This is a genomic window from Lentilactobacillus hilgardii DSM 20176 = ATCC 8290 (assembly GCF_000159315.1).
Classification (GTDB): Bacteria; Bacillota; Bacilli; order Lactobacillales; family Lactobacillaceae; genus Lentilactobacillus; species Lentilactobacillus hilgardii.
This window is the reverse complement of sequence record NZ_GG669994.1, coordinates 271599-329269: the sequence shown is the minus strand read 5'-3', so window position 1 is coordinate 329269 and position 57671 is coordinate 271599. Positions and strand designations below refer to the sequence as shown.

General features: G+C 40.6%; 49 protein-coding genes and 2 pseudogenes (1 of these 51 only partly in view). 16 read left to right on the top strand and 35 right to left on the bottom strand.

From position 1 onward, the window contains the following. The 4 genes from HMPREF0519_RS08765 to helD all read right to left on the bottom strand — a co-directional run. On the bottom strand, positions 1-1968 hold the 5' portion of the coding sequence (locus HMPREF0519_RS08765; RefSeq protein ID WP_003635548.1) for a M1 family metallopeptidase. It extends 567 nt beyond the left edge of the window; the window shows 1968 of its 2535 coding nt (coding positions 1-1968); its start codon is at positions 1966-1968; the stop codon falls past the left edge of the window. 339 nt (positions 1969-2307) lie between these two features. Further along, positions 2308-3861: a glutamine-hydrolyzing GMP synthase gene (guaA, locus tag HMPREF0519_RS08760; protein ID WP_035462592.1), complete on the bottom strand. Its 1554-nt coding sequence runs from the start codon at positions 3859-3861 to the stop codon at positions 2308-2310. 84 nt (positions 3862-3945) lie between these two features. Further along, positions 3946-4869: a type I pantothenate kinase gene (coaA, locus tag HMPREF0519_RS08755; protein WP_003559345.1), complete on the bottom strand. Its 924-nt coding sequence runs from the start codon at positions 4867-4869 to the stop codon at positions 3946-3948. A gap of 137 nt (positions 4870-5006) precedes the next feature. Then, the gene (gene helD, locus HMPREF0519_RS08750) at positions 5007-7301 is read right to left on the bottom strand and encodes an RNA polymerase recycling motor HelD (RefSeq protein ID WP_003635545.1); all 2295 of its coding nucleotides are present in this window, start codon (positions 7299-7301) and stop codon (positions 5007-5009) included. 274 nt (positions 7302-7575) lie between these two features. On the opposite strand from helD, the gene HMPREF0519_RS08745 reads away from it, so the two are divergent. Continuing rightward, positions 7576-8229: a histidine phosphatase family protein gene (locus tag HMPREF0519_RS08745; RefSeq protein ID WP_003635543.1), complete on the top strand. Its 654-nt coding sequence runs from the start codon at positions 7576-7578 to the stop codon at positions 8227-8229. A 103-nt stretch (positions 8230-8332) separates the two neighbouring features. Here HMPREF0519_RS08745 and HMPREF0519_RS08740 read toward each other — a convergent pair whose 3' ends face one another. The 7 genes from HMPREF0519_RS08740 to HMPREF0519_RS13080 all read right to left on the bottom strand — a co-directional run bounded on the left by HMPREF0519_RS08740 (position 8333) and on the right by HMPREF0519_RS13080 (position 16918). Further along, positions 8333-9295 carry an ABC transporter ATP-binding protein gene (locus tag HMPREF0519_RS08740; protein ID WP_003559340.1) on the bottom strand — a complete coding sequence of 321 codons (963 nt, stop codon included), beginning with the start codon at positions 9293-9295 and terminating at the stop codon, positions 8333-8335. Beyond that, the gene (locus tag HMPREF0519_RS08735) at positions 9292-10389 is read right to left on the bottom strand and encodes an ABC transporter ATP-binding protein (RefSeq protein WP_035462589.1); all 1098 of its coding nucleotides are present in this window, start codon (positions 10387-10389) and stop codon (positions 9292-9294) included. Before HMPREF0519_RS08735 ends, HMPREF0519_RS08740 begins: the two co-directional genes overlap by 4 nt. 10 nt (positions 10390-10399) lie before the next feature. Next, positions 10400-11434, bottom strand: coding sequence for an ABC transporter permease (locus tag HMPREF0519_RS08730; RefSeq protein WP_003559336.1), 1035 nt, complete (start codon positions 11432-11434; stop codon positions 10400-10402). A 14-nt stretch (positions 11435-11448) separates the two neighbouring features. Further along, the gene (opp3b, locus tag HMPREF0519_RS08725) at positions 11449-12369 is read right to left on the bottom strand and encodes an oligopeptide ABC transporter permease (RefSeq protein ID WP_003559334.1); all 921 of its coding nucleotides are present in this window, start codon (positions 12367-12369) and stop codon (positions 11449-11451) included. A 130-nt stretch (positions 12370-12499) separates the two neighbouring features. After that, a complete protein-coding gene (locus HMPREF0519_RS08720; protein ID WP_003559332.1) occupies positions 12500-14125 on the bottom strand; it encodes a peptide ABC transporter substrate-binding protein in 1626 nt (541 codons plus the stop codon). A gap of 427 nt (positions 14126-14552) precedes the next feature. Further along, positions 14553-16172, bottom strand: a complete 1620-nt coding sequence (locus HMPREF0519_RS08715; RefSeq protein WP_003635541.1) for a peptide ABC transporter substrate-binding protein — start codon at positions 16170-16172, stop codon at positions 14553-14555. 281 nt (positions 16173-16453) lie between these two features. Next, positions 16454-16918: an ABC transporter substrate-binding protein gene (locus HMPREF0519_RS13080; RefSeq protein ID WP_003635539.1), complete on the bottom strand. Its 465-nt coding sequence runs from the start codon at positions 16916-16918 to the stop codon at positions 16454-16456. Positions 16919-17525: 607 nt separating this feature from the next. Between HMPREF0519_RS13080 and hflX the strand changes: the two genes are divergently transcribed. The 3 genes from hflX (at position 17526) to HMPREF0519_RS08695 (ending at position 21149) form a co-directional block, all read left to right on the top strand. Beyond that, positions 17526-18809, top strand: coding sequence for a GTPase HflX (gene hflX, locus HMPREF0519_RS08705; RefSeq protein WP_003635537.1), 1284 nt, complete (start codon positions 17526-17528; stop codon positions 18807-18809). A 52-nt stretch (positions 18810-18861) separates the two neighbouring features. Further along, positions 18862-20265, top strand: a complete 1404-nt coding sequence (locus tag HMPREF0519_RS08700) for an APC family permease (RefSeq protein WP_003559325.1) — start codon at positions 18862-18864, stop codon at positions 20263-20265. A gap of 200 nt (positions 20266-20465) precedes the next feature. After that, positions 20466-21149, top strand: a complete 684-nt coding sequence (locus HMPREF0519_RS08695) for an MgtC/SapB family protein (protein WP_003559323.1) — start codon at positions 20466-20468, stop codon at positions 21147-21149. Positions 21150-21252: 103 nt separating this feature from the next. Here the strand turns inward: HMPREF0519_RS08695 and HMPREF0519_RS08690 are convergent, their stop codons facing one another. From HMPREF0519_RS08690 to HMPREF0519_RS08640, 11 genes are all read right to left on the bottom strand, one after another. Beyond that, positions 21253-21960 (bottom strand): amino acid ABC transporter permease, encoded by a 708-nt coding sequence (locus HMPREF0519_RS08690; protein WP_003559321.1) that lies wholly within the window; start codon positions 21958-21960, stop codon positions 21253-21255. A gap of 15 nt (positions 21961-21975) precedes the next feature. Beyond that, complete coding sequence (locus HMPREF0519_RS08685) at positions 21976-22614, bottom strand: amino acid ABC transporter permease (RefSeq protein WP_003559319.1); 639 nt, start codon at positions 22612-22614, stop codon at positions 21976-21978. Further along, positions 22611-23444: a transporter substrate-binding domain-containing protein gene (locus HMPREF0519_RS08680; RefSeq protein ID WP_003559317.1), complete on the bottom strand. Its 834-nt coding sequence runs from the start codon at positions 23442-23444 to the stop codon at positions 22611-22613. The genes HMPREF0519_RS08685 and HMPREF0519_RS08680 overlap by 4 nt, the downstream gene beginning before the upstream one ends. A gap of 23 nt (positions 23445-23467) precedes the next feature. Next, on the bottom strand, positions 23468-24208 hold the full coding sequence (locus HMPREF0519_RS08675) for an amino acid ABC transporter ATP-binding protein (protein ID WP_003559315.1): 741 nt from the start codon (positions 24206-24208) through the stop codon (positions 23468-23470). A gap of 484 nt (positions 24209-24692) precedes the next feature. Next, positions 24693-25529, bottom strand: a complete 837-nt coding sequence (locus tag HMPREF0519_RS08670; RefSeq protein WP_003559311.1) for a DUF6681 family protein — start codon at positions 25527-25529, stop codon at positions 24693-24695. Then, complete coding sequence (locus HMPREF0519_RS08665; RefSeq protein WP_003635531.1) at positions 25529-26191, bottom strand: hypothetical protein; 663 nt, start codon at positions 26189-26191, stop codon at positions 25529-25531. Before HMPREF0519_RS08665 ends, HMPREF0519_RS08670 begins: the two co-directional genes overlap by 1 nt. A gap of 75 nt (positions 26192-26266) precedes the next feature. Further along, positions 26267-26710: a Fur family transcriptional regulator gene (locus HMPREF0519_RS08660; RefSeq protein WP_003635530.1), complete on the bottom strand. Its 444-nt coding sequence runs from the start codon at positions 26708-26710 to the stop codon at positions 26267-26269. Between the two features lie 103 nt (positions 26711-26813). Beyond that, on the bottom strand, positions 26814-27377 hold the full coding sequence (locus HMPREF0519_RS08655) for a guanylate kinase (protein WP_003559306.1): 564 nt from the start codon (positions 27375-27377) through the stop codon (positions 26814-26816). A gap of 6 nt (positions 27378-27383) precedes the next feature. Next, on the bottom strand, positions 27384-27812 hold the full coding sequence (locus HMPREF0519_RS08650; RefSeq protein WP_003635528.1) for a bis(5'-nucleosyl)-tetraphosphatase: 429 nt from the start codon (positions 27810-27812) through the stop codon (positions 27384-27386). 43 nt (positions 27813-27855) lie between these two features. Continuing rightward, a complete protein-coding gene (locus tag HMPREF0519_RS08645) occupies positions 27856-29004 on the bottom strand; it encodes a cation:proton antiporter (RefSeq protein WP_003635525.1) in 1149 nt (382 codons plus the stop codon). A 61-nt stretch (positions 29005-29065) separates the two neighbouring features. Continuing rightward, complete coding sequence (locus HMPREF0519_RS08640; protein WP_003635524.1) at positions 29066-29815, bottom strand: SDR family NAD(P)-dependent oxidoreductase; 750 nt, start codon at positions 29813-29815, stop codon at positions 29066-29068. A gap of 363 nt (positions 29816-30178) precedes the next feature. Between HMPREF0519_RS08640 and HMPREF0519_RS08635 the strand changes: the two genes are divergently transcribed. The 3 genes from HMPREF0519_RS08635 to HMPREF0519_RS08625 all read left to right on the top strand — a co-directional run bounded on the left by HMPREF0519_RS08635 (position 30179) and on the right by HMPREF0519_RS08625 (position 34435). Further along, positions 30179-30379, top strand: coding sequence for a cold-shock protein (locus HMPREF0519_RS08635; protein WP_003559297.1), 201 nt, complete (start codon positions 30179-30181; stop codon positions 30377-30379). Between the two features lie 658 nt (positions 30380-31037). After that, the gene (locus HMPREF0519_RS08630) at positions 31038-33470 is read left to right on the top strand and encodes a Xaa-Pro dipeptidyl-peptidase (RefSeq protein ID WP_225428981.1); all 2433 of its coding nucleotides are present in this window, start codon (positions 31038-31040) and stop codon (positions 33468-33470) included. Positions 33471-33523: 53 nt separating this feature from the next. Next, positions 33524-34435 carry a proline-specific peptidase family protein gene (locus tag HMPREF0519_RS08625; protein WP_003559293.1) on the top strand — a complete coding sequence of 304 codons (912 nt, stop codon included), beginning with the start codon at positions 33524-33526 and terminating at the stop codon, positions 34433-34435. 97 nt (positions 34436-34532) lie between these two features. On the opposite strand, the gene HMPREF0519_RS08620 is transcribed toward HMPREF0519_RS08625, so the two are convergent. From HMPREF0519_RS08620 to HMPREF0519_RS08610, 3 genes are read right to left on the bottom strand one after another with little or no spacing between them, the layout of a single operon-like run. Further along, complete coding sequence (locus tag HMPREF0519_RS08620; protein WP_225441284.1) at positions 34533-34937, bottom strand: hypothetical protein; 405 nt, start codon at positions 34935-34937, stop codon at positions 34533-34535. A gap of 18 nt (positions 34938-34955) precedes the next feature. Then, positions 34956-35264, bottom strand: a complete 309-nt coding sequence (locus HMPREF0519_RS08615) for a DMT family transporter (RefSeq protein WP_404803282.1) — start codon at positions 35262-35264, stop codon at positions 34956-34958. Positions 35265-35301: 37 nt separating this feature from the next. Then, complete coding sequence (locus tag HMPREF0519_RS08610; protein ID WP_003635517.1) at positions 35302-35718, bottom strand: hypothetical protein; 417 nt, start codon at positions 35716-35718, stop codon at positions 35302-35304. Between the two features lie 155 nt (positions 35719-35873). On the opposite strand from HMPREF0519_RS08610, the gene HMPREF0519_RS08605 reads away from it, so the two are divergent. Further along, entirely contained in the window at positions 35874-36212 is a 339-nt protein-coding gene (locus HMPREF0519_RS08605; RefSeq protein ID WP_003635515.1) for a hypothetical protein, read from the top strand. Between the two features lie 75 nt (positions 36213-36287). Here HMPREF0519_RS08605 and HMPREF0519_RS08600 read toward each other — a convergent pair whose 3' ends face one another. Together HMPREF0519_RS08600 and HMPREF0519_RS08595 are read right to left on the bottom strand one after the other, a co-directional pair. Then, complete coding sequence (locus HMPREF0519_RS08600; protein WP_003635512.1) at positions 36288-37496, bottom strand: MFS transporter; 1209 nt, start codon at positions 37494-37496, stop codon at positions 36288-36290. Positions 37497-37560: 64 nt separating this feature from the next. Continuing rightward, complete coding sequence (locus HMPREF0519_RS08595; protein WP_003635511.1) at positions 37561-38547, bottom strand: LacI family DNA-binding transcriptional regulator; 987 nt, start codon at positions 38545-38547, stop codon at positions 37561-37563. A gap of 180 nt (positions 38548-38727) precedes the next feature. On the opposite strand from HMPREF0519_RS08595, the pseudogene HMPREF0519_RS14780 reads away from it, so the two are divergent. The 3 genes and pseudogenes from HMPREF0519_RS14780 (at position 38728) to HMPREF0519_RS08580 (ending at position 43285) form a co-directional block, all read left to right on the top strand. Beyond that, a pseudogene (locus HMPREF0519_RS14780) lies at positions 38728-40385 on the top strand (glycoside hydrolase family 13 protein). 4 nt (positions 40386-40389) lie between these two features. Beyond that, positions 40390-41868: a sucrose phosphorylase gene (gtfA, locus tag HMPREF0519_RS08585; RefSeq protein WP_040472772.1), complete on the top strand. Its 1479-nt coding sequence runs from the start codon at positions 40390-40392 to the stop codon at positions 41866-41868. 28 nt (positions 41869-41896) lie between these two features. After that, entirely contained in the window at positions 41897-43285 is a 1389-nt protein-coding gene (locus tag HMPREF0519_RS08580) for a glycoside-pentoside-hexuronide (GPH):cation symporter (RefSeq protein WP_003635504.1), read from the top strand. 102 nt (positions 43286-43387) lie between these two features. Here the strand turns inward: HMPREF0519_RS08580 and HMPREF0519_RS08575 are convergent, their stop codons facing one another. Continuing rightward, the gene (locus HMPREF0519_RS08575; RefSeq protein WP_499841956.1) at positions 43388-44953 is read right to left on the bottom strand and encodes an ABC-F family ATP-binding cassette domain-containing protein; all 1566 of its coding nucleotides are present in this window, start codon (positions 44951-44953) and stop codon (positions 43388-43390) included. Positions 44954-45346: 393 nt separating this feature from the next. On the opposite strand from HMPREF0519_RS08575, the gene HMPREF0519_RS08570 reads away from it, so the two are divergent. Together HMPREF0519_RS08570 and HMPREF0519_RS08565 are read left to right on the top strand one after the other, a co-directional pair. Next, positions 45347-45697: a VOC family protein gene (locus tag HMPREF0519_RS08570; RefSeq protein ID WP_003635500.1), complete on the top strand. Its 351-nt coding sequence runs from the start codon at positions 45347-45349 to the stop codon at positions 45695-45697. A gap of 1 nt (position 45698) precedes the next feature. Beyond that, a complete protein-coding gene (locus HMPREF0519_RS08565) occupies positions 45699-46379 on the top strand; it encodes a CPBP family intramembrane glutamic endopeptidase (RefSeq protein WP_003635498.1) in 681 nt (226 codons plus the stop codon). A 67-nt stretch (positions 46380-46446) separates the two neighbouring features. Here HMPREF0519_RS08565 and HMPREF0519_RS08560 read toward each other — a convergent pair whose 3' ends face one another. Next, the gene (locus HMPREF0519_RS08560; RefSeq protein WP_003559267.1) at positions 46447-46809 is read right to left on the bottom strand and encodes a YxeA family protein; all 363 of its coding nucleotides are present in this window, start codon (positions 46807-46809) and stop codon (positions 46447-46449) included. A gap of 78 nt (positions 46810-46887) precedes the next feature. Beyond that, complete coding sequence (locus HMPREF0519_RS08555; protein WP_003635497.1) at positions 46888-48072, bottom strand: DUF2075 domain-containing protein; 1185 nt, start codon at positions 48070-48072, stop codon at positions 46888-46890. 158 nt (positions 48073-48230) lie between these two features. On the opposite strand from HMPREF0519_RS08555, the gene HMPREF0519_RS08550 reads away from it, so the two are divergent. Then, positions 48231-49805, top strand: coding sequence for an amidohydrolase (locus HMPREF0519_RS08550; protein ID WP_003635495.1), 1575 nt, complete (start codon positions 48231-48233; stop codon positions 49803-49805). Between the two features lie 238 nt (positions 49806-50043). On the opposite strand, the gene HMPREF0519_RS08545 is transcribed toward HMPREF0519_RS08550, so the two are convergent. The 4 genes and pseudogenes from HMPREF0519_RS08545 to HMPREF0519_RS13700 form a co-directional block, all read right to left on the bottom strand. Further along, positions 50044-51114 (bottom strand): acyltransferase family protein, encoded by a 1071-nt coding sequence (locus HMPREF0519_RS08545; RefSeq protein WP_003635492.1) that lies wholly within the window; start codon positions 51112-51114, stop codon positions 50044-50046. Next, positions 51080-51901 (bottom strand): COG4705 family protein, encoded by an 822-nt coding sequence (locus tag HMPREF0519_RS08540; RefSeq protein WP_225428986.1) that lies wholly within the window; start codon positions 51899-51901, stop codon positions 51080-51082. Before HMPREF0519_RS08540 ends, HMPREF0519_RS08545 begins: the two co-directional genes overlap by 35 nt. Before the next feature lie 168 nt (positions 51902-52069). Then, on the bottom strand, positions 52070-52792 hold the full coding sequence (locus HMPREF0519_RS08535; RefSeq protein ID WP_003635489.1) for an alpha/beta hydrolase: 723 nt from the start codon (positions 52790-52792) through the stop codon (positions 52070-52072). Between the two features lie 297 nt (positions 52793-53089). Continuing rightward, positions 53090-53761 (bottom strand): annotated as a pseudogene (locus HMPREF0519_RS13700) (RNA-guided endonuclease TnpB family protein); the annotation flags it as partial. 173 nt (positions 53762-53934) lie between these two features. Here HMPREF0519_RS13700 and HMPREF0519_RS08525 point away from each other — a divergent pair. Continuing rightward, positions 53935-54990 carry an SGNH/GDSL hydrolase family protein gene (locus HMPREF0519_RS08525; RefSeq protein ID WP_003635484.1) on the top strand — a complete coding sequence of 352 codons (1056 nt, stop codon included), beginning with the start codon at positions 53935-53937 and terminating at the stop codon, positions 54988-54990. 104 nt (positions 54991-55094) lie between these two features. On the opposite strand, the gene HMPREF0519_RS08520 is transcribed toward HMPREF0519_RS08525, so the two are convergent. Beyond that, positions 55095-56081 (bottom strand): ADP-ribosyltransferase, encoded by a 987-nt coding sequence (locus tag HMPREF0519_RS08520; RefSeq protein ID WP_003635482.1) that lies wholly within the window; start codon positions 56079-56081, stop codon positions 55095-55097. A 304-nt stretch (positions 56082-56385) separates the two neighbouring features. Between HMPREF0519_RS08520 and HMPREF0519_RS08515 the strand changes: the two genes are divergently transcribed. Next, the coding region (locus tag HMPREF0519_RS08515) for a YfhO family protein (RefSeq protein WP_003635480.1) at positions 56386-57671 on the top strand (1286 nt) is incomplete at its 3' end.

Sequence of the window (57671 nt, the reverse complement as noted above, 5' to 3'; positions counted from 1 at the left end):
CAACTCATGAGCCGAAGCAATCGCCTTTTCGTTTTCGGCATACAAAGCGGCATTTAAGACAATTGGTCGTGTTAATTGATCATCATTTGATTCACCGGCTTTGCCTGTCCATCCCAAACGTGCAACCTGCGTACTGCTTAATTGATCAAAGAGTGCCTGCAACTGCTTCTTCTCTTTGGATTCTGCCAAGACAAATTTTTTCAAATCATTGGCAATTCGATACAAACCAGCATTCACAATGGTGGCGTGACTGTCCGCAAATTTTGATAATAATGGCACAAGAGCAGCGTATGATAGTTGATGACCTTCAGCCAGATAACGGAGATCCTGTAAAAGTTGTAATTGGGAAATGGCATCCAAGGAAGTGGCATCAGCCAAAATGTCGTCTAACAATGTCTTGTCGTACTTTACAATAAAGTGTGAGTTGTTGCCGACGTTCAAACGGAACGGTTTGCCGTTAGCCTTACGCAGGTCATTGTAGTTACCAAGGTTGACCTGCTGTTGATCCATAATTTCAGGAGCAGCATCGTAATTACCGTTAAGCGGAATCTGCCACTGACGACCGGCTTCTTTGCCTTCCCCTATGAAAAATTGTTGTTGTGACAGCGTTAAGTTCCCGTCAATCACTGATGCCGAAACAACCGGATAACCCGGTTGATCCAACCAGGAGTTCATGATTGCGCCAACATCGAGGTTTGATGCTTCGCCCAACGCAGCCCACAAATCAGCGCCGGTAGCGTTACCGTAATGGTGAGCCTCAAAGTATTTCTTTAAGCCGGCACGCAAAGCATCGTCACCAAGCAGGGCACGCACCATAACCAGCATTCTGGCTCCTTTGGCATAAACAATTGCGGCGTCAAATAATGCGTCAATTTCTGCCGGATTATTAACCGGAACGTGTACGGATTGAACGCCATCCGTGGCGTCACGTTGTAATGCAGCCGGAACATCGGAAGTCTGGAAAGTCTCCCAAATGTGCCAATCCGGTTCAATGGCATCAATGGCAACGTATTCCATCATGTTGGCAAAACTTTCATTCAACCATAAGTCATCCCACCACTTCATCGTGACAAGATCACCAAACCATTGATGAGCTAATTCATGGGCAATAACCGTCGCAACGAGTTGTTTCATATCAAGTGCGGTATTATCCGGATCGAGAAGCAAATAGGCTTCACGGTAGGTGACAAGCCCCCAGTTTTCCATCGCACCGGCTGAAAAGTCGGGCAATGCCAATTGCCAGGAATGTGGAAGCGGATACGGTGTTTGATAGAAATCTTCATAAAATTCAATTGATCGTTTGGCAATATCAAGTGCAAAGTCAAGTTCATTGGCCTTGTGGGCCTTGGTTGCGAAAACGCCAACTTTAACACCACTTTTGGTCGTCGTCATCTTGCTTTGTAACTCACCGAAAGCAAAGGCGATGAGATAAGTTGACATCCGAACGGTGGTGTCAAAATAATGAACCCCATTTTCAACTTTTTTCTCCGGCATGTTGCTTAAAATGGTTTCTCCGGCATGTTCATCGAACTTAATAGCCAAATCAAAGGTTGCTTTGGCTTCCGGCTCATCAACACACGGAAATGCCTGACGGGCGAAGTTGGTTTCAAATTGCGTACCAATAATTTGTTTCTTTACACCATCAACTTCGTAATAGGATGGATAAATCCCCATCATGCTATCAGTGAGAGGTGCTGTATAAGTCACTGTCAGTGTTGTCTCTCCGGCTTGGGGCAAGTCAATGCGAATGGCATCATTGTCCCTATCAATCGTAAATGATACATCCTGGTTATCTGCCTGAACGGTATCAACCGCTAAATCTTTTTGGTGAATTGAAATTGTTGATTCTTTAGCATTCCCCGAGATAGTTGTCTTACCGGTAATCTTTTTGTTTTCCCGATTAATATCCAGGTAAATGTTGTAATGTGTTGGTTGGAATGTCTCATAAAAGCGTTTTAATTCAGTCATGTTGTCCTCCCTGGTTTGTTAGATTACATCTATTATACGACTTTGGGGAAGACGTTGTCTGCTTGTGGAATCATTTATCCAAATAGCGGTGAAATGCTTTCACTGGATGATATAAGCTTCTATTGCAAAAAAGATCTCGGGGAATTCTCAACTGAATTTCTTTCCCCAAAATCTCCCCCATTTTTCTAAAAACAAAAAATGGTACCACAAACGGTACCACATTTTTACTAAGTTATTTAATTTTGAGTGGGATTTCTAAGTGAACCGAAGCGCTAATAATTAAGCCCTAACACTTATATGAACCCATAGAGCATCACCAAAAAGTGTGTTCCTTATTCCCTATTCCCACTCAATTGTCGAAGGCGGCTTGCTCGTAACATCATACACGATACGATTAACCCCATCGACTTCGTTTACAATTCTAGTCGAAATTTTTTGTAAGATTTCCCATGGCAAACGGGCAAAGTCAGCGGTCATACCGTCAACTGAATTCACAGCCCGGATGGCAACGGTGTAGTCGTATGTTCGACCATCACCCATGACACCAACACTCTTGAAGCCGGGTAAAACGGTAAAGTATTGCCATACCTTACGTTGCAGACCAGCTTTAGCAATTTCATCCCGTAAAATGAAGTCGCTATCACGGACAATCCGCAATTTATCAGGTGTCACTTCACCCAGCACACGAATGCCAAGGCCTGGTCCTGGGAACGGCTGACGCCAAACCAATGACTCCGGCATTCCCAGCTTTTCACCGATTTCTCGGGCCTCATCTTTAAATAATTTGTTCAAAGGTTCAATCAGCTTAAACTTCATGTCCTTTGGCAAACCACCAACGTTATGGTGGGATTTAATTGTTTGCGCAGTGTCAGTTCCACTTTCAACAACGTCTGTATATAACGTTCCCTGAGCCAGGAAGTCGATACCATCCAGCTTACGGGCCTCATCATTAAAGACTTGGATAAACTCATTTCCGATAATTTTCCGTTTCTTTTCGGGATCCGTGACCCCTTCCAATTTAGATAAGAAACGTTCCTGAGCATCAACTTTAATAATGTTAAGACCAAATTTACCAACAAGGCTATCCATTACTTGTTGAGCTTCGTTCTTTCGTAACAGGCCGTGGTCAACGAAGATACTCGTTAATTGAGAGCCAATTGCTTTGTGCAAAAGGACACCCACAACGGAAGAATCAACGCCACCTGAAAGGCCAAGAAGAACCTTCTTATCGCCAACAGTTTCACGAATATGCTGAATCTGAAGGTCAATAAAGTCGTTCATTGTCCAGTTGGCCTTCGCATGGCAAACGTTAAAGGCAAAGTTCTTCAGAATTTCGTTACCAAACTGGGTATTGCGTACCTCGGCGTGGAATTGGATTCCGTAAAAGTTTCGGTTAACATCCTGCATTGCTGAAATTGGGCAATCTTCACTGGTTGCAACATTTTCAAATCCAGAAGGAACATCGGTTACCAAATCACCGTGACTCATCCATACGGTTTGCTTACGAGGTGTGTTTTCAAACAATACTGCGTCGTTTGAAGTCACTTCAATATCAGCATGACCATATTCTGAATTATCGGCTTTTTCAACCTTTCCGTCGAGGGTAAAGGCCATCAGCTGCATTCCATAGCAAATTCCCAAAATTGGAATTCCCAACTTGAATACATCAGGGTCAACCCGTAAAGCGCCCTCTTCATAAACACTATTTGGACCACCAGAGAAAATAATTCCCTTGGGGTTCATTTGCTTGATCTCATTTGCGGACAATTTATGTGACTTAAGTTCGGAATATACGCCTAAATCACGAATTCTACGAGTAATCAATTGGTTGTATTGACTACCGAAATCCAGCACTAAAATCTTATCGAAGCTTGATAAGTCCACGTTTGCCAAATCATACACCCTTTCAAAGTTGCTACATAAATAATAAACGATTTTACTATGATTGGTCAACATTGTTTGGAAAAAAATAAAAATTCAGTATTTTCTTAAATACAAACGATCAATAATATGATTATCTGTCTTGTGCATAATCATATCAGCTCTTGACCTGGTCGGGAGAATATTTGCTTTCAGGTTGGGTAAATCAATCGTTTTCCAAACGTCTTTTGCCATCTCAAAGGCCTCATCACGATCACCGATTGCATATTTGTAGTAATAGTTATGTGGATCCTGAAATGCCGTATCCATCAACCTGCCAAAACGTTCCAAGTACCATTTTTCAATTAATGATTCCTCGGCATCCATATAAATTGAGAAGTCGGTAAAATCACTAACATAAATCTGTTCATTGCTTGGCAGTTGTAGTGTATTAATCCCTTCTACAATCAAGACATCAGGACGGTCAATGATATCAAACCGGTTGGGAATAATATCATAACTTTGATGTGAGTATACCGGAGATTGAATCACGGGGACGCCGGACTTGACAGCATTTAAAAACCGAATCAGTTTCGCCATGTCATAACTTTCCGGAAATCCTTTCCGATCCAAAATCCCCCGTTTTTTTAATTCGGCATTGGAATAAAGAAAACCATCAGTCGTAATCAATTTAATGTTTTCACCGGTAAAATAGTTTGTCAACAGTTCCTCCAAAACCCGTGCAGTCGTTGATTTGCCAACCGCTACACTTCCGGAAATACCGATAATAAACGGCACCGATCGCACCCGCTTGTGCAAAAACCGTGCCTTGATGGTCTGCCATTGATCAAAATTATCTTTCTGCAATCGAATCATATGAACCAACGGTTTAAAAATGTCCGACACATCCTGAATCGAAATCTGATCGTTAAACGCCTTGATATGCCGCAAACCACTTTGTGTTAACGGCAAGTCAATTTCGTTATAGAAATGTTTCCACTGCTCTTTGGTAAACGAATAATAATTGATTAAATCATCCATAAGTTGTTATCTCCGCCCGTCAAGAATACCAATAAATTATAACATCTAACCGTTAGAAAAGCGCCTCTTATTCTAAAGACCGGCTTCTCAAAACAAAAGCTGTGACAAGTTATTTACTGACCACAGCTTTTGTTACTTTAAATGAATTGATATTCCTTTTCAGGAACGGTTTTAAAAATTGGTGATAATTCTTTGGTAGCCACAATCGTCAAACGATGCATTGCACGCGTACAAATTGTGTAAACCAATTGACGGTCACGTTCATCAGGGTAGCAGGCTTTTGACGCATCCCACATGATGACACTATCAAATTCAAGCCCCTTGGCTAAATAAGACGGCACAATAATAATCCCCTTGACCAACCGTTGATTCTCTGTTCGAATTAAAGTCGACTTCACACCGACTTCGGCCAATTTAGTGGCCAACTGCTTACATTCTTTAAGTGTTTTTCCGATAATCGCAGTTGTCTCATGTTCGGAGAGGTTTTCTTCGGCTTGATTTTTGACTTGTTCTACAGCAGCATCCATCCCGGGGGCAACATAAATCTGTGGTAATTCGCCCTGTCGATTAAATGGAATAATCTCTTCGCCATTTGTCAAAATATGTTTGGTAAAGTTTGTAATTTGTTCCGTTGAACGATAAGACTTGGTCAATTGGACGACCCGTGTTTTCTCGGCTGGGAACATGCTGGATAACTCACCTAACAGTTTTCGACTATTTTCGTGGGTAAAAATTGCCTGATTCAAATCACCAAGCAACGTAAATTTGGCGCGTGGAAAACTGAATTTAAGAAATGCCAACTGAAAAGCGGAATAATCCTGAACTTCGTCAATAAACAGATAGCGAATATCCTTATCGCCACGTTTCCCGGTCATCAAATCATACAAATAAATGTACGCGGTCGCATCGGCCAATGACAGACGGCCTTCCTTAAGACGTCCAACCGTTGCATTGATATCCTGCTTCCAAGTTTCAGGATCAATCCCATGCTGCGCAAGATCCAGTATCTGCGGAACGTTTCTCAGCATATGGACGAATTGGTTGTTAATACTCAAAAAGTGACTGCGAACGATTTGCCGTTGAACGCGTCTAAATGCTTTAATCACGATTCGACGCGCCAAAAAGTTAAATTCTTTATCAGAATTTAAAATTTCTTCTTCACCCTCCTTATGCATTTGCATAATTTCTTCACGGGAAAGGTTTTGAACGGCTTCTTCAACCCACTTCTTTTTCATTTCAACATGAACTCGTCGATTTAAGATTTTTAAGAGCTGGTCCTTGGTTGCCGACAAACGATTTCTTAGATTATAGTTTTCATTAAAGCCGTAGTAGATTTCCTGAATTTTTTCCTTTGGAATCAACACTTTGCCGTCAAACATCAAATTACGAAAACGCATATCTTCCGTATTTAAATGATTGGCGTAGGCACTCACGGCTTTAAAGTAATCCAAGCCGCCTTTAAAATCATTAAGCTGTTGTTTTTTTTCCTCAAGTTGATCATCGAATCGCTGTGAAAGCGTTTCAACCTTAACACTTGGCAATCGATGGGAACTATACTGATAAAAAGTCATCTGAACCATATTTTGCTCACCAAGTTCGGGCAACACTTGATTAATATAATCATTAAACAACTGATTAGGTGAGAACAAAATAATCTGGCCGGAATTCAAATTACCTCTGTATTGGTACAACAAATAGGCAACCCGTTGTAAAACAGCCGCCGTTTTACCAGACCCTGCTGCTCCTTGAACAAACAGCAATTCGGAATTGGTATCGCGAATAATCTGGTTTTGTTCCTTTTGAATTGTTGTCACAATGCTCTTCATCTTGGTATCAGAATGACTGCCAAGTGCATCTAAAAGCATTTGGTCGCCAACAACTTCTTCAGTATCAAAAACGGTTTTTATCTTAGAATTTTCAATTTGAAATTGACGTTTTAATTTAACATCAACAGTCTGCTCGCCATCCGGCGTCTGATAAGTGACATTTCCAATACCACCATTATAATAAATGCTGGAAATAGGAGCCCGCCAATCATAAATCAGGTAGTGATCCGGCTTATCTGTATATGAGGCCATTCCAATATAAATTGTTTCATCGTGGTCTTCGGTTCCTTCACGAAAATCGATTCGCGCAAAATAAGGATTTTTCTCAAGTTTATTCAAAGTTCCTAATTCACGGGCAGCGTATTCTTGCCGGTTCTCCCGTTCAGACAACATTTGCTGTTGCTGTCGGATCGACATGGCAGTTTCCATCATGCCACTATAAGTAGACGTCTTGAGGTGGACATCATTATTGAAGTTAGCGTAAATGTCCTTAACATCTTTCTTAGTGGACTTGATTTTCTTTTCGAGATCGCTTTCTGATATCTTGATCTTTTTGATGACGCTGTTGAGGTGGCGTTGTTCTTGTGTTTTAATATTATCTGCCATTTTGAACCCCCTACAATTATTAGCTTAATAGTTTATCATGTTTCACTGTTCCAGTCCAGTACGTGCATGTGGTCAAGACCAATAATCCGAATGATTTTTGTGCAGCTGTTTTAAAAAAATCAAAATAAAAGATTTACAAATACTACCAAAAGGGAACTTTTAACATTTCACCTCAACAAAATTAATCCATTCTAAAAATTGGTCTATCTTCCAAATCCCCAATGAACTATGCTACAATTATTGTAATTCAAGTAAATGTATATGGAGGTTTCTTATGTCAATTTCACTATATTTTGTACGCCATGGTCAAACGTATTTAAATAAGTACCATCGTATCCAAGGCTTTATTGATTCATCCCTTACCGAGAAGGGGGTCAACGATGCGCTTGATGCTGGAAAGCGTCTTAGTCCCATTCATTTTGACGCTGCTTACAGTAGTGACCTGCCACGAGCAATTGAAACTGGCCGCTTAATCCTGTCACAAAATTCATCAGACATTAAAACCACTACACCACTTGCAGGCTTTCGTGAACTAAACTTCGGTTATTGGGAAGGTGAAGATGATGTCAAAACATGGCATATCATTGGCGGTCCCCATGGTCTGAATTCATTTCATGACATGATTGCCGAATATGGTATCGATAAGGCCGAGGACACAATTGCGGCTGCTGACCCTTACAAAGATGCCGAAACCAGTCAAGCGTTCTGGAACCGGCTTCAACCCGCAATTGACCAGGCCGTTAAAAATGCAAAAGATGGCGATAACATTCTAGTTGCAACCCACGGAACCTTAATTCGTAACGTTGTGAGTCACTTCAGCGATATTCCGGTTAACGTTTCAACTAAAAACGGCAGCGTCACGAAAGTAATTTGGGATGGAACCAACTATACCGTTGATTATTTTAATAATGTTAGCAAAAATGTTTAGGCAATCATCGATTCTTTAATCCTGGAATCATATTGATTAGTTAGTAAGTAAAAAGGAAGTTTGGACGACGGTGTCCAAACTTCCTTTTATGTCGATTAACGACTTAATCCTTCAACAGAGAATGCTTTCGGGCACGCTCTTTATACATCGGAATTTCATCTTCACTAGCTCGTACCCAATGATTTGGTACAATTTCAACCAATTGACGTGGCTTTCCGTCAAACTCTTTACTTGGATCATAAGGAATTTGTTGGCGGGCACGCTCATACTCAGGATCGGGAACCGGGACGGCCGACAACAAACTAGCCGTATAATCATGTAATGGATGTGCATAAATTTCATCTGAAGATGCAATTTCCAACATCCGACCGTAATGCATAACGCCGATTCGATCACTGATATACTTAACCATTGAAAGGTCATGGGCAATAAACAAATAAGTTAAATCCCGTTCACGTTGAAGTTTCTTTAACAGGTTAACGACCTGTGCCTGAATTGAAACGTCCAAAGCCGAGATAGGTTCATCGGCAATGATAAATTCCGGCTGAACCGCCAATGCCCGGGCAATCCCGATACGCTGACGCTGACCGCCTGAAAACTCATGGGGATAACGGCTGGAGTGGTCTCTGTTTAACCCAACTGTTTCCAATAAATCCTCAACCTGTTTGGTCCGATCGGCATCATTCTTAGCTAAATGATTGATGTCAATCCCCTCTGCAACGATATCTTTAACTTTCATTCGTGGATTAAGTGATGCATACGGATCCTGAAAAATCATCTGCATGTCACGTCGGAACGTCTTCTTTTGTGCCTTAGACTGCAATTTGGAAACATCCTCACCCTTGAAAAGGATTTTCCCAGAAGTCGGTTCATACAAATGAATAATCGCACGACCGGTTGTTGTTTTACCAGAGCCGGATTCACCAACCAGTCCAAACGTTTCACCTTGGTACACATCAAATGTAATATCATCAACCGCACGAACTTCATCGGCTTTACCAACGTTAAAGTATTGTTTTAAATGTTCAACTTGTAATACTTTTTTTGCTTTCGAATAGTCGATCACAGTTGCTCCTCCTGTTCTTCAACGTGTTTACCACGATTAGTATCGATCGCCTCATGAGTCAATTTAGCAAAATGCTTTTGACGCTCAATAATTTGATCAGGTGGTGTCACTTTAGGTGCCCGTGGATCCAGCAACCATGTCGCAGCATAGTGAGTATCCGACACCTTAAAGAATGGTGGCTCCTGCTCTGTATCAATCTTTAAAGCATACTTATTCCTAGCAGCAAATGCATCGCCCTTTGGTGGGTTCAGTAAATCTGGCGGAGTTCCTGGAATTGAAGGCAATTCTGTTCCAGACGTATCCATCGTCGGCATTGAATTTAACAATCCCCAAGTATATGGGTGCTTAGGATTATAGAAAATTTCATCTACAGTCCCATATTCCACAATTTTGCCAGCGTACATAACGGCAACTCGATCAGCCATGCCGGCAACAACTCCCAAATCATGAGTAATAAAAATAATTGAGGTATTTGTTTTCGCTTGTAATTCCTTCATTAAATCAAGAATCTGAGCCTGAATCGTTACATCCAAAGCTGTTGTCGGCTCATCAGCAATCAGAATTTCAGGGTAATTAACGAGCGCAATCGCAATCACGATCCGTTGGCGCATTCCGCCTGAAAATTGATGCGGATAATCATTAATCCGTTTCTCGGCATTCTCGATACCAACCAATTTCATCATTTCAAGGGCTTGAGCGTAGGCCTTTTCCCGTTTCATCCCTTTATGAATAATCAGTGGTTCTGCAATTTGCTTACCAATCTTCATTGTTGGATCCAAAGAAGTCATGGGATCTTGGAAGATTTCGGCAATATCACGGCCACGAATCTGATCCATTTGTTTCCGTGTTTTCTTCAACAAATCTTGATTTTTAAACATAATCGTTCCATCGGCAATTTCAGCATTTGGAGCATTTAAGCCCATGATACTACGAGTTGTAACGGATTTACCGGATCCTGATTCTCCAACAATCGCTAAGGTTTCCCCCTTGCGAAGGTCAAAATTAACATTCCGAATTGCTTGAACCTTACCAGCATAAGTTTTGAAGTTGATTTTGAGATTTCTTACCTCAAGAACATTTTTTTCGTTTTCCATCTCAAAACACCTACTTCCTATTACTCTTTGGATCAAAGGCATCACGAAGCCCATCACCCAAAATATTAAATGCAATCATAATAATCGACAATACGATAGCCGGATACCACATTTGATATGGTAGGAATTGGAAGTTCTTCTGGCCATCACTAATCAAAGTACCAAGTGAAGCTTGTGGTGCACTCACACCAATACCGATATAAGATAGGAACGCCTCGAAAAAGATTGCGGTTGGAATCGTGAACATCAAGTTAATGATAATCACACTTGCCAAGTTAGGCAATAAATGTTTAAAGGCTATCTTGAACGAACTTTCACCCAAGGTTCTTGCCGCCAATACAAATTCCTGATTTTTCAATTCCAGTGTTTGTGCCCGTACCAGTCGGGCCATGTTAACCCAACTGGTAATCGCTATGGCAATGATAATTGCCGACATCCCAGGCTTTAAAACAACAATTAAAAGGACCATAACAATCAGGTTTGGAATTGATAAAATGATTTCGATAATCCGTTGCATTAATGTATCAACCCAGCCACCAAGCCAGCCTGAGATAATACCATAAACCACACCAAATGCTAAATCAAAGAAACTGGCAACCAGTGCAATGGTTAATGAAATCCGAGTTCCAAATAAGATCCGTGAAAATAGGTCACGGCCAAGGTAGTCAGTTCCTAAAATATAATACGTTCCTGCATGTGCATGAGCCTGTGCATAAGCGTTTATTCGTGTGCCGGATTGCATAATTGTCCCATTAAACCCATTAATATCAATACCAGGAATTTTGGGAGGCAAATTAGCCAAATCCGGATTAGTTGCATTCGGATTATGTGTTTGGAATAACCCTGAGCCAAACGATAAGATGAATAAAATAACCAAGATGACCAAACAGATCATTGCTGCTTTGCTGTGTCTTAAACGGCGCCACGAATCCTGTAAGAAAGTCAATGATGGCGCGGCAATTTTCTCACTATCAAGATGTGTACGATCTACATCTGACAGTGGCAGAAAATCACCGGTTTTAATTGATTTTGCATTATCTGCCATTTTAAGTGTCCCTCCTACTTATTAATTCTGATACGTGGATCGATCAGTCCGTACAAAATATCGGTAATCAACAGCACAACACACAACATTGCACAATAAACAATGGCTAATCCCATAATGGTTGGGTAATCGTTTGTCAAAATCGATTTAACAAATTGTTCCCCAATTCCCGGAATCGAGAAAATATTTTCAACAACCATCGATCCAGTCATAATGTTAACGGCCAAAGGACCAACAATTGTCACAATCGGAATTAAACTATTCCGTAAGGCATGGTGATAAATAATTCCGGTCTTATTTAGCCCCTTTGCTTTTGCAAGTTCAATGTAATCCGAGCTCAGCACGTCCACCATTTCGGTTCGCATGAATCGAGCCGTTTCGGCAAAAGGCGACGCGGCTAGTGCCAGTGTCGGCAAAACCGTGTACATAAACCCACCCCAATCAGCAATCGGGAAAAGTCTAAGCTTTAATCCAAGATAGTACTGTAACAGAACCGCCAAAACAAATGACGGAATTGAAACACCCAGAATGGATAGAATTGTTGCAGTTGTGTCAATCCAAGTGTTTTGCTTAACAGCACCAATTGACCCCACGATAATTCCAATTAAGACACCAACAACCATTGCTTCTCCACCGATTGTCAACGAGGGTCCGAGTCGACTGCTAATTAAGTAGGAAACAGGTTGATCACTAAATTGATACGATGTTCCAAAGTTACCATGAACAGCTCCGGCAAGGTAAGTTAGATACTGTTGCCATAATGGTTTATCAAGGCCATATTGCTTGTAAATCTGGTGAATTTGGCTCGGAGACAGCTTTGCTTGATTGGTCAGCGGCGTCCCGGGCATGAACTTCATCAGAAAGAAGGTGACCGTTGTTACAATAAACAAAGTTAGAATAATATAAAATATTCTTTTTCCTAAGTACTTTGCCATATAAGGTTCCTCACATTTCTAATTATCCTAGTGAAAATCACTAATAACGTCTATTTAACATAAAAGAGACTGGACAGTAGATAACCAGCCTCCATTGAGATGAACTGTTAACCTGAATCGCAAATTCAAGTTATTTAATTGAAACTTTACTCCAGTCCCATTCAGGTGCGGTTGGGAAGAATTGAACACCCTTAACTTTAGAGTTGATCAACTTCGGTGTGCTTTGTTGATATAATGGTACGATTCCTTGATTATTCATCAAGACTTTTTGTGCCTGAACCATGTCATCCCATCGCTTACCGGCATTTAAAGCATCTTTACCTTCAGCGTTCTTAACCAGCGTATCGTATTCTGAATTCTTCCATTTTCCGTTGTTGTATGAGTTATCGGAAGTAAATAATGAAAGAAATGAAATTGGGTCTGGAAAGTCGGCAATCCAAGCGGAAATAACAAGATCGAAGTTACCATCTTGAGAACGTTGCAAACGCGTCTTGAACGGTAAGTTCTGATTGGTAATCTTCAAACCAGGCAATTTAGTCAACTGACTTTGAAGAAATTCGGTCGAATTCTTCCCTGCCGGTGTATCATCGGACAACAGGTTAAGTGAAACGGACTTTTTACCTGTTTCCTTCAAGCCCTTAGCCCAAAGCTTCTTAGCTTCGGCCAGATTCTGGGAATCAGCCGACTTCACTTCAGCCTGATCAGCATAATCTTTACCATTTCGGTAAGCCATTTTGGCTGCCACTAGGCCACGAGCTGGAACAGATCCATCAGCAAAAACCTTGTTTGTTAACTGCTTTCGATTAATTGACATTGAAATAGCCTTACGGATATTAACGTTTCTTAAAACTGGATCTTTCTTCTGATTCATTTCCAAGTAGAAGGTTGAAGCATTTAGGTATGATTTGTAATCTTTATCATTCTTATAATGTGAAACTTGTTGAGAACCACTTAATGTAATTGCATCAAGTTTATTGGTGTTATATTGATTCAAGGTTGTTGACGGATCCTTTGAAACAATAATCTTCATCTTATCCAACTTGATATTCTTTTTGTTCCAGTAATCGTTGTTCTTCACCATCGTCCAGGAATCGTTAGTCCCGTTCCAACCGGTTAACTTGAATGGTCCATTATAAACCATGTACTTGGATTGTGTCCCATACTTAGAACCATACTTCTTAACAGCTGATTCTTTCTGTGGGAAGAATTCTGCATTGGCTACCAAATACTTAAAGTAACTTTGAGGTCGGTTTAAAGTTACAACTAATTTGTAATCCCCGTCGGCCTTAACTCCCAAGCTTGAAACGGGTGCTTTTCCAGCGTTAACTTTAGTTGCATTCTTAATATGGTCAAATATGTACGCATATTGTGAAGCAGTTTTAGGTGTTAACGTTCGTTGCCATGAATAAACAAAGTCTTTGGCTGTAACCGGTGTGCCATCACTCCATTTACTGTGACGAAGATTGAATGTCCAAGTTTTTCCGTCCTTTGAAACTGTGTAATTCTTGGCAACCCCCGGCGTAACCTTAGCGTTCGTCGACATCTTAAGTAATCCCTCATTAGTTGCGTTTAAAGTTTCAGCTGAAACTTGATCCGTAGCCTTTGAAAGATCCATAGTTGGTAGGTTAGAAGATTCCTGCCATCGTAGCTCCTGCTTCTTTGAGCCTGATTGTGATGACTTACTACCACAACCTGCAAGTACTAATGCAGATAGCAGTACTACCCCACCAAGCTTCGCGATTGAATTGATTTTCATCGTGAAATACTTCCCTTCAATATAATTTTACTAACTCGGCAATGAATATATTTTAAATTAAAACTTTATTAAAAGCAATACATTGATCAACTAATCCAGATTCATAGTACTGCCATACATGGCTTTGTGAGGTTTGTTTTAACAAAAAGCGTTGATACGACTAGCTTTTTAAATTCCAAATCGCAAAAAAAAATTATGAAGAAAAGTTATAAAATTTGAATTTAAATGAATTTTTACGACAACTATACTAATTGAAACGCTTCAAAAATTAATTTATCTACCTGACATTCACAGAGTACTCCCAGTAAAATAACGGTCATCCTAACATAATAAGAGTAGAAAAAGGATCGGGAACAAGCATATCACTTTGCTTATTTCCAATCCCTTAAATAATTTCCTGAAAGCATCTAGTTTATTAATTGCCTATTTATTTAACCGAAACCTTACTCCAATCCCATTGTGGTGATGTTGGGAAGAATTGAACACCTTTAACTTTAGACTTCATCAAAGTTGATTGAGCCTCTTGTGTTAATGGAACAATTCCTTGATCATTCATTAGAATCTTTTCAGCTTGAACCATGTCATTCCAACGGGCTGCTTCATTATTAGCATCCGTGCTTTCAGACTTCTTGATTAAGGCATCATACTCTGAATTCTTCCAATGACCATTATTATATGAATTAGTGGATGTGAAGAGGTCCAAGAAATTTGATGGGTCTGGATAATCGGCAATCCAAGCAGAAAGAACAAGATCAAACTGACCATTTTGGGAACGACTCAAGCGATTCTTAAATGGCACATTTTGAATTGTGATTTTTAATCCCGGTAACTTTTCCAAATTACTCTGAACGAATTGTGCATTCTTAACTGTCTGATCAATGTCATCACAAAGCAGTGAAAGTGAAACCGACTTCTTGCCTGTTTGCTTTAGACCCTTGGCCCAGAGTTTCTTAGCTTTCGTCAAATTATATTCCACACCTGTTTTAACGTAAGCTTGGCTGGCAAAGTCCTTCCCATTTCTGGAAGCCATCTTTGTTGGAACATATCCTTTGGCTCCCTTTGTACCATCCGCAATAACTTTGCTTGCTAATTGATTCTTGTCAATGGCAAGTGATAGTGCTCGACGGATATTCTTATTTTTAAAGATTGAATCTTTCTTTTCATTCATTTCCATATAAGAGGTTGAAGCTTCAAGGTAATCATGATAGTCCTTATTATTCTTATACTGTTTAACTTGAGTACCATTCAAAGTTGTGAAATCAAGTTTCCCACTTTCATAGCTATTCAGAGCAGTCGCAGGATCCTTAACCGTTTGAATACTCATCTGTTGTAACTTAACATTCTTAGCATTCCAATAGCTCTTATTCTTCACAAGCTTTGCGGTATCATTTGTACCGGTCCATCCCTTCAACAAGAATGGTCCGTTATAAGCATTCTTTTTAGCACTTGTCCCATATGCAGAGCCATTTTTTTTTACAGCTGCCTGTTCTTCTGGGAAATAGTAGCCTTGAGATACCAAATATTTAAAGTAGCTTTGAGGTTTCACCAAATGGACAACTAATTTATAGTTGCCATCAGCTTGAACCCCTAATTTGGTTGGTGACATTTTACCTGAATTAATCTTTGAAGCATTCTTAATATTGGCAAAATTGTAAGCATACTCGGAAGCCGTTTTCGGCGTTACAGTCCGTCGCCATGCAAACACAAAGTCTTTAGCAGTGACAGGCTTTCCATCATTCCACTTAGACTTCCGAAGATTAAAGGTCCAAGTTTTACCATCTTTAGAAACGGAATAACTTTTAGCAACTCCGGGTGTTGTTTTGTTCTCACCCATCTTCAAAAGGCCTTCATTAGTTGCATTCAGCACTTGTGAAGAATACAAATCCGTTATTTTGGATGCATCCATCGATGAAATTGCTGCCGGTATCATCCATTTTACCTTTTGAGAACTGTTTCCTGATTGAGAAGACTTGCTGCCACATCCTGCAAGGACTAAAGCAGAAAGTACCCCAACCCCACCTATCTTCATAACTGATTTTAACTTCATACTATGTAGCTTCCCTTCAAAAATATTTATCAATTTTTGATACGCGTCTATACTAGATTAAAATTTGATTAAAATCAATGTGTTCATTAACTTTTTGCTCATTATTTTACAAACAGTAACGATTATTATAAACGATTACATCAGCTTCTTTAAGTATCTGGCAGCCATATAATAATTGATTTATATCATATCATCATATTTTAATTTCATTTTTAGAGAACTTTCTGAAACTTAAATAAATATTTATTGGCCGAGGCTTATTCGCTCATATAGACCTGGTCTCAATACTGTTCTGACAATTTCGGAAAAAATGCAATCCTTTTACGGTTCATCATAACGTTTTCATTGTTTACCAGCAGGGTCACTTGTTTCCTACCGATTTGCCTTAAAACTTTTGCCCAATATTTCTTTGCAAGTGCCAGATTCGATTCTACTTTCATAGGCCGCATCCACATAATCCTGTCCGTTATGAGTTGACACATCAGCGGTAACAAGCCTTTAAGCCGGTATCTGTCAAAACACTTTGTCGTTTTTTCAAGTGTGATCACTAATTTGTAGTTGGCATCTGCTTTAACATCGAGCCTTGACGATGCCATTTTATCGAACTTAAGCCTAGTGGCGTTCTTAATGTTTACCAATATGTAACTATATTGGTCTGCTGTCTTTAGATTAACTGTCCGCTGCCATAAATAGACAAAATTCTTAACCGTAACAGCTGATCCATCGCTCCATTTAGAATGTCGCAAATTAAGTGTCCAGATTTTACCATATTTTGAAACCGTATAATTTTTTACTACACTCGCAATAGCCTCCTTATTTCAAGCCATTCGTAACAATCCTTCATTAGAGTTATTCAAAGTCCGTGCACTAATTCGATCTGTTACCTTTGAAATATCCATTGTTGTCATGTTACTCTGTCAGACCTACCTTAATTCCCTTTCCTTGGATCGTGAACTGTTAAACTCGCACCCAGTAACACCAGTACGGAAAGTGCAATTGTACCACTCTGTTTGTCAAATGACCCTATCTTCATAACTATGTACCTTTTTTAAATATGCATTTTAAAAGATGAGCACATAATTGATTTTAAGTTGAATTTAAATTAATATGATTAACTATTTGGATAATTATAGACTGCTTTTTCAGTACACTCCAACTCATGAGTAAAACGAATGTTCCATGCTATTTACTAGATTACTATTAACATCATCGAGTTATTCTTCATTTTTAAAATAAATCTTAATCCTACGTCAATCGCTTACAATTACAATGTCATGTCAAAGAAGAGATTGTCCACTATATTTTTACACTTGTGTGCTATAATTGAACACGAACTTTAGAGGAGGAACACATTTGGACTTAACACAAACACTGACACCAGTAGTAACCATCGGGCTTAATCAACATCCAAACAGTTTTGATTATTCGATGACCGAGCTGAACAACTTGGCCGAAGCTAATAATATGAAAGTAGTCGAAACATTGATTCAGAAGTTAGATAGACCTGATCCGGCAACCTACTTCGGTAAAGGAAAAATTGAAGAACTCACTCAAGTGGTTATCGATGACGGTGTTGACACAATCGTTGCAAACGATGAACTCTCACCCAGTCAGATTCGAAACATCGAAAAGGCAACCAGAGTCAGAATCATTGACCGGACCGGTTTGATTTTGGAAATCTTCGCCAACCGGGCCCAATCACGGGAAGCTAAGCTACAAGTTGAACTTGCCAAATTAAAATACCAACTGCCGCGTCTTCATACCAGTGCCAGCCAGCGTCTCGACCAGCAAACCGGTACCAGTAGCGGCGGTGGTTTTACCAACCGTGGTGCTGGTGAGTCACAATACGAATTAAACCAGCGAACATTGGAAAATCGCATCACCCATGTTAATCGTGAGCTTAAGGAATCCAGCAAAGCTGATCAAACTAAGCGTAAGCAACGTGATAAGAGCGACACGCCAACGGTAGCTTTGGTAGGTTACACCAACGCCGGTAAGTCGACCATCATGAATGGCATGATCAACTTATTTGGCGACAATGATGATAAGCAGGTCATGGTTAAAGATATGCTGTTCGCAACCTTGGATACATCAGTCAGAAAATTATCGCTTCCAGACCAAAAATCGTTTCTTTTGAGTGATACGGTCGGCTTTGTCAGTCAGCTGCCTCATCAGTTGGTTCAAGCGTTTAAATCAACCTTGGCCGAAGCCACCAACGCTGATTTACTTGTTCAAGTTGTTGATTATTCAGATCCGCACCGGGAGATGATGATTAAAACGACTGAGGAAACATTGAAGGAAATCGGGGTTGATAATATCCCAATGGTTGTTGCGCTTAATAAAGCCGATAAGATGGATATCGCCTATCCAACACGCGAAGGTGACAACCTGATCATGGCAGCAACCGATCAGCCATCCCTCAAAGAACTTGCCAATATTATCAAAGAGAAAGTCTTCAAAGATTATCAAACACGCTCTTTGTTAATTCCTTTTGACAAGGGAGACATCGTTTCCTATTTAAACGACAATACAACTATTCTAAAAACTGACTATCGCGAAAACGGCACCGTCGTAACAGCTGAATTAAACAGTGTCGATGCCAAACGATTCGAAAAATACCTTTTAACAACTGAATAATTGTCAATTAATCATTTGACCATCACAGTCATTAAAGAGAGGAAGAAAACCAATGAAACAACAAAAAGAAGTGTCGCTTGATCGGGACCTGGGCCTCTGGTCAGCGTTATCACTGGTAATCGGAACGATTATCGGTGCCGGTGTCTTTGTCCGTCAATCAGCTGTACTGGACGATGCCGGTTCAACTACCATGGGCCTTTTAGCTTGGCTTGCAGGTGGGATTTTAACCATCACAGCCGGCTTAACAATTGCCGAGATCGCCTCCCAAATGCCCGAAACCGGCGGCCTTTATGTTTACATGGAAAAAATCTACGGCCGAATCTGGGGATTTCTGTCCGGATGGATGCAGATTGTCATTTACGGGCCTGCGATGATCGCATCGTTAGGTGCCTACCTTGCTATTTTACTATCGGACTTTTTCGGCTTTCCAAGTAAATACAATGCTTTAATTGCTATTGGAGCAATCATTCTGGTCGGTATCTTAAATCTATTTTCCAACCGCTACGGTGCAACTTTTGCTATTATTACAACTTTATGTAAACTCGTTCCGGTTGCCGCTTTAATCATTTTCGGATTATTCTTCGGAAAACAGGGCGCGTTAGGTCAAAGCATTTCGGAAGTCCACCAATCTGCAGGAAACTTTGGTGTCGCAATTTTAGCAACGTTATTTGCCTTCGATGGCTGGATTTTAATTGCCAACCTTGGCGGTGAAATCAAGAATCCTCGAAAACTGTTGCCACAAGCAATCACATTCGGTATTCTAGCTGTTCTGGTCATTTATATGTTAGTTTCATATGGTGTTTATCGCGCCATTCCTGCTGAAAAAATTCACAGTATGGGTACTGGTGCCATTCCATTCATTGCCACAACTGCCTTTGGCAACGTGGGTGGTAAAATATTGAGCATTGGTATCATCATCTCGATTGTCGGCTGTATGAACGGTAAAGTCATGACGTTCCCCCGTATCATGTATGCTATGGCAAAACGTCATCAATTACCCTTTTCAAAGACATTATCATACTTACATCCAAAGTCACACACACCAATCTTTTCAACTATCGCTGAATTAATCATTGTGACTATCATGATTGTCTTCTCAAATGCTGACCGACTTTCAGAACTATGTATCTTCACTGTCTATTGTTTCTACGTAATGGCCTTTGTTGGTGTCTTTCTGCTCAGAAAGCGCAATCCAAACCAGCATCGCGTCTTTTCAACACCGCTATTCCCCTTAACACCAATTGTGGCCATTGGTGGTTCACTGTTCGTGATTGTCAGTGAAATCATGTCAGACCTCCCAGGCGTTTTAACATCTTTTATCTTTGTTGCTGTCGGTGTCCCTGTTTTCTATTACGAAACCAAAAAACATGGCATTGTTGAACCGAAAAACGAAGACGCACCAATCGATGAAGACGACAATAACGCTAATGAAAATCGTGTCAAGAGCAATAGTTAATTTTCCATTATTACGACTAATAAGGAGTTGGTATGCAAATATGCATACCAACTTTTTTAATGCACACAATAATCGTAATTTATAGATTGGCTGACCAATCATAATCAGATTTCGGTGCTAATTTTAGTAATTAATTTCCGCATCCTTTATCATTGGAATTATATAGTATTCACTGAATCAATACGCAAGAAGGTGACAAATTGAGTTTTATTCTTTATCAAATGGAGTGGGTTCTTAGACTACTGGTAGCCGCAGTTTGCGGTGGATTGGTCGGATTCGAACGAAAATCCCGACTAAAAACCGCTGGTATTCGAACCCACATGTTGGTTGCTGTGGGCTCAGCCTTATTTATGATTATTTCAAAATATGGTTTCTTTGATCTGGTTGGTCATTCCAACATTGGTGTGGATCCTTCAAGAATTGCCGCCGGTGTCGTAACCGGTATCGGATTTATCGGTGCGGGTGCCATTATGACCCGAAACAATCAAATTGACGGTCTCACCACAGCTGCAGGGCTCTGGGCTACCGCTGCGATTGGCTTGGCCGTGGGTGCTGACATGTACATCATTGGGATTGCCGGAACATTGTGCATCTTAGTGACCCAAACGATTGTCCGCCGAATTCGAGCACTAAAGAGATACCCAAATCGGTCACTATTGCGTTTGCAGGTGACCCTGGCTGGACAATTAACGGAAATGGAGAAATTACCTGAAAGGCTTAAATCACTCGGCAGTTTAAATATCCAGATGAGAATTGTTAAATACGATCCGGATTCTTTCACATTGGCAGTCACTGTCAGACTAAAGAAAAAGGTTAATTCAAATAATTTTATTAAAAAGATGAGCGAGTTTGCCGATGTTAAAGAAATTGAAGTCCTTGATTAAACAAAAAGATTGACTATCAAAAAATGATAGTCAATCTTTTTGTATTTTATGCAGCCTAATAACAGCTACCATCACAATGTTTTAAAATTTTAAGTCGAATGAGTTAAGCGTCACTTGCATCCTGTACAACCTCATCGGCTTTACCCTTCTTGTTGCCTCCACCGATTCTTTTCTCCAGATACTTCGAGAATAATGATAGTGAGTAACAAACAATGAAGTACATGACTGCTAGTGCAAGAAACATTGGAATCGTATAATTTGTATTTTGTCCGTAAATGATTTGTGCATGGTTCATTAGATCCGGTAACACAATAATGGTTGCCAACGACGTATCCTTAACCAAGGAAATGAACTGACTGACGATCGCTGGAATCATATTTCGAATTGCTTGCGGCAACACAATGTACCATAACGCCTGCCAGTAGGACAAACCATTTGCACGGGCACCTTCCATTTGTCCAGTCGGAATAGACACGATTCCGGCACGAACAATTTCGGCAACCATTGCCGCTTCAAAGACTGCCATTGCAATAACTGAAGCCCAAATCGGATCGGGTTTAAAGCCAAGATGAGGCAATCCAAAGTAGGTAAAGAAGATAATCAGGATCAGTGGTAAGTTACGAATAATATCAATGACAAAACCGACGATCGCTGATAAATACTTTATTTGAACGTAACGGGTAACGCCAAGAATTACACCGAATATGTAACTCAAGACAATCGAACAAACGGAAACGAGAATCGTTACCCAGGCTCCCTCTAGAAGGAACTTGATATTAACCCATGAATATGCACCTAAAACTGTTAGCATATTATCATTCCTCCTTTAGGCCAATTTCTTTTCAAGATGACGCATGTAATAACTCAACGGCAACGTCAAAATTAAATATAAGACGCCGACACACATATACGTGCTCATACTCTGCAATGAATCAGACGCAATGACGTTTGCCTGATACATCAAATCAAAGCCGGCAACGAAGGCCAGGACCGATGAATTCTTAACCAAGTTGATGAATTGGTTACCCAATGGTGGAATAACGTATCGAAACGCCTGCGGTAAAATGATGTACCTCATGGATTGCCAGTAAGATAATCCTGTTGAACGTGCACCTTCCATTTGTCCGGGATCAACAGATTGAATTCCTGAACGAACCGTCTCGGCAATAAATGCTGAAGAATACAACGTTAGTCCAACGGTCCCTGATGCAAACCCACTAATCTTAACGATATACATTGGAATGACAACGTAGAAAAACATTGTAATAACCAATAATGGAATATTTCGAAAGACTTCAATATAAACTCGAGCAACAACTCGGGCAAACTTGTTTGGCATGGTCTCCATAATCGCAAATGCAGAACCGATAATCAATGCAAAGATTAACGCAATGATACTGCATAAGAGCGTTTGACCAAGCCCGGTGAGCAATTCACCACCATAATTTTGAAAAATGCTTATCATCGTTCTGCCCCCTTCATATCAAAGCCCTTAACATTATGGAACCACTTGTAGATGAGCTTATTATATTCACCGGAATTTTCAACCTTCGTCAATGCATGATTAATTGCATTATGAAATGGTCGTTGACCTTTGGCTGTTGCAATTCCATATGGCTCCTTGGTAAAAGTCCCGCCAACAACGGAATAACCGGGATTTTCGATTGACATCCCGTAAAGAATACCGTTATCAGTTGTTAAGGCATCACCTTGACCGGACTTCAACGCAGTTAGTGCCTGCGAATAATCAGACAGTTGAAGTACTCGCGCTTTGGGTGCGAATTTCTTAATATTTTGAACTGAGTTTGAACCAACAACACCAAGAACTACGGCACCTTTACGATTTAGACTCCGAACATTTTTAATCGGACTGCCATCCTTAACCAGGATTGCTTGTCCGGCATCAAAGTATGAACGTGAAAAGTCAACCTGTTCGGCACGTTGCGGTGTAATCGTCATTGTTGCCATAATGGCATCAATATTTCCGTTTGCCAGTAATGGCATTCGGGTCTGACTTGTAACTTGAATAAAACGGGCTTTGCCTTTTTTACCAAGAATCTCTTTGGTCATTGCTTTAGCGAGGTCAACTTCAAATCCTTTGATTTGGTTATCCTTCACATCCATAAGACCGAATAGCTTGGTATCGGCTTTAACACCCCAAGTAATTGTATTGGATTGTTTGTCGTCCTTTAGAACATCGCGTTTCGAACCGGAAGTGCTACTGCAGGCACCCAGTGAAACAACCATGATCAGTAGTGCAACAACCAATCCAACCCTTGATAAGATCTTTCTCATGATGTTTCCTCCAATTCGACGTTTTAGTGAGTGATAATTTTCCCAAGAAATTGTCGTGCACGCTCATTGGTTGGTTCACCATCAAAGAACTTTTCACTGCTGTCATCTTCCAAAATGCGACCGTCATCCATGAAGACAACCCGGTTGGCCACTTCACGAGCAAAGCCCATTTCATGGGTAACAACCAACATTGTCATGTCCGAGTCACGGGCAATATCTTTCATAACGTTCAAAACATCATCAATCATTTCAGGATCAAGGGCACTGGTTGGCTCATCAAACAGCAAGCATTTTGGACGCATTGCTAATGAACGGGCAATTGCGATTCGTTGCTGTTGGCCACCTGAAAGCTGTGCCGGAAGCTTCTCGGCCTGGCTTCGAAGACCAACCTGATCCAACAGCTCCAACGCAATCTTTCGATTCTCATCCTCATTACGGTGCAATACAATCCGTGGTGCCAACATAATGTTTTCCATAATTGTTTTGTTTGCATATAAGTTAAAATGTTGAAAAACCATCCCAACATTTTTGCGGATTCGGTTAATATCGGTCTTTTTGTTCGCTAAATCCTGTCCGTTAACGATTAATTTTCCTTCTTGAATCCGTTCCAAACCATTAACCGTTCGGATTAAAGTAGATTTACCTGAACCTGAAGGCCCGATTAAAACGACAGTCTCACCTGCTTCAATTTTAAGATTAATATCTTTCAATGCATGGAAATTGCCATAGTACTTTTGTACATCTTGAAATTCGATCATTGCCATGTTATTTTCCTCCAATAGTAGACAATATTAGAATTGTCTAAGAATGAATCTATCTCCAGTTTAGGTTAAAAGTGACATGAGGTCAAAAAAATGTAACATTAAATTTAGGGGCATGTAACATTTCCTGTCATCCACGTCTTGTTTAACCGTTATTTTGCTATGAAACACCGCTGTGATAGATTAACAGTTCAACACTCGAACTGATTGTATCAAAATGTGAAAAAGAAAAAGATCGTTAAAATTATCTAATGTATAACAATTTTACAGGAATTTTCGTAAAAAGAAAAGAGAACGCAGAAAAAGTGTTCAAAACACATCATAACAAGCATAGAAATCGGCTATTGAATATTGAATCAAAGTCTGACATGTGTATGTTCAAAAGTACCTTTTTCCTTCGTATTTTTGCCAATCAAAAAGAAGTTCGGAACAAACGATGTCCCAAACTTCTTAACGTTATATTTTAATATTAACCGTTTCTCATCTATCAGAGTTTCTTATAAGCGACACTTACCCGTAACGTGTAATTCTGGGTGTGCTCAAGGACCCCAACCCGGCCGATTTCTTTATATGGTCCGCCAAATAATTCAGCAGAAGCCAAATAAAGTTTCAAATCAGAAAGGTCAATCGACCGAATTGACTGTAGGCCAACCCGCTTGATCGAACCTACCGGATAAATCTCAGCTTGATTCAATCCCGCATATACAATCAACGCGTTATTCTGATGTCTCATCTCAAAATAAGGCATCATAACACCCTTGCCAATTGCATAAATCGGCTTGCCGCCATTAATCTTCAACAGTTCGTAAAGTTTTCGATCATCCATGCCATTATAATCAGCTCGAAAAAGCTGTTGCTGCTGCATTTGGGCGACCAATCGATTGAGATTCATCTGTTCGGACGGTGACACATCAATTTTAGCCGGCAAAACGTGCTGCTCGTCAAAGATCCCATTCGCTGCATTATCTTGACGATTATATGGTTCCTGAATCACTGTGTTGCCCATCTTGGAGTTTGCCTGAATTTCTTTTTCATGAGGCTGAAGATGCAACATTCTCGCTAGTTTTGGGGAAATATCAAACCACGGCTGCTTCTTCGTAAAATAGTAAAAGAAATTACAAATTAAAAAGTACAACAAAATAATTGAGACCGCTAAAATTAGAAAGCCCTTTGAGTAGAATTTATTTTGTAAAAACCGAAAGCTGATATAAAACAAATAGATGTTGCCTAAAAATCCCAGGACCGTATAAATTCGACTTTTAACCGCAACGTTAATATTGAAGTAGCCAAGGTAATGATTAATCATATCCAGAAAACTAAACATTATTGACCACCTCCAGTCGTATTCTGTTGAGTTGTCGTATCGTCATTATTTGTACCTGTGGAATTTGTCGGGCTATTATTGGTTGTTGTTCCTGTATTACCGGTGTTGCCATCGTTAGTTTGCCCGGTTGTCTGATTATCAGTCGTATTATCTTTATTTGTATCGCCAGTTGTCCCAGTGTTCCCAGTTGTATTGTTGGATTTTTTGGTTGTCCCCGTATTCGACTTCGAGTTTGTATTTGACTTATTTGTCGTAGTTCCCGACTTCTTGGTTGTCGTACCGGTTGTACCGTTATCACTGCTGGATGTATCATCCGTATTCGTATCGCTGCTTTCATTAGCGTCGGATGATGCTTTCTTAGCAGATGACGATTGTTTTTGTTTTTCTTTAAGCGACGATTCTTTTGCAGCCTTTTCCGAAGACTCCTTAGCCTTCTCTGAAGATTCTTTGGCCTTATCGTTATTGATGGTATCATCCTTTTTAGGAGTCGTTTTACCATAAATCGAATTGGTCATATTCTTTTGGCTGGTCGTTTGAGTGGAGGTAGGCGTTCCCTCACTAGTTCCCGTGACTTTATTAGCCACTACGTTAGTCGCTCCAAGTGCCAAACAAATCGATAAGATTGCAAATGGCGTTACTAATGGCGGAATTCTATTATCCATTCAAAAAACTTCCTATTCTCTAAATTAGTAAACCACATTATCGCACAATTTTATCAACAAATCTTGAATTTTTGATTAATTATTCTTTAAATTAGCGCACTCGGGACAAAGACCATAGATTTGAAAAAGATGCCCGGTAATTTCACATCCGCCAAGTTGTGTTGTGATAGCATCACTTAGTGGACAATCTTTTAATTCAATGACTTTGCCGCAGTTGCTACAAATAAAGTGGTGATGATGTTCGTGTTGAAAATCGCACTGAAACTTCACTGAAGCCCGATCACCCTGTATCTGGCGTTCAACAATTCCCAGATCTGCAAATTCTGAAATATTGCGATAAATGGTATTATGACTCATCTTTGGAAATGTTTGCCGCATAAAATCATCAATGCTGGTAACCTCGACAAAACGTTTGGTGGCTGTGTCGACAAGATACTCCAGCATGGCTTTACGCTGTTTGGTTATTTTAAAATTATTAGTTTTTAATAGACGCATTGCTTCTTCAATTGCTGCAGGCATTGAAATCACCTTTACTTTTCATTTGACAAGAGTTACACATTAGTAATGATTACTGTTTACTATACAATTAATAGTAACATAAAGGACGCTTCTCAACAACATTCTATCCCTCGTGTGGATACTTAGCGACAATCTTGTCAACTTGTGCCTTAGTCCGTTTTAGATCCGTATTCAAAATTTCGAATGCTTTTCCTTTCAACTGGGTAGGCATTTCCAAATCACGTGCATATTCCTCACTCTTAACGCGTTTGGCAACCATTGTTGTATCATCACCGCGAATTTCCATCCGTTTTTTTAGAATTTCGGTATCCCCTACTTTTAAGAAAATAATGACCGCTTTTTCGCCCAGTTTACGCTTATAAGTCACTGCACCCGCACCATCCAATACAATACAGGCACACGACTTTTTCTGCCACGCATTCTCCAATCCTTCATACGATGACCCATAGTAATTGCCCGCGTACAAAACCGATTCTAAATAATGGTTATGAGAAAAAGAGTCCTTTGTTTCGAAATAATAGTCAACGCCATTCTTTTCGTTTTCCCGGGGTGGTCGTGTTGTATGCGTAATCACACGTGGCATGCCATACTTATCATGTAAATAATTTCGAATCGTGGTTTTCCCACTCCCGGCTGCACCGGTAATCACAAAAACTCGATTTTCCATTGCACACTAATCCCCGATTCCTTCTTTAGTTCGAATGTATCTGTCCGCATCTTTTAACAGTTGTCTTAAATTGTCATATGTTAATTTATCGTAGGCATCTTTGTAATTAAACCAGCCAAACGAATTAATTTCCTCAACTTGGCGGGTAACCGAAACATTGGGAGCAACTTTACTGACAAAGAAAGTAACCGTCTTGTGGTGCCCGTTTTTCATATCATAATCGATTGTCTCTTTAAACTTGGCATCGATACGCGTATCCAAACTTGTTTCTTCCTTAATCTCCCGAACCGCCGTCTGAATTAAATTTTCGTAAGGTTCCACATGCCCCTTCGGCAATCCCCAAAAATCATCAGTCGCACTTTGTAACAACAGATAACAGATCTCACCGTCCTGAACGTTGTAGACAACGGCGCCGCTTGCAAATTCAGTAACCATGTCACTCTCTCCTCTCAATATCTCAACTTTTCAAAAGTCCGACCTATGCACCGGTCTTCTTTAAACTCCATTTTAATAGCATTGGAGCAATAATGGTTGATAAAACGATAACGATAATAATTTCCGAATATAGATTTGTTACCAATAAATGAGCAGACAACCCGATTTGGGCAATAATCAGAGCCATTTCGCCCCGTGACACCATTCCTGAACCAATCGCAAATGCCGAATGCCAATTCATTTTCGTTATCGCCGCACCAATAGCACCACCAAATAATTTGGTCACAATTGCCAGCAAGGTCATCACAATAACAAAGCCCAAGTTATGAAGCAGACCGCCAAACGTCATATCCAATCCGATACTCACAAAAAAGATCGGAATAAAGAATGTATAGCCAACTGAACTGATACTATCCGATACCTCATCTTGAAAATCGGTTTGTGATACAGCCACGCCCGCAAAAAATGCGCCGACAACCGAACTTAATCCGATTGTATCCGCCACCCATGCCATGGAAAGGCACAGAAACAGCGATGTAATTGGTACTGCCCCACGTACAGGCAGCCGTTTGGCCACTCTCAGGATAATCGGTGCCAACCACTTAACGAGGACAACGACACCAGCAAAGTACAGCAACTGAAACAGTGTTGACTGTACCAAATTCATCTTTTGAGAATCACCCACGCCAAACGCACTTACAAAAATGCTCAGCAGGATAACCGCAATAATATCATCAACCACCGCGGCACCAAGAATCGTGGCACCCTCTTTTGTATTTAGGCTATTATATTCCCGAAGCACTTCAACACTAATCGAAACCGATGTGGCAGCAAAGATCACACCCCAAAAAATCGCCTTTTCAAATGACTGTCCCATTAGTTGCCCGTAACCGTAAAAAACAATCATCGGGAAGAGCACCCCAATCATCGCAACATTCATCGCCGGTTTAAAATACTTTTTCAATAAATCCAAATCACTTTCAATCCCGGCAATAAACATCAACATAATGACGCCAATTTCAGACCCGGCATGCATTAACTCGGTATTCTGAAGAACATTAAAAACACCTGGGCCTAATACAACACCGACCAAAAGCTGACCAATGACCGCCGGCATTGTCAATCTCTGGCTGATCGCACCTGCTAGTAATGTTGCAATTAGAATTAACGCAATCTGTCCAATATACCCCATTCAACACCCGCCTTTCGTTTAATAAATCATTACTTTTATCATACCATCTCAAGCTGAATTCTCACCACGGTAATGTCCCCTGATTTTCAGTGAATGTCATCGTTATTTTATTTTCAGGATCACTCGCCAATTTTACAATTTGAGCCTCTCCGGTCTTAACCGACTGCATCCCGGATGGTATCGACTGCTTTAAGTCACGACCGCCAAATTCGGTTGCTGTCCAACCCGGGTTAACCGAATTAACCGTTATAGTTGTGTCGGCCAATTCTTTAGCAAAACAAATCGTGGCAAAGTTCAAGGCTGCCTTGGATGCCTGGTACCCTAAGGAATTTACACCATAAAATTGAGAAGCAGAATTGGTTGCCAACCCAAGTGAGCCCATATTACTGGAAACGTTAATAATCTTTGCAGTATCGGCTTTCTTTAATAAAGGTAAAAAGGCTTGAATCACATCAACCGCACCAAAAAAGTTAACTTTAAAGTCGTTTTGCATGACTTCAGTTGACAGCTTGGAAGCCGGTTGATGCTGATCCAGAGCCACACCGGCATTGTTGATCAAAACATCAAGATAACCGAATTTAGTCATAACCTGACTTGCCGCTGCTTGAATGGTTGTCCGATCAGTCACATCAATTTTAAGTAGGTCAGCGATTATCCCATTCTTTGTTAATCGGTCAACCGCTTCTTTTCCCCGATCAACGTCTCGCGCACCAACCAAGACATGGTGTCCCCTCTTACCCAATTCCAACGCTGTTTGAAATCCAATTCCCTTATCCGCACCGGTAATTAATGTTGTCAGTTGTTTTGCCATTGATAAAGGCTTCCTTCCTATCGCTTTATTTTATTATATCTTCTTTAAACAACCTCCGATCACACTAATTAATTTTGTAGGGAAGTTTGGCAGACTTACTTTTTCGGTTCATTTCTAAATTGTTTCAAAATTATTTTTAAGCGTGTAATCCTTACTCTGTATGTGATTCATCAATGACATTTTTGAAAATAACACAATAATCGGTTAATAATGCTTGCTATTTATCCAGGATACCTGTATAGTTACCATCAATGTATTGGTTAACTTCGAAATTTGGTACGGCGTTTTCAAAGATGTCTCCTTACTTCAAAAGTTTCAAATGCAAAATTTATAATTGCGCACAGCGCACGGAGGTTTCATCTTATGGAACAAGGTACAGTTAAATGGTTTAATGGCGACAAAGGTTACGGTTTTATCACTCTTGAAAACGGATCAGACGTATTCGTTCATTTCTCAGCAATCAACGCTGATGGCTTCAAGACTCTTGAAGAAGGTCAAAAAGTTACCCTTGATGTTGAAAAAGGCGACCGTGGCTTACAAGCAGCTAACGTTACACCTGCTTAAAGTTAAATCAAAGTAATAAAAGCCTCCTGTGAGGGGCTTTTTCTTTTACATAAAATTTTACGTATTCGAAGAATTATCATAATAATTTAAGGCATAGTTCTAAAGTTAAAGTAATATTATCTATCTTTTCTAGGCGACACATTGTCGGTCAAATGTCGACAATGTGTCGCCTAATTTCAGTTAACTTTGTTTAGACATTTCGGACGTTAAGTTATAAGAACTTTCTGCAACTCTTTCTGCCAAGCTTGTGGACGATAACGTTAATACTTCGTTCTGCAATTTAAAGCGATTTCGATCAGGGTACGCAATTAAGAGATTTCTAAATTTCTAATTATAAAAGGTGTCTTCAGAATGATTTTTTTAAACATATTACTCAATTCAACGCATAATACTCCGAAATACGACAGGTATTTTTATAATCTGTTTTGCCCTGACCTTTTTCACTCACGCATTTATTAAAAACACCGTTTCTGTATCGAAAAACCAACTACTCGCATTCATAAATACCGTTTTGTGGCTTCGGCAACTTCTCCCAACCCACAAATCAAGGTATAATATTGCTAACTAGAAATTATTCAGAACGTTATCCATACGCCAACAGTTCTTTTCTAATGTGTTCTGAAAACTTTCACACTATCATTATTTGGAGGTATCCTTTTTGAAAATCAATCAATTTGCATATGTACCCACACCTCATCATCAAATTGTTAAAGAACTGGCCAATAGCCGTTTCTTGTCGGCCAGAACGCAAAAGATGGCCGATCCGGTGATGCTGTATCGCGCCTTATTATTGAAATCCTTTATGGAGAAGCGACAGAGTCGGGCCGTTCGAATTCAAAAAGTCACCAATCTCATGGCAACGGCTACACTTAACGCCTATGATTACACCACCACCCAAAGCATTGTTACCAAAACAGCCTTTTATAATGTTGCCCTTCAACTACTGGGCTTTCAGGTTGGCTTGGACTTCGAATTGGACCATCCATTTGCTGCAATGACCCAGCTCAAATTGCCAATCGCCGATGTCGACGATCAATTAAGTCGTGAACAGTTGGTGGACGCTTGGTATCGTCTATTAAATACCCGCACGAAATTCGGCCAGACATTAATTGACTATTTGGCAGGCGAAGGTTATTACGCCCAATTTTACGACGATCAAAACTTAAACCGTCCCCTCTTTTTTAATGGAAAAGCACAAGCAGTGTTTGATACCAGCAACCTCATTCATGACGTGGTTTACGTTGAAGCACCGCTGGATACCGACCGTGACGATCAACGGGATTTATTAAAGACCGAAATCATTCGTCCCGCCAATACCGAAGATGGTTTAAAAGTCCCTACCGTTTTCACCGCCAGCCCATACGATCAGGGAACAAATGACGAAGCTGCAGATAAACTCACCCATGATGTCAATCATCCGCTTAGCAGAAAGCAACCTAACCAGTTAACCTACGAAGATATTCAGGCCAGTGACGTGCAATCGGAACTTCCGGCACCCCGAAGGGTTAATGGTGATACCGACGTTGCCGAAGAAACATTTGTCAAAACATGGACTTATTCGTTAAATGACTATTTTCTGGCGCGCGGGTTTGCCGTTGTTTATTCATCAGGTGTCGGTACCAAGGATTCCGATGGCGTGCGGACAACCGGTACCCGTGCCGAAACATTGTCAGCTACCGCGATTATTGAGTGGCTGCATGGTGATCGGACTGCCTTTACCAATCGAACCGATCAAATCGGAATCAAGGCTTGGTGGAGTAATGGTAACGTTGGTATGACCGGCCGTTCTTATTTAGGAACACTATCCACCGCTGCAGCAATGACCGGAGTTGCCGGTTTAAAGACAGCCGTTGTTGAAGCCGGAATTTCCAATTATTATGATTACTATCGGGAAAACGGTTTGGTTGTCGCTCCCGGTGGTTTTCAGGGCGAAGATACCGACGTTCTTGGTGAATTAACATTTAGCCTGGAACAATCGGCAGCCGACTATTTGAAGATTAAGGATACTTGGCTGGATCAACTTAAAAAGTTAACCAGCGGTCAGGATCGGGATACCGGCAATTATAATTCATTCTGGGATGCCAGAAATCTGCTTAAACATGTCAATATCAAATGCGATATGTTACTGGTTCATGGTCTAAATGACTGGAATGTTAAATTGTCCCACGTCTGGAATTTACGCAACCGTTTAAAAAAGGAAGCGATCACCCAAAAGCTGATTTTGCACCAAGGGCAACATGAGTACCTGAACAACTTCCGTTCGGTTGATTACACTGATTTGGTTAATTTATGGCTATCCAATAAATTATATGACGTTCAAAACAACGCTAACGATATCCTGCCGGACGTGTTGGTTCAGGATAATGCCGAACCGGAAACCTGGCACACCTATCAAGATTGGGGCAATCCTTCCGCTGACACGTATTCATTAAGCGATTCCCGCTTTACTAATTTAAATGAGAATAACGTCTTTAGTGATCATTTGGATGATGATCTGTTCAAAAACTATGTCAAAGATACCGCTAAATGGCGGCGAGCACTCTTTACTAAATCACACACCAAAATGGATAAACACGCCATTCAATTGATTTCAGAACCATTGAAAAAAGATCTGATCGTTGATGGGCAGGCCAAATTAACCCTTACAGCGGCCAGCAGTGAAAATGTTGGTTTGTTGAGCGCTGCTTTGGTCGATTACGGGAAAGCCAAACGATTAACGGCCGTTCCCCAAGTCCTGGCCGCTCAAAAAATTATCACCGGCTATAACTGGCGTAAAGATAACCTAAGGGAATTTACCTTTGAGAAAAAAGCGTCAACCTACAAGAAGTTTACCGATGCCCATATGAATATGCAGAACCGTCAGAATTCGTACCGAGTCGATGATCTTAAACCCGGTCAGTACTATACAGTTGAATTGGCATTTCAGCCAACTTTCTGGCGATTGCTGGCAGGACATCAACTCGGGATTATTATTTACGCAACCGATATGGATTACACCATTCGCGGCAACCAAGACATCACTTACACTGTTGCTCTGGACGAATCGAAGCTTGAAATACCATTTTTATCCAGTGATGCGAACGCTAAATAGAAGTGTTATCATTATGATTAATCAAACAAATTTTAGAAAGTACGGTGATTTGAATGAAACAAGGAACCAAAATCATTACTTTGGATAACGGCTATCATTTATGGACCAACACACAGGGCGAGGGTGATATTCACCTGTTAGCCCTTCATGGTGGTCCCGGTGGCGAACATGAGTATTGGGAAGACGCTGCTCAACAATTAAAAAAGCAGGGGCTTAACGTTCAGGTCACAATGTACGATCAATTAGGATCATGGTATTCAGACAGTCCTGATTTCAGTGATCCAAAAGTGCGCAAAGATATCTTAACTTACGAGTATTTCTTGGATGAAGTTGACGAAGTTCGTGATAAGTTAGGCTTGGATAATTTCTACTTAATCGGCCAATCATGGGGTGGCTTATTAGTCCAGGAATATGCTGAAAAGTATGGCATGCATTTAAAGGGTGCCATTGTGTCTTCGATGGTTGACCGAATCGACGACTACACCAAACATCTGGAACAGGTTCGTGAGGAAGCCCTAACGCCCGATCAAGTTGCCTATATGAAGAAATGCGAAGCAAATAACGATTATGATAATGACAAATATCAATCCTATGTTGATATCTTGAATAAAGGCTACATTGATCGAAAACAACCTTCAAAGCTTTCCCACCTAATCGATGTGACCAACAATGATATTTACGGTGCCTTCCAAGGCGACAACGAGTTTGTCATTACCGGTAAATTAGCCGAATGGAACTTTACCGATCACCTTAAGAACATTAAAGTCCCAACGCTGGTAACCTTTGGTGAACACGAAACAATGCCGATTGAAACCGGTAAGCGAATGGCTGACATGATTCCAAATGCCAAGTTTGTTTCTACTCCCGAAGGTGGTCATCACCACATGGTTGATAACCCGGATGTTTACTATAAGCATTTGGCAGACTTTATCCGTCAGGTTGAAAATAATACGTTTAATCAATAAAAAATAATCTGAGATTAACCCGGTTATAAACTGATATCTATCAGTTCTTGATTGGACTTAATCTCAGATTATTTTTTATGTCATGACTAAAATGATTTTATCGATTCAAACGATGCTTCTCTATATCTCCATCAACATATGTGAAACCGTCTTCGGTGAACAGTAAGATAACCAGAAACCAGACGCTGATTATACCGATTTCTTGTGCGGGCGCAAACCACACAACTGTTAACTCTAATATCAGTATTGTGACAATCAGCGTTGTGTAACTAATGCTAGCCGTCCTGTTCTTTGGATTGTTCCGAGGCTTTCTTTTATAGTAACTTTTCATCATGATTTGATAATAAAAAGTTGAAAAAACAATTAAACCAGTTGCTAAAGCAACAAATTGCAACCAATCAAACTCAAAAAGCAAATCACAAAAAGACGCTGCTATTCCGAATAACACTATTGGCAGGTTCTTCAACAAACTATAATGCCAAGCAAACGTCAAAAAAATCATCCCCCAATCCGACATTAATCAATGTCCTGCGCCATGCAGGCTCAAAATGACCGTCCCCATCAGGATCAAGCCAATCCCCAAGAAGCTTGCCAGGTTAACCGGTTCTTTCCAAATATAAACTGCAATAATGGTTGTCAATACCATGCCGATGCCACACCAGATTGCATAGGCAATATTTAGATTCACCGTTTTCATTGATAACGCCAAGAAATACAGGCACGGCATATAGGAAACAATTGCACCAACTGTTGGCAGCAACACACTGAATCCTTCTGAGGCCCTTAACAGACTGGTGCCTAATAACTCACCCAAGATAGCGAGCAACAAGAACAAGTACTCCCCATAAGCTTTCCTCCGTTTAATATCAGCCGAGCCGATTGCCCACCTGTTGATAATAGTAAACACCCATTCTGTCAAAAGCATTTTCATAAACCAATCGATCCGACTCCCCTGCAAGAAAGTGATCATATTCTTCGGTTGAAACACCGGTAATCAATTGAACCTTCGTTGGCGTTAAGGCCAAATCATGAATTTCAAATTTAATACCATTCAATAAATAAGCCGAACGCATATCCAAATTCGGCATCAGTTTCTTAAAAGCCACTTTTCTGAACCTGTCAGCTGCCGGATCATACTCCCCGACTGCTGCGTGTCCGTTAATAAACGTTGAATAATCATCAACTTGAATCACTGCTTGAACCTGATCATCAGTGTAGTGGAGTTGTCGCTGCCAATTTTTGATAAGTTGAAGATCATATTGAACTTGCTTGTTTTGCGTCATGCCTTACTTTTCCTCCAAAAATTTAGTCTTCAATGATCATCATAACAGAGAAATTCTTTTCTGGATTTAAAAAATAGTCAAGAAAACTGGTTTATTTCTCGTATTTAATAACTATAAGGTCCCAAATAGGACTTAAGAAAGCTGAGGAATAAATTATGACCAGAACAAAGATTTATCAAGTCGATAACGTCAAGGGTGTTTACATCCCATACACAACTGCAATGGAAGGAAAGAATCGGCCTGATTTTGTAGCATCATCAGATTCACAATGCTGCTTTTTTAAATTAATTGACGGTGGCGCTAACGAATTGAATCGGTTCTATCCCTTAAAAGATTGGCAATTGTCCGGCTTGCAAGGACCAACATTCGTTGATATCGGTCACGCATTGCCAGTCGAAAAAACCGCGCTTCAAAGAGCTGATTACATTGGCAGTGTGTCGGATCGTGATGATTGGATTTTAAATAATTTTATCAAACAGTATTACGAAAAATGATTTGCCATTAAAAAAGAAGCTTTCAAATCACTTTACAGCTGTGATTTAAAGGCCTCTTTCTTTTTGACAGAGTCATTAATCAGCTTTTCTCTGGCCCGCCTGTCGTTCAAAATATAACATGATGCCAAACGGCACAATTAAAAAGATACCTATCACCACGTACGTCCAATGTTGCCAGCTACTAATAAAAAAGCCAAACAAAAAATTTCCAAGTGGTTGAATGCCGTCAAAGCACAGATAGGTTAACCCGAAAACCCGTCCTAAGAATTCCAAATCGGTTTCGTTTTGAATCAATGTCGTTATACTACCGAAGAATCTGGCTTGGACAATGCCACAAATCAACGCAATCAAAATCCAAGTAAAAAAAGACAAAAACGTCCCACAAATAATCAGCACGGTCCCGTAAAATAATTCTTCATAGTAGATCACTCTAATTGAAACGGTTCGTTTTTCAAGTGTCAGCCAAATCCCGCCAATTAAGCCACCAACTGCATATATAGTTAAAAACAAACTGTAATTTTCCGAACGGCCGCCAAAAAAGTGACTGCTGATATACGGTGCTACTAATAAATAACCCGCAAAACAAAAGTTAAAAATAGCCATTGAAAACAGATTCATGATTAATTTTGGGTGTTTTTTTACGTAAGCAAACCCGATTAAATTACTTTTTAAGATTGACTGTGGTTCTTGATCCGCCAGTCTCTTAGTTGGCTGATATGAAATCAACAAATTCAACAGGATTGCAATCACAAATGACATCGCATTAATCATTAAGAATTCATTGAATTCAATACTTTTAATTGCCAGCAATACCCCACCAATTAGTGGTGCGAGAACGCTTGCAAAATTAAAGAACATATTGGCAATTGCGTTGAACCGCTGTAAACCGGCATTATCAATTATTTCCGGTGCAATGGCTTTGGCTGCTGGAAAATTAATTGCCAGCATTAAATTCAGTACGAACGTAATTGTCAATAAAAGCCAAATTTGAGGCTTTTGATTATCAACGATGATACCGCCGGCCAAACACATCAGTGCCGACATCAAATCGGTTCCTACTAAAACAACCTTTCGATTATATTGGTCTACAAGTCGCCCAACTAAAAGGTCCCCCAATAAAAAACCGATGCCGCCGATGCCTTCAATAATGCCAAGCAACTTCGTATTACCGGTCATTCGCACAATCAGCCAATTAAGGCCCAACAAATAAATCGCCGACCCCAGTTGAGAAGCAAAAGGGCTGAAAATCAGCGAAAAGTAGCTTCTTTTTACCTTAGTTTCCATGATAAGGATTCCTCAATTACCCTCTGAACGAACTTACTCCGTCGAAGATCTTCATTCTCATACCTTACTTCCTAGTTGATCCCCGCTGTAATAGTTTGATCGGCAGCACATACGTATCCAATAGTTTTTCGTCATTTTTTTCCAACCTGTTGAATAATAATCGCACCAACAAATCGGCAATATTGCTAACCGGCTGGACTATCGTACTGAGCTCAGGGTTATATTCCTGCACATATTTTGAGCCGTCATAACCAATGACCTGTATATCTTCGGGGACCTTTAACCCCAATTTTTGAGCTTCCTGAATACATAGAAGTGCCGTCAAATCATCAGTACAAAAGACCCCGTCCGGTTGATGGGATACCAATTTTTCACGAATAGTCGCCCGTTTAATTGTTGGTGTTGAATTAAACGGAAATTCAACCGTGTTAACCGGTACCTTTCGATTTTTGGCAGCCGTCTTAAAACCGGTTAGCCGCGCATTGTTTGGTGCCTTTTTCTCAAGACTGCCGGAAACCAGCATTAAATTGGTTGACCCCTTTTCGATCATTGTAGTAGCAGCCAATTCACCACCAGCCAAATTATCGCTGCTGACTGTCGGAATCTTATTTTGGAAATAGCGGTCATATGACACAATCGGCAGTCCCGACAGCCGGTATTCTTTAATCCCCTCGTTGTGGGAGCCGGTAATAATCCCGTCAACCTGATTAGCCATCAGCATTTTTAAATATTGCTGTTCCTTTTCGGGATTATCCATACTATTACAGATAATCGCTTTATAGCCCCGATTGAATAAACGATTTTCAATTTCTTCAACCACTTCGGCAATCAGAGGATTCTCAAGACTGGCAAAGATCAATCCGACTAATTTGAATTGTTTGCCGTGCAAGGCTCGGGCGGCCAAACTGGGTTGATAGCTCAATTGCTGCATCGCCGAAAACACTTTTTCTTTTGTGTCAGATGACAAATAGCCCCGATCGTTAATTACTCTGGAAACGGTTGTGATTGAAACCCCTGCCAATTTGGCAACATCCGCTAATTTAGGCTGCATAACTTCACCTTCTTATGTATCTACCACATAACCTATATCAATTTTCGAAAATCCATTAAAACATTATTTTAAGTATATCATATCGAAAAAGTTTTTTATGAAACTTTATATCAAACGATTGACATACAAATTCATGAGCATATGATATGTTGGTGAAAGGGGTTACAAAAAATATGAGAGGTGAGCATTTTGATCAGTAATCAGCAAAATCCAACTTGGTGGCAGAATGCCGTTGGCTACCAGATATATCCAAAAAGCTTTTTTGACAGCAACCATGATGGTATTGGTGACATTCAAGGCATTATTTCAAAGATGCCATACATTAAATCTTTAGGCGTTAATTTTGTCTGGCTCTCCCCATTTTTTGCCTCACCAAATATTGATAACGGTTACGATGTTTCCGATTATCAAGCAATTGATCCCCAATATGGCACTTTGGATGACATTTTTGAGATGATTGACCAATTTCACCAAAATAATATTCGAGTTGTCTTTGATTTGGTTATCAATCACACGTCGGATCAACATCACTGGTTTAAGGAAGCTAAGAAATCCGTTGATAATCCTTACCATGATTTTTATATTTGGCGTAAACCCGTAAATGGAAGCGTCCCCAATAACTGGGTTTCGTTATTCGGCGGATCCGCTTGGGAATACAATCCCGCAACGAAAGATTATTACTATCATCTATTTGCCAAACAACAGCCGGATCTGAACTGGGAAAATCCAAAGGTTCATCAAGCCGTTGCCAAGATCATCGATTGGTGGGCTGAACGCGGTGTTGACGGTTTCCGTTTGGATGCGATCTCCCATCTCAAGAAAAACCAACGTTTCAAAGACTCACCAACCAGGAAGATGCGATGAACAACGTTTCCGGTATTGACCAATTATTGGCAAATCTCAGTACCGATTTCAAACGCAATCATCTGATGACCGTTGGCGAGGCCGGCGGTGTTCCGGTTGAACAGGCCAAGCGCTGGGTGGATTCTAAAAAGGGCTACTTCGATATGATCTTCCAATTTGATCACGTTAGCTTTTGGGAAAAATTCACTGTTGGTAAAGTCGACGTTGCAAAGCTTCGAGTCGCCCTCACCCGTTGGCAAAGCGGACTGGACAATAATGGTTGGAACGCACTTTTCTTGGAAAATCACGATTTGCCCCGCGCCGTATCATACTTCGGAAATGATCAAAAGTTTCGAAGTCAAAGCGCGACCGCATTGGCTATGATGTACTTTCTCATGAAAGGCACCCCCTTTATTTACCAGGGCCAGGAACTTGGGATGACAAACGTTGACTTCAATGATATTAACCAATTTCGCGATTTAGATTCACAACGGTTTTATCGGGAAGAATTAGCTAAGGGTGCTTCGCCGGAAGAAACATTGGTTAAACTTCGTGCCAAAAGTCGTGACAACGTCCGAACACCCATGCAGTGGAATGATCAGCCAAATGGTGGTTTCAGTGATCATCAACCTTGGATTTCAAGCAATCCAAATGCACGTTACATTAACGTTGCCAATGAAGTTAAACAGCCTGATTCGGTACTCAATTTTTACCGGCAGCTAATCCATCTTCGTTTAAAAGATCCAATTCTGCTTAACGGTCAATATCAACTCATTGAAACCCATGATCATCAATCCTTTGTCTATCAGCGGGAAGAAAATCATGTTGGCTACTTGGTTATCACCAATCTAAGTGATCAACCGGCCACCGTCACAATTTCCGATCGTTATCAAAATAGACAACTCGTTTTAACAAATACAACCGAGAAACAGCAATCATCAACCATGGCACTCAAGCCATGGGCAGCCTATCTATATAAATATGAGAGGAATTAAAAAAATGAAACTCACTAACAAAGCCATGCTCATTACTTATCCTGACAGTCTGGGCAACAATATCAAGGAACTTCAATCCGTTTTAGCCAACCATTTAAAGGGCGTTATTGGCGGTGTCCATCTCTTGCCATTCTTCCCATCGTCAGGGGATCGCGGCTTCGCACCAATGGATTATACCAAAGTGGATGAAAAATTCGGAAACTGGGATGATGTTCAGGAGTTGGCAAAATCCTATTATCTGATGTTCGATTTCATGGTCAACCACATTTCAAAGAAGTCCAAATACTTTAAAGACTTCCAGCAAAACCACAATGCATCTGCCTACCGGGATTTATTTATTCACTGGGATGAATTTTGGCCAAAGGGTCGCCCAACCCAGGAAGATATTGACCTGATCTATAAACGAAAACCAAAGGCACCGGTTCAGGAAGTCAAATTTGCGGACGAACAGACGGAAAAAGTTTGGAACACCTTTGGCGAAGACCAAATTGATCTTGATGTCACGAAACAAGTCACCAAAGACTTCATCAAACAAACGTTAAACTTTTTGATGGACCACGGTGCTTCGATCATTCGTCTTGATGCCTTTGCCTATGCCGTTAAAAAATTGGGTACCAATGATTTCTTTGTTGAACCGGAAATTTGGGACTTATTAAACGAAATCAACCAAATTACAGCACCAAAGGCGACAACGTTATTACCTGAAATTCATGAAAATTACCATATTGTTCGCAAATTAACTGATCACAACTACTTTAGCTATGACTTTGCACTTCCAATCGTGACCCTTTACAGCTTATATTCTGGTAAGTCGAATCGTTTGGCAGATTGGTTGCGTCAAAGTCCGATGAAACAATTCACCACTCTTGATACCCATGATGGCATTGGGGTTGTGGATGCCAAAGATATTTTAACGGACGATGAATTGGATTACACCAAAGCAGAGATGTACAAAGTCGGTGCCAACGTGAAGAAAGTCTACTCAAGTACCGCCTATCACAATTTGGATGTTTATCAAATCAACACCACTTATTACTCCGCTTTAGGTGACAACGATCAAGCCTATCTGCTTGCCCGGGCCATTCAAATTTTTGCACCGGGAATTCCTCAAATTTATTACGTTGGTCTACTCGCCGGAAAGAATGACCTGGAACTTCTGGAAAAAACAAAGGAAGGCCGTAACATTAACCGTCATTATTATTCACTTGACGAAGTTGATCAAGAAGTTCAACGCCCCGTCGTTCAAGCACTATTCAAATTATTGAAGTTCCGTAACGCCAGTCCGGCTTTCGATCTTGACGGTCAAATCAAAGTCAGCCAGCAAAGTGAAACTGAAATTAAAGTGACCCGTCAATCAGCCAATGGTAAGGCAAAAGCAGCGTTAACCGCCAACCTGAAATCTCAGGAATTTAACATTGACCAAATCACAGCCGACGGCAAAACAACCCGGGTCTTAACCAGCAACCTGTCACTCGTCGACTAATCGTAATCAGTTGGAAAGAGGATTTGTTATGAAAATGACTCAAACACTGCCAAAAGGATCCGATGTCGTGGCGGATTCTGAACACATTACAAATAAAGAGCGCCTCAGCTATGGTGCCAGTGATTTTGCCTGCAATGTCGCAAACGGCATGGTCGGTACCTATTTAATGTATTACTACACCGATGTTTTTGGATTAGCGGCCGGTGCAATCGGAACGCTATTCTTCGTTGCCAGAATTGTGGACGCGATTTCCGGACCTACATGGGGGATTATGATCGATCGGACCCACACCCGTTGGGGCAAGAGTCGTCCCTACTTCTTGTGGTTCTCAATTCCCTACGCTATCTTCTTTATTCTTGCGTTTTCGTCCGTTCCTTTAGGTCCATTGGGTAAATTAATTTGGGCTTATGTTACTTACATCGCTATTGATATTCTGTATTTAGGTATTAACATCCCTATTACATCCATGCTACCAAGCTTAACTGCCAGCCCCCAAGAACGGGTTAAGTTCAGCACTGTTCGTCAAGTTCTGGCAACAACCGGTGCTACGTTAATCTCAATTGCCGTTTTACCGGCTGTTCAATTACTGGGTCACGGAAATGATAAACAGGGATTTCTTGTAACCGCTATCATTGTGGCTGTCCTAACAGCTTTTCTGTTATTAGTCACTTTCAAGAATACCCACGAACGGGTTCACCCAAAGCATCAAACAAAGTTGTCACTGAAGCAGTCGGCCAGCGCCCTCAAAGGCAATTGGCCGTGGATGATTATTTCATCAATGTATTTCTTCTTTTGGATTGGTATGCAAACCAAACTTCAAGTAACGGTTTACTTTTTCAAGTACAACATGCACAACGCCGATCTGGCTTCATTTATGCTAGGATTGCAAGCGCTGTCACTAGTTGTAATTGTCTTTACACCATTTCTAACCAGGCACTTCGGTAAAAAAGGCACCATGGTCATCGGTTTGGGACTTTGTGTCATTAGTCAATTGGTTCTTGGCGTTGGTGCCAAAATGATGAACGTACCAATTCTCGCCGGTGCAACGATTCTGGGATACTTTGGTAACGGATTTTTTGCCGGATTACTCCCCGTCATGTTAGCCGACACAGTTGATTACGGCGAATGGAAGAACGGTGTCAGAGCAGAGGGTTTGGTTACCTCGTTCTCTGGAATCGCTTCCAACCTTGGTATGGGAATGGGCGGTGTCGTTACCGGCTTCCTGCTTAGTATGAACGGCTACGTTGCCAACCATGCCCAAACTCCCCAAGCCTTAAACGCTATTGAAATGAACTTCGTTTGGGTGCCGTTTATCGGTTTTGGAATCGGTTTGATTTTAATGTATTTCTATAAATTCGATAAAATGCAACCAAAGATTGAAGCTGATCTAAAAGCACGTCACGAAGCAGCCGATTAACCGCGTTTACGTTAATACAGTTTTTATCAATTCAATGCAAAAGGGCATAAACTGGGAATTTCAGTTTATGCCCTTTGCTTTCACTTATATTGATTGCTTTATTTATAACGTTTCATTCTTTGCCCGTTCACGCAAACTCAGCTTCTCAACGTTCAAGACCTTATCAACCAGTCCCTCATAAAAGCTGTTTTCATGACTGACAATAATAACATTACCCGAGAAGCGGTCAATTGCCCTCTTCAGGGCTTCCTTGGTTTCTTCATCCAAATGGTTGGTCGGCTCATCCATGATCAGGAAGTTGCTTGGCACAAATTCCATCATAGCCAGCTTAACCTTGGTTTGTTCGCCACCGGACAACTCATGAATGGGTTTAATTGCATTTTGTGCGTCCAACCCACACTTTGCCAATTTTGTTCGAATCGTTCGCTGGCTTAATTTAGGATACTTATCCGAGATAATCTGCATCGGTGTCATCCGATTATTGTCCCAAGCCAAATCCTGGCTGAAGTAATTAATAATCGCAGATGGTGAAAATTTAGCAGTACCGCCCTTTGCCGGCAATTTCTTCAAAATGGTCTTAATCAGTGTTGATTTACCAACACCGTTAAAGCCACTAAACCCGACTTTTTCGCCCATTGAAATCGTAAAGGTTACCGGTGCTAACAATGGTTTGTTGTATCCAACGGATAATTTATCAACCGTTAGGGCTTCGTGTGATCCGGTATCCTCATATGGAAAATTGAAGCTGGCAGAAATATTAGTTGAAGGTGGATCGATTTTATCCATATGGGAAAGCTTCTTCTCACGGGACTTGGCCATTGTTGACTTGGATCCGGCCTTATTCTTACGAATAAAACGTTCGGCCTTCTCAATTTCAACTTGTTGCTTGTCATACTGCTTTTGCTGAAACTCTTCCCGCTCTTTTCGTTGACGCATGGCTTTTTTAAAGTTTCCACGATACTTCGTGATCTTACCAAAAGCCACGTTAATAATACAATTGGTAATTCTATCCAAAAAATCATAATCATGTGAAACCACCATAGCGGCCCCGCTAAAATTATTCAAATAGTCAACCAACCACTCGATTTGGTTGACATCCAAATAGTTTGTCGGCTCATCAAGAAGGATGACATCTGGATCGGCGAGTAGCATTTTAGCCAAGATAATCTTGGAACGCTGGCCACCTGACATTTTGCCAACCAGGTGATCGCGGCCAATACTGTCTAATCCCAAACCGACAATGGTCTGTTCAATGCGCGTATCAACATCATAAAAATCACTGGAATCCAACTCATCTTGAATTGTGCCGGCTCGTTCCAACAATTTATCGTCAGCCGTTTCGGCATAAGTCTCATATAATTTGGTCAACGTTTCATTTTTCTTGTACAAGTCCGCAAATGCAGTTCTCAAAAATTGGATCAATGTTAAATTGTCTTCAATATCGGCATACTGATCCAAGTAGCCGACTTTTATATTCTTCTGCCATTTGATGTCACCGGTTAAGGGCAATTGGGTATCGGTAATAATTTTAATCAAAGTAGATTTTCCAACGCCATTTTGACCGACAACACCCATATGCTCGCCCTTTTCCAGGGTAAACTCGGCATCTTTATACAAATCTTTTTCAGCAAAACTCATCGAAAGATTTGAAACTGATAGTAGTGGCAACTTGTTCACCTCACGTTAAATACTTTTGTGTCGAAATACTGCATACAATTCGTTACGTTACTCTAATTAGGACGACTAGTCAATATGTAGTGCGTGAAGCAAAGCGGTTAACACCCAGAACGTAAGGCGTTAGTTTGGGAAATCCCGACTTTGGATTTTTCAAACTGATCCCTTACGTGGTGTGATGTTGCTTTGTGGAGCGGTCCTTTGTAGTGCGTGCAACAAAGCGTGTAACCTACGGAGCCATAAAGCGTTGTTTGGGAAATCGACGTACATTAAAGCGATCTATTAAATAACTCTTACACAAACAGAATTTCTCTTCAAAAGGCTTGGTCAATTTTCCGTTTGGTATATAATGTAACCATTACACAACTGAAAAGGACGAAATTTATTATGAATATCAGAGAAATCGAATATATCACCATCCCTGTCTCCGACTTAGAAGTCAGTCGCCGCTTCTACCACGAAGTTTTTGATCTGCCGATCGTCAAACTTCCAAATGGTGACATGGGTGCCGACCTGCGAAAAATGTTTTTAGATTTTCGTGTTGTCGACAAAGTAACACCAATTTTGTTTGGCCTAATCGCAAAAGATTCGATAGCCGACATTCAAGCGCATTTGATTAACTACTTCGTCGATATCGTCAGTGACCCAACCGAAAAAACCGAAAACAGGAGAAACGTTAATTCAATCACGATCCTTGACCCGGATAAGAATCAAATTGAAGTTAACGAGTTTAAATAAAATGTCCCCAAGTCGTTATTTGGGAACCAAGGCACTGCAAATAGCTAAATGGATCGGCTTTTTAATCATCTATCTATTTGCTTCGGCTACCTTGGAAGTAGCCGGTGACTATGTCCATAATGAATTTCTTTCCCGTCATATTCTGGGAGTGGCTTTGGTTGTCACCGCCGCTGCACTGGCATTAATTGCTTGGCGGTATGGCAAACAGTTGGATGCCGATAACCCACGACGCTTTGGTAAATCAAAATTAACCCGGCAAAAGATAGCTCAATTCGTCCTAATCTTCGTTCTAATGGTTGCCTTTCAAATGCTTTGGAGTTATTTAATTTCAAAACACATCTTGGCAATCCCTGATAACCAAAAAGCTGTCGAAGCGGATCAACTTAGATTACCGGTTTGGAACGCCATCTTTTCAGTGATTCTGGCTCCGATTTTTGAGGAACTGATTTTTCGGGGAATCTTTATGAATTATTTCTTCAATAAAGATAATCGCTTAAATAATATTCTCGCCATTGTGATCAGCGGACTGTTGTTTGGATATGCTCACGAATTACAATTCAATGTCAACTGGTTAATGTATTCCGGTTTAGGATGCTTCTTATCATATACCTACATGCATTTCCGCGATATTCGATACAGCATCGGACTTCATTTTTTGAATAATTTTGTGTCGATGATTTAAATCCTACCATTGACCCTAAAAAATCGGCATTATTCAGTTTGAACTGAATAATGCCGATTTATTCTAACTAAGGATTTTTCGGTGCCGGTAGCTTCTCTTGGGCTTTCTTAGGAATCTGTTTCCAAGCGGCCTGGTCATAATCAACAACCTTTTTAGCTTTTGACCAGCCGATTTTGATATAACGACCCTTAACAAATTTATGGCCGGCAAATGACCCAACTTCCATCTTCTTTGCCTTGCCGTCTTTATCATAACCCGTAATCTCATAATAATAACCGGTTGGATATCCTTTCGGCTCTTTCTCTGTTCGGGCAACATCGCCCACCTGACCGTAATAATAGGTCTTACCATAATTAATGTGGTACCAAACGCCGCCAACAACGGCAAGAACAACTACAATGACGAGCGTATAAAGCGTTCCCTTTTTCATTTATCAAAATCTCCTATTGGTTAGTTACTAGTGTAACTAACTATATAGAGAAGTGTCATCGTTGTCAATCGTTACGTTTTATTCTTGAATCATCTTTTCCAAATAACTTTCCAACTTCGGATCATGAGCGTGTAGATACATGCCCCTGATACCTCGTCGCAGCAAGACATTCAACGAATTTCTCAGCAGAATTTCTTTACTTTGTTCATAATCCTGTCCACTCAGATCTTGTCGGTGTTTAAAGATTTCGACATCTGTCACCTTACTTGAATCCACGCCCAATCGATTGTCAGCCGTTAAATAAAACGGTGGCCCAATAATAATCCCAATGTAGTTCAGATCAAATCCCTGAACCGTGTAAATGCTCCCAACCTCGTTAATTGTTTGGGGCTGTTCCGCCCATGGTGTACTGGTAAAATTATACTGATCCCACTGCAAATGAAAGTTCCCTTCATTAACAAGGTGTTTACCGCCATCCAAGGTTGAAGGATACCCACTGGTTGAAGTCATTCGTGATAAACCATAATGATCATTTTTTTGAATGATTTGCTGAAACATTTTTTGCGCATCCGAATAGATTCGAAAGTCATAGTCCCCAACGTCCGTTGGCACCGGCCCAATGATGTCGCCATCAATGAAATGATCCAGCCAATCCATTAATTTAGGACCTGCCTGCATCCGAAACTGCTCTTTTAAATGAACAAAGTCATGTGGGTATTTTTCAATCAATTTCAATAAACGATCCTTGGTCCAGAAGCTTTTTGTCCGTAATACCTGGTGAGGATCAAAGACGACTATTGTCACTTTACTTAATTGAATGATGTCTTTCAGCTGGTTATCACCGTAGTAGTTATTATAATGATCGGCCTTGCTCAATAACAAATGGGCTTCGTCGATCACAGTCAAGTTGACGTGTTTCTGCTGTTTGTGCAGCTTGTTGATAAAACTTGTCGGTCGTTGATAATACTTTTTAAGCATATGTGGCGTTTCTCCAGCCAATTCCCGATACACTTTTAGCAATTCCGGATGATTCACCAAAAAATAAGCTTCGTCAACTTCCTGTGCCAGTTCGGTAAACAATTGATTTAAAATCAAACTTTTTCCGGTTCCGGCATCCCCCATCAACACAAACACCGAGTGACCATCCTGATTTAAATGGTGTTTTGTGAATACGGTCATTCTTTCAAGCACTTGCTTTTGATGTGTCGTTAATTGAATATTCTTGGAAAATGCATTTAATGTGTGTGATTCTAATGATTGCATGTTGTCCGATCCACCTCATAACGCGACTTATTTACTAATTGCATTCATTTTATCATCTTAACTCTTCTTATCACCAGATGTGAACAATTTTGGTTGCAATTCCCCTCCAATGCCTCAATAATAAAAGTAACTAATGAACTATTAATAGGAGGACAATTATGCCAACCTTTAAAAACGCCAAAATCTTTCTGGGGACTAACGCAACCACTTTTGCATCCGCAATGAATATTACGGATGGTCTTGTCACCCACATTGGGGAAACAAGTGAAGTCACCGATCCCGATGCCGTCGACCTTCACGGCAAAACGGTTCTTCCCGGCATCATCGATGTGCATACCCATCCCAAATACATCGCAGATGCACTGCATGGGGTTGCTTGTACGCCACCAAAGGTCAATAGTATCACCGATATGAAAGCTGCACTCAAGCACTCTTCCGCATACGGTCAAAGTGCCTCAACCTGGATCGAAGGCTGGGGATTTGACGAATCCAAGTTGGCCGAACATCGTTCACCAACAGCCGATGACTTGGATGAGGTTTCCACAACCCAGCCCATCTTTATTTACCGTTCGGATTGTCATTCTTCCGTCGGTAATTCCAAAGCATTGGAATTGGCCGGAATTGATGCCAACACGCCTAATCCGGCCGGCGGCTTTATTGGTCATTTCCCGGATGGCCGACCAAATGGCTACATGAAAGAAGTCGCTGCAACCCAGCTGCTGATTCAAGCTAAATCTGCTCAGAGTTATCTGGATGATGTTGACAATATGGCTAATAGTTCCGACCATTATTTAAAAAACGGGATTATTGCCATTGGTGAATTAATGGGTCGCTTCCGTCCATATAATTCGCTTCAGCTTTATCAGGATGCACTGGTGGATGGTTTTAAACCTAAAACGGCCGTTTACTATGTCTTTAATGAAATAATGCCCGGTCAAGTTGTTGAACCAACCTCACAGGATCAATTGCGGATTGCCGGTATCAAAGTCTTCATGGATGGCAGCATTTCCGGTGAAACTGCCTACAATAAAGCGCCTTATCCGGATGGCAAACAGGGCGTTCTTCTAACAGACGCGGATCGATTGAAACAGGCTGTTTGGTATGCCACCGAACACCATCTGCAGGTGGCTATTCACGCTATGGGCGACGCTGCCATTCAATTGGTGGTTGATGTCACGGCTGATTTAACACCTTGGCTGGATGATCGCCCTTCCATTCGGATTGAACACGCTTCATTGTTATCGGACCAAATGCTAAAAGAAATCAACCGTGCCAGAATGAATTATGCTTTGGTGACCCAACCGATTTTCTTCTTCGCTGAGGACGAATCCTACCGAACTTATTTAAACGATGTTCAATTCAAGAACGCCTACCGAATTAAATCGATGCTGAATTCCAATGCCATGATGGCACTAAGCTCGGATGCACCCTGCACGCCATGGGAAGAACCCGACAGCCCGTTTGTTGGGATTTACGCAGCCGTCACGCGAACCGCTGCCAATAACGATATCGTTAATGCAGATGAAGCCATCACCGTGCCCGAAGCCGTACTGGCCTATACAAATACAGGTGCGCGAGTCGGTGGATTTACCCACAATGGGCAACTTCGCCCGGGATATGCTGGTGATTTTGTCGTCTTGGATCAAGATATTTTCTCCGTTCCGACCGAAAAGATTAAAGATATTCATGTCGAGCAAACATGGATGGCCGGTGAAAAGGTTTACCAAAAATAATGATTAAAAAAAGAGTCTTTCGTGAAGCACCAACACAGCCTCAAGAAAGCAAAAAAGCCGAAGCGATCAGAATCGCTTTGGCTTTTTGTTTTGGGGGTGTTGGCTCATTTAACAATTTAAATATTATAATATGTTAAGAATAGTACCATGTGCATAGATTCATAAGCGAGGAATATTTATTGGCAGGTAATTATGTCAAGCATCCGTTGGATGTAAAGGAAAGCAATTCACCATGTTCTTAAAGAAACGCGTTTCCTTGCCCTATCTCAAAAATGCTTTTCCCAACTTTCTGGACAATCAACGCAATCATAACCGGGGCGATGATGCCGATTGCCAACCTCACAGGCAGGCTTCTAATACCGATCAGTAAGCATAGATCCAAAAATAATTTATGTCCATACATAATTGCCAGGGTATGCCGTCCAATAATCGGCAGCCAAAATTTAGTCGGTATTTTAGAAGTAAAATACGCACAGACCATTATTGCCAGCGAAAAAATGACGGGAATAACAGCCACTGCCAACCCAATCGGCAGCGAGCTTTGCATTAAATGTGATTTTAAAGACAGTCGAAAACTAAAATTCCCCTTAGAATGTATATAAATCACTAGTACAGCAAGCATCATAATGGGCAAATTTATGACAGCTTTTTGAAGCCATTTCAAATGTCCATGGAATAACAAGTATCCCAAATAAGTATAAAACGCCGTTATTAATACAGTATCCATTCCCCATGGCATCATAGCAAAGCCATTTATATGCATCCAAGTAACCTGCTGATAACCGGTTCCCAAAAATAGCCCTACAATGGTTATCAAAAGAACGATAAGCCAATTTTTGGTCACTGAAATCAATACGGTGACAGTCATAATTGTCAGCAAATACACGTTAATAAACCAAAAGGTACTTGTATAAAAGTTCAGTGTCCTTCCGCCAAGGACCAAATCAAATAGGTGTTTCATCAAAAATTGATTGCTTTGATGATGAATAACTGTATAGAGGCAAATGAGTAATAAACCAATCCCCGTGTACATCAACAGCTCACTAATTACCCGCTTTTTAAAAAATGTCGACCATGCGTCAGTACTTTTTAGAGGTTTTAAGAAGATCCCGGCAATTAAAAAGAATAATGGAATGTGCCACCAATACAGAAAGTGGGCCGTTGGGCTTCCGGTCAAAATATGCCCCAGCACAATTGCGATGATCCCATAAGCTTTCGCAATGTCGAGCCATTCTACCCGATTATTTGGTTCTCCAGAATTCGTTTTAAAATGTTTAGCCATGAGATACTTGTGTTCCTCTTTGATCATTCTTGTACAGCATCATGACAGCTACCATAAATAATGCAAGACCAATAACGGTCATCCACTGGTTGCCAAGAATGCCCTTATCAAAGTTATAACCAAAATAATCGGCAAAGCTTGCACCTATTGGCCGTGTCAGGATATAAGCAAACCAAAATGACGCAATTTCAGCAAACCCGTTTTCTTTTGGCTTAAACATTGCCCGATAAGCCAATACCATCAGAAAAACAAGACCTAGTACAACACCCGTATTAAGAAAGCCCAGACCTAATCCCGTAGGATCAGTATTGTACCCGCCGCTTCTGGCAGTTGCAAACCAATCCCCGGCAGCCGTTCCAAGCATAAAGGTCGCAGCCACTGTCAACCAATAAAAGGCCTTTTTATATCTTGACGTAATGTGGTGAATTGATAAATCCTTTGTGGTGGCATACCACGCCACGAAAAAGCCAATCATCAGCACAAAGAAAATCAGGGTCGTTTCTACATAATGAAGACCGGTTACAGCCTTTAAAGTATCCGCAGAAAAAGTTCCAAAAACCGCCAACAAGCCAACTGAATTCCAGTAAAAGATTGGATGATACTTATCAGATTTGATCTGCAGATACAAAAATACAATAAATAGCGATAATGACCAACCGACCGTAAACAATTCACCGAGCGTTTGATGCTGTTGTCCGAAAATTTGACTTGAAAAATCCGAAGCTGATTCCCCCAGCATAGTTGAAATTAGTTTGGAGACCCAAAACAACATCGTAATGGCCGGCACCTTGTTTTCCAATACTTTATGTTTCACAACTATCACCTCACCTTAATTAGTGATTTCAGATTAGCATTTACTAAAGACAACTTCACTCTGTTTTACGTGAGAGAAAAATGTGAGAATCTCAGAAATAAAAAAAATGACCAAGACAATTTTCACATTAGCCTTGGTCATCATTATATTTAATAAAACTTTATTAGCCTACTTAATCCCAACAACTTCCTGCAGCCATTCCATGCCCAACTCGAACCATCGTGCCATATGTTTATCAGCGCGATCACGGTTGACAATAGCTGTCCACTTATTTGCAAGGGCAATGCCATGATTGCCTGTTCCAAATTCATGGACTTCAAACGGCACGTTGTTCTTTGCCAATGCCTCAGCGTAAACGTGAACATGATCCAGGAATGGTGTTAATTCATCATTGATTGATCCCCAAATAAACGTTGGTGGTGTTATCGAAGAAACCGTCTTTGAAACATCCAGGCTCTTAATGCCCATTTTTTTATCCAATGTCGGCTTAATAACCGGATAACCCAACATGGCAAACTTTGCGTGACTATGTTTCTCATTTGAATAGTCGGCAGCCAGCTGACCACCTGCAGAAAATCCGATAATACCTAATTTATCGGTATCAACATTTAATTCATCGGCATGCTTAATAATGTAGTCAAAAGACTGCTCAATAGACGCCTTGGCATCCTGATAATTTTTCTTTTCCAAAACCGGGTACTTAACAACAAAGGCTTGGAATGCTTGAGTTGCAAATGTCAGTGCCACCCGCTCGGTATCTCGTTCTTTTAATTGTTTATAACTGCCACCGCCAATAATGACAATGCCGGGAAGCTTTTCATCCGTTTTACTTTGATAAATGTCTAATGAGGACTCTTTTGATTGATCAAGTCCGATATTTCTAATATCCATGAAATCACCTCAGTGTCTATGATAAGTGGATTTCATGAAAATTACCATAACCAGTATGACAAACATTTGTGGTTTTCTTACAAGGGCAGCCACTTTCGATACCTATAATAATTCGTTATATCGTTATTGAATCGCTTGATAATGACAAGTTTTCACATTTATTGTTAAGATTAACGGGGTGAACTACTCGGCCATAAATGCCCGAGCTTCTGGGAACACGAAGTAGTATTTAGGCTGTTACATCGGTATGCCGAAAACCTAACTTACAGAACTCCGTTCTTTTACCACGGCTAGTTCCTAGCCAATAGCTTTTAGTCCGCAATTAAGGATATTAACTGCCGCATTAATATCTCTGTCATGATGCGTTCGGCATTCAGAACACGTCCATTCCCGAATATCTAACAGTTTAGCGCCGTCATTATGACCGCACGCTGAACAGATTCGGGAAGTGTTCCTGGCGCTCACCACCACTAATTGCTTACCGTACCAGGCACACTTATATTCAAGCATGGTCCGGAATTGATACCAACTGGCGTTAGCGATGGACTTGGCTAGGTGATGATTGTGCATCAGATTCTTGGTTTTCAAATCTTCAATCACATCATAGTTTTTAACTAAGTCCGTCGTCAGTTTATGCAGATAGTCCTTGCGCTGGTTGGCGATTTTCGCTTGATAACGCGCTTTGGTCATTTTAGCCCGTTGCCAATTTTGATAATCGTTGAGTTCCAGCTTGAATAATTGATGGTGGTGATTCCATTAGCGCATCTCAACAGTGGCCTGATGCTTGCGCCGGCTAAACTTCGCTTGCCAACGCGTCGCTTGCTTTTCGAACCACTTAGCCTTGAAAGCCCCGTACTTAACCCCGTTAGAGGCAATCGCTAAATCGGCAACCCCCATATCCAACCCCACCGTTTGGTGAGTCTTCGGCAAGTCATGAACTTCGGTTTCGACCTGCAAAGAAAGAAGGAAATTTATTGCCAGGTAATTATCGTTCGTTAGCCGTAAAACGGGGCAAGAAAACACGTCCTTAAAAGAACATGTTTTCTTGCCCTATCTCATAAATTGACTTACGTCCAATAAATAACATATAATACTCTTTGTTATTTCCGGGGTCTAATTATCATTCTGAGGAGCAAGGTCATATGTCTTGGTTTATTAAACGAAAAAAATTAGTTATCTTTTTAGCATCATTCTTAATTGCAGGTGGCGTATTTATTGCTACCGGCAGAGTCGCAGATACAAGTTCCGAAGAAGTCCAGGTTGAATACAGTTCACCGGTCATCACGCATGCCTATGCCTTGAAGAAAAAAGCTATTTTGTATAACAATGTCAAACTCACCCAAGCGATAAGCGGCAGTTCATTTTTAAAAACCGCCTGGTATCGAACACATGCCGCTAAACTTTCGATCAATGGCAAAACACAAACGGCTTATCAAGTCAAAGACAATAGTGGCAAATATACGTTTTGGGTTTTGCGGTCACAATTAAAATCGATTAACAGCAACTCTTACAAGTTGAAGCTTGCCGGAGCCAATAATCGATTTTATCATAAGAAGATTGGCTTCTTCGGTGACTCAATTCCTTCCGGATGGGATGGCTATCATTTCTATATGAATAATTCATACCCGGATTGGATGAATAAATATCTTGGTACTGATAATCGAGTTGAAAACTTTTCAGTTCCCCACGCCAAAATTGTTGGCAAAAGATTTGCATATATTGGCACAACAAGGGTTGCACAAGACTTGCCCGTCGCTATTAAGTACCATGAAACCGAAATTCGTAATATGAATATGATCTTTATTCATATTGGTACCAATGACTACACCAATTATTCAGGATCGGGGAGTTTGAGAAATGTTATCGCCCATCTAAAACGAAATATGATGGCAATCAAACTGTTGAATCCAACCGCCAAACTTTATGGTGTCTTACCATTAACGCGCTATGATGCTAATGGTCAAGATCGACAAAACATGTCGGATATGTATGGCTACACTTTCGGTCAACTCAGAAGTGCCGAAGCTAAATTATATCGCCAATTAGGTGTTAATGTGATCAACTTTGACACAATTGCACCGAATTTGATTACTGATCAAAATAAAGATATCGTGTATGAAGATCATGAGATTCACCCAACACCACAGGTTACCCAAAAGCTGGGGTATTACTTGGCAAAATACTTAATCAATAAATAAAAAGAAAAGATGGTCAGGACTTATCATCCCGATCATCTTTTCTTTTTGTCATACGTGATTCCCATCCGTTGTTAATTTTAATATCAATCCAGTCAGATGCTCACTTATTGCTTAAGATTTAATGTGACCAATTGGTAATTTGTCTTAACATTGCTAATCTGCTTTTTGGTTTGCTTTCCCTTTTTCTTAATGGTCGTTACTGTATGAACCGTCGACTTTGCCTGCTGCACTTTGGTGACAATCAATTTTGTCCCACTATCCAATAAATATTCCTTTTCACCAACATTCGTAGAAACCGGATCGATATATGCACCGTGATAGCCGATCGGCAAATTTATTTTTAATACAACATGCTGTTTAGAAAACCCCAATGCAATCATTTGGCTAAGCGTACAGGATGAATAAGCCGGATCGTAGTATTGGCGGCCCACCTTTAACGATTGACTACCAAGAGATTTTGCCAGTCCTTCTTTGGAAATGCCACGGTAAACAGTCGTCGGTTGATCAAGATGAAACGCTTGGATGCCGGTACTAATTGACTTGATACTGGTTTTAACCTTTGCCGAAGCAGTGTTATCAGGATTACGAAGTGTCGTATTGATCTTGTCAAATCCGTTATTTGTATAATAACGAATTGCCTTCACTTGTCCCTTACTTAATTTTTTTGCCCACTTTTTAGATGAAGCAGTAAGTTGCTTCATCTTTTCAGGATTATTCTTAACACCCGTTATTGAATAAACGTACTTGGTTGGATTAATGAACGCAAACTGATTTTTATTTCCTGAAATCGTCACAACATAGCCATTTCGACTGGTAAGTTTGTCCTTTACCGTTAAAACACTATTTTTTGTGACCGATACCCAGTGATCATTATCCACACGTCCATTTGTGATGCTGTACAATCTCGCTGACTTATTCGTAACCAACTGTTGTTTACCTACGTTAACAGCGTGTGCATAATAATTAGTCGTCACATAGGTTGTTTGGTTGCCCTGCACTTCTTTCCGAACAGATTGGGCTTGGGCCGGTAATTGGACAAAAAAGCCAACCAGAAAAATCGTTCCTAAAAGCAGTCTTTTAAATTTGATCATTTTTATAACTCGTCCCTTCGAAAACTATAGGCAACATTTTACACGAATCCAACTGCTTTGCAAGTTCGACTAGAATTCTGCCCACCCATTTTCCTTTCTTAAAATGGTCTATCCCTAAAAGCATTTTCTTCTACTATTAAAAAGATTAATACAAGTTTCGCAGATTAACGTTGTAAATTAAATGTAATTTCTTCGTTAAATTTGGTTAACAACTTTCTCAAAATAATTAAACTTTCAAATTTCACTTGTGTTGTAACTACTTTTTGCCTAACAATAAAGTTGAGTTATTAGGAGGGGTCATATCATGCAAGAAACAGCTTCACATTCGATTAGGAAGTCGCGAAAAATCCCGTTGTTTATCCTGTACACCGCCACCTTTGTTTTTATCTGCTTATTAACTTATTCGCTACCTTGGCTGGCGGGAAGAACCTTAATCTGGAATGTTGACGGCATTGCACAACACTTCCCGATTTTGGCACAGTTCCAACGGATTTTGCAGGGCACTGCACATCAATCACTATTTGGCTGGTCATGGAATTTGGGTGCCGGTGCGGATCAGTTAACAACTTTTGCTTTTTACATTGTCGGTGGTCCTTTCAGTTACCTGATTGCCCTATTTCCAGCTGACAAACTTGAACTGGGCTATCAGGTCTTAATTCTGCTTCGATTATACTGTGCAGGTTTGGCATTTCTTGCTTGGGCAAATCAACGCTCATTCAGTCGTCATAGTAAACTAATCGGCACGTTGATTTATACTTTTTCCGGGTACAATTTTTACGTCTCTATGCACCATCCTTTTTTTCTATTACCGATGATCATCTTTCCGCTTCTGGCGATGGGCGTCGAAAAAGTGCTTCATAAACAGAACTGGCTGCCACTGGCACTTGCGACCGCATTAGCTTTAATCAGCAATTTTTACTTTGCCTACATGCTGGCACTCGGTACCTTTGTCTATTTATTAACCCGCTATTTACACTATCGCCACGTTAGTCCCGAAAAATTACCAAACACTAAAATTATTTATTGTGTCATCCAAGCGGTCATAACCGGACTATTGATGGCTGGTATCACACTTTTCCCGACGCTTCTAGCCGTTTTAAATTCAACCAGAATTGCCTATCATGCTAAATTTGCCAACGGCCTATTATTATATCCGGCAAAATACTACTTTTCTTTACCTAATCAACTGATTACCAGCACAACCATTAAAGATTACTGGCTGGTTCTTAATTTCTGTGGTTTGGCCTTTTTAGCTGCCATTTATGTCTTGAAACATTTCAAGGCAAACAGGGCACTGGCCATTATTTTGCTTGTTATTCTGGTTTCAATCCTGCTGCCACAAGTCAGTGCAACTGCAAATGCCCTTTCGACGCCTTCAAACCGCTGGTTATTTCTGGCAGTCCTGCCAATGAGTTTAGCGGTAATGATTTTTGTCGATCAATTACCGCATTTAACGCGCAGCGACTTAAAATGTTTGATCGGATCAACCGTTGCTCTAATCGCGCTCGTCTGGATTACAAAGGGGTTCACGTTAAACGTCCAACAAAATGACCTGATTGCTTACGGATTTCTAATTGGTTTTCTTTTATT

Bases quoted from the DNA above. Each gene is read 5' to 3' on its own strand.
- HMPREF0519_RS08640 (WP_003635524.1), bottom strand. From the start codon at position 29,815: ATGGCAAAACAACTGACAACATTAATTACCGGTGCGGATAAGGGAATT.
- gtfA (WP_040472772.1), top strand. From the start codon at position 40,390: ATGAAACTCACTAACAAAGCCATGCTCATTACTTATCCTGACAGTCTG.
- HMPREF0519_RS08520 (WP_003635482.1), bottom strand. From the start codon at position 56,081: ATGATCAAATTTAAAAGACTGCTTTTAGGAACGATTTTTCTGGTTGGC.
- HMPREF0519_RS08560 (WP_003559267.1), bottom strand. From the start codon at position 46,809: ATGAAAAAGGGAACGCTTTATACGCTCGTCATTGTAGTTGTTCTTGCC.
- HMPREF0519_RS08550 (WP_003635495.1), top strand. From the start codon at position 48,231: ATGCCAACCTTTAAAAACGCCAAAATCTTTCTGGGGACTAACGCAACC.
- opp3b (WP_003559334.1), bottom strand. From the start codon at position 12,369: ATGGCAAAGTACTTAGGAAAAAGAATATTTTATATTATTCTAACTTTG.
- HMPREF0519_RS08620 (WP_225441284.1), bottom strand. From the start codon at position 34,937: ATGATTTTTTTGACGTTTGCTTGGCATTATAGTTTGTTGAAGAACCTG.
- HMPREF0519_RS08675 (WP_003559315.1), bottom strand. From the start codon at position 24,208: ATGGCAATGATCGAATTTCAAGATGTACAAAAGTACTATGGCAATTTC.
- coaA (WP_003559345.1), bottom strand. From the start codon at position 4,869: ATGGATGATTTAATCAATTATTATTCGTTTACCAAAGAGCAGTGGAAA.
- HMPREF0519_RS08745 (WP_003635543.1), top strand. From the start codon at position 7,576: ATGTCAATTTCACTATATTTTGTACGCCATGGTCAAACGTATTTAAAT.
- HMPREF0519_RS08660 (WP_003635530.1), bottom strand. From the start codon at position 26,710: ATGCCTGCAGCAATTGAAGAAGCAATGCGTCTATTAAAAACTAATAAT.
- HMPREF0519_RS08570 (WP_003635500.1), top strand. From the start codon at position 45,347: ATGAATATCAGAGAAATCGAATATATCACCATCCCTGTCTCCGACTTA.
- HMPREF0519_RS08635 (WP_003559297.1), top strand. From the start codon at position 30,179: ATGGAACAAGGTACAGTTAAATGGTTTAATGGCGACAAAGGTTACGGT.
- HMPREF0519_RS08565 (WP_003635498.1), top strand. From the start codon at position 45,699: ATGTCCCCAAGTCGTTATTTGGGAACCAAGGCACTGCAAATAGCTAAA.
- HMPREF0519_RS08690 (WP_003559321.1), bottom strand. From the start codon at position 21,960: ATGCTAACAGTTTTAGGTGCATATTCATGGGTTAATATCAAGTTCCTT.
- HMPREF0519_RS08605 (WP_003635515.1), top strand. From the start codon at position 35,874: ATGACCAGAACAAAGATTTATCAAGTCGATAACGTCAAGGGTGTTTAC.
- HMPREF0519_RS08700 (WP_003559325.1), top strand. From the start codon at position 18,862: ATGAAACAACAAAAAGAAGTGTCGCTTGATCGGGACCTGGGCCTCTGG.
- HMPREF0519_RS08670 (WP_003559311.1), bottom strand. From the start codon at position 25,529: ATGTTTAGTTTTCTGGATATGATTAATCATTACCTTGGCTACTTCAAT.
- HMPREF0519_RS08610 (WP_003635517.1), bottom strand. From the start codon at position 35,718: ATGACGCAAAACAAGCAAGTTCAATATGATCTTCAACTTATCAAAAAT.
- HMPREF0519_RS08600 (WP_003635512.1), bottom strand. From the start codon at position 37,496: ATGGAAACTAAGGTAAAAAGAAGCTACTTTTCGCTGATTTTCAGCCCT.
- HMPREF0519_RS08735 (WP_035462589.1), bottom strand. From the start codon at position 10,389: ATGGAAAACGAAAAAAATGTTCTTGAGGTAAGAAATCTCAAAATCAAC.
- HMPREF0519_RS08685 (WP_003559319.1), bottom strand. From the start codon at position 22,614: ATGATAAGCATTTTTCAAAATTATGGTGGTGAATTGCTCACCGGGCTT.
- helD (WP_003635545.1), bottom strand. From the start codon at position 7,301: ATGGCAGATAATATTAAAACACAAGAACAACGCCACCTCAACAGCGTC.
- HMPREF0519_RS08595 (WP_003635511.1), bottom strand. From the start codon at position 38,547: ATGCAGCCTAAATTAGCGGATGTTGCCAAATTGGCAGGGGTTTCAATC.
- HMPREF0519_RS08720 (WP_003559332.1), bottom strand. From the start codon at position 14,125: ATGAAAATCAATTCAATCGCGAAGCTTGGTGGGGTAGTACTGCTATCT.
- HMPREF0519_RS08680 (WP_003559317.1), bottom strand. From the start codon at position 23,444: ATGAGAAAGATCTTATCAAGGGTTGGATTGGTTGTTGCACTACTGATC.
- HMPREF0519_RS08535 (WP_003635489.1), bottom strand. From the start codon at position 52,792: ATGGATATTAGAAATATCGGACTTGATCAATCAAAAGAGTCCTCATTA.
- HMPREF0519_RS08625 (WP_003559293.1), top strand. From the start codon at position 33,524: ATGAAACAAGGAACCAAAATCATTACTTTGGATAACGGCTATCATTTA.
- HMPREF0519_RS08525 (WP_003635484.1), top strand. From the start codon at position 53,935: ATGTCTTGGTTTATTAAACGAAAAAAATTAGTTATCTTTTTAGCATCA.
- HMPREF0519_RS08730 (WP_003559336.1), bottom strand. From the start codon at position 11,434: ATGGCAGATAATGCAAAATCAATTAAAACCGGTGATTTTCTGCCACTG.
- HMPREF0519_RS08555 (WP_003635497.1), bottom strand. From the start codon at position 48,072: ATGCAATCATTAGAATCACACACATTAAATGCATTTTCCAAGAATATT.
- HMPREF0519_RS08580 (WP_003635504.1), top strand. From the start codon at position 41,897: ATGAAAATGACTCAAACACTGCCAAAAGGATCCGATGTCGTGGCGGAT.
- HMPREF0519_RS08645 (WP_003635525.1), bottom strand. From the start codon at position 29,004: ATGGGGTATATTGGACAGATTGCGTTAATTCTAATTGCAACATTACTA.
- HMPREF0519_RS08650 (WP_003635528.1), bottom strand. From the start codon at position 27,812: ATGGTTACTGAATTTGCAAGCGGCGCCGTTGTCTACAACGTTCAGGAC.
- HMPREF0519_RS08665 (WP_003635531.1), bottom strand. From the start codon at position 26,191: ATGGATAATAGAATTCCGCCATTAGTAACGCCATTTGCAATCTTATCG.
- HMPREF0519_RS08655 (WP_003559306.1), bottom strand. From the start codon at position 27,377: ATGGAAAATCGAGTTTTTGTGATTACCGGTGCAGCCGGGAGTGGGAAA.
- HMPREF0519_RS08545 (WP_003635492.1), bottom strand. From the start codon at position 51,114: ATGATCAAAGAGGAACACAAGTATCTCATGGCTAAACATTTTAAAACG.
- HMPREF0519_RS08715 (WP_003635541.1), bottom strand. From the start codon at position 16,172: ATGAAGTTAAAATCAGTTATGAAGATAGGTGGGGTTGGGGTACTTTCT.